We start from the raw sequence: 42,176 nt of genomic DNA on the forward strand, positions 1-42,176 counted from the left end.
CGCATCATCTTGCTGCCAGATAATATCGACTTCACCTTGTTTGATATTCAGCGGAGCTTGGAATACATCACCGTACGGAAAGACATCATCAATGACGGTGACTTTTGCTTTAGCTTGATTCACATCCCCCGATACGCTGCCCTGTACGTGATGAAACCCGGGTAGGAGCTCCCATTGTGTCATCGCGAGTTCATCCAGTTCAGCCGAGTAGCGTAAGGTGTCTAAACCACCGTTCATTGACAATCGGACATCTTCGACCCGACCTTTCGGTGCTAGTTTGTTAATAAGGTCACTGGTCGACTCTGACTCCGGAGCCAGCTTGATGAGCGGAATGAGTGCTTCGATGTCGAGTTGAGAGAGATTAAGCATCCAGCCGTTTGGTTGCCAATCAAACGCGACGTCTAGCTCTGGCCAAGGGGTATTATCGGTTCTGATCTGAAGTGAGTGGCCATTTACTTTCCAGCCTTGTTTATCTGGTCGAAGATTGAAAATTCCAGACTCAATAAACAGCTCATGATGTCCATCTTCATTCCACACCAACTCGGAAGGCAGCAATTCAACATAAGCATCATGCGGTTGGCTATGTTTGAGCGTTAGCCAAGTATTTAAGCTGACTTTACCCGACTCTGCTCCTGACTCTTCTTGCATGTAAGTGGTCAGCCAAGGTGTGACCGAGACATCTTGAGCACTCACGTAAAACTCACCAGATACATCACGCAACGAGCCATGATCTTTAAAGTTAGCGCTTACTAACAATGAGTTCAGGCGAACATCGGCAATGCTAACCGTGCCTTCGGCTACGTGACGTTTCCCTTGATTGCTCCAACGAAGCTGCTCAATATCTAAACGGCGAGTTTCACCTGACACAGACTTATACCAAATCCGTGAATCGCTAATAGTGAAATCTTCGAACTGACGTAAAAGAAGTGAGTCGAGTTGGTCAATGAGTTTCACTTCGCTCTTATCCACTTCAGGCTTCGGATCTTGACGATGAGAAGTCGGCAGAATGTCTACCGTGTGAATGTCTAAAGCGAGGTTATGAATGGTAAGGTCTGCAACTACAGGTTTAAGTTGAAAAAGAGATTGAATAAGATCGAACTCAATTTGGACTTCTTCAACAGCGAAGCGTGCATCTTGCACGTTTGGTAGATTTGCCTCTAAACCCAGTAACGCAATTGAGGGATGATTATTGCGCCACGTCCCTGCGACATTGGCAATAGAAACGTCAAAACCTGTGCCTTGTTTGACCCAGGTTTTGATCTCATCTTGGAAATGGTTAAGTTGCGGCAATGTGACGCGCAGCGTGGTCACTAATATGGCTAATAACACCAATACAGTAACTAAACTCCACGCACAAAAACGCCCAAAACGGTTAACACCAGAATTCACAAATGTTCCAAATTACATCATTACGACGTCAAACTGTTCCTGAATGTACAGGGGTTCAGCCTGAACTCGCACTTGCTTGCCAATAAATACTTCGAGCTCTGCCAACGCATGAGACTCATCGCCCAACAGCGCTTCAGCAACAAACGGCGATGCGTACACGACAAAATTATCGGCGTCGTAAGCACGGTTCACACGAGTAATCTCACGTAATATCTCAAAGCATACGGTTTCGACCGTTTTCACGCTGCCACGGCCTTCACAAGTAGGACAGCCAGAACACAAGATATGTTCAATACTTTCTCGCGTACGCTTACGCGTCATTTCAACTAAACCAAGCTGGGTAAAGCCGTTGATGTTGGTTTTTACTCGGTCTTTCGCAAGTGCCGTTTCCAGTGAGGTAAGTACTCGCTGACGATGCTCTTCGGATGCCATATCGATAAAATCAATAATGATGATACCGCCGAGGTTACGTAAACGTAGCTGACGCGCAATAGCTTGCGTTGCCTCTATATTGGTATTGAAGATCGTCTCTTCGAGATTACGACGACCAACAAATGCACCTGTGTTGATGTCGATGGTGGTCATGGCTTCGGTTTGATCGATGATCAAATAGCCGCCCGATTTTAGCTCGACCTTGCGCTCTAAAGAACGCTGAATTTCGTTTTCGGTGTCGTACATGTCAAAGATTGGCTTGTCACCTTCGTAAAGCTCAAGCTTATCTGTTAACTCCGGTACATACTCAGAAGTGAATTCTTTCAGGTTTTCATATTCAAGGCGGGAGTCGACCATGATCTTATCGAGCTCTGTGCCAACAAAGTCACGCAGAATGCGTTGAGCTAAGCCGAGTTCACCGTAAAGTGTTGAACGCGTTTTGTATTTTGAGCGACGCTCCATGACTTTTAGCCACAAACGCTTTAGAAATGCCGCATCTTGAGAGAGCTCTTTTTCATCAGCGCCTTCTGCCGCGGTACGAATGATAAAACCACCGTGCTCATCGCAGTAATGGTTCACCACCTTTTTCAAACGCTCACGCTCTTTCTCACTTTCAATACGCTGCGAAACACCGACATGGCTAGCCCCCGGCATAAAAACAAGATAACGCGAAGGTAAGGTGATATCCGTCGTTAAACGCGCACCTTTCGTGCCGAGCGGATCTTTGACCACTTGCACAACAATGTCTTGTCCCTGGCGTACCAGCTCAGAGATATCACGGACTTGAAACTGCTGTTTTTCGTTTTCTGCCACACATTCGGTATGGGGAACAATATCTGACGCATGTAAAAATGCCGCTTTATCTAAACCAATGTCGACGAAAGCCGCCTGCATACCTGGTAACACTCGGCTTACTTTGCCTTTGTATATATTGCCCACAATACCGCGACGCGATTCGCGCTCGATATGTATTTCTTGTAGTACTCCACCTTCAATCATGGCCACACGAGTTTCACTCGGGGTCACGTTAAGCAGCAATTCTGCACTCATGTGCACACCTCAAAACAATTATAAAAATTCTTGAATTAGCTGATCGGTTTCGAACAAAGGTAAGCCTACTACAGCGTGATAACTGCCTTCGATTCGGGTGACAAATCGCCCTCCGAGTCCCTGAATACCATAACTTCCAGCTTTATCGCATGGCTCTCCTGACTGCCAATATTGTTCGATTTCTTCGTGAGTCAGTGGTTTGAACCACACGTCAGTGGTAACGACCACTGAATGTTGTTGTTCCGATGATACAACGCTCACCGCAGTCATCACTTGATGACGACGACCCGATAAGCCAGTAAGCATACGCTTTGAATCTTCAAAACTTTTTGGTTTTTCTAGCACACGGTCATCGCATACCACGACCGTATCAGAGCCCAATACAACGGAATCAGGCTTAGCCAACGCTAAGCCTGCCTGAGCTTTTTCCAAAGAAAGACGCAACACGTAATCTCGTGCTTGCTCATGAGCCTGTTTGGCTTCCTCAATATCAGGCAATACGATCTCAAAATCATAACCCAGTTGAGCAAGCAGCTCTTTTCTTCTCGGAGAACCCGATGCGAGAACGAGAGATAAGCTTTTCTTCACCGCTTTACCTTACGTGCCATGCACGACGAACTCGTCGCATTAATAAAAACATCCATGGCCAAAGTATACAGTTTATTGCCGCCGTCCACAGAGATAATGGATTAAATACTACGTCCTGGTTCAAATATTCCCCACAGAATATCAAAACTTCCAATAACGCAGTAAAAAAGGCAATTAAAATCGACTGTTGCCACAATGCCATGTTACGAATCAACAGGAAATTCAGCGCAACGAGGTAGATAACGATCGACATCATCATGCCACGAATTCCAAGCGTTGAGCCGATCAAGATATCCCACAATAAGCCTAGCACTAGCGCAGTTCCGACGTTCACTCGGTGCGGTAGTGCCAACACCCAATAACACGTAACAAGGAACAACCATGAAGGGCGTAACACATCTAACACACCTGGCCATGGAATGGTTTGCAGTACCAGTGCAACGAAGAAACTGACGCCAATCACCATTCGGCTACTCAATACATTATTGGCCATCGGTTACCTCTTGTTCTTGCTCTAACCCTTCATCTACATTGGACCGCAGTACTTTGTGTTGACGGTCTTCATTCGGCCAAATCAGCAGTAGGTAGCGTAAGCGATCAAACTCCACAACCGGCTCAGCCTTGATTGAAGCGAACTCTTGACGCGTATCGTGATCCACATTGGTAACCGTCGCGACTGGGTATCCCTCAGGGTAAATGCCACCTAAACCGGATGTCACCAATAAATCACCAACCTGAATATCTGTGCTGGTTGGAATGTGTTCTAGTTGGATTTCATCCATTTCACCATTGCCCGATGCGATCACTCGGATATCATTGCGGATCACCTGGACAGGAATTGCATTTTTCGCGTCCGTTAGCAGCAGAACACGTGCGTTGTGCGCTGCGACAAACGTGACCTGACCAACGATGCCTTTCTCATTGATAACAGGCTGACCAACGTAAACACCATCAATACGGCCTTTATCGATCACCACTTGATGACGATAAGGTGAAGTATCCACCGCCATTACTTCTGTCACGACTTTCTTTTCATCACGGACAAATGAAGATCCTAACAACTTACGTAAGCGTTGGTTTTCTTCTTTATATTGGTCGAGCAAGATAAGCTCGCTTTTCAGGCGTAGCACTTCTCGCTTTAAGCTGCGATTGCCTTCAACCAATGCCTGATGAGAATTAAAACGTTCAAATACGCCATCGAACATACTACGAGGTAAATTCGCTGCGTACTGAATCGGTGCAACCATACTGTTTAGTAGGTATCGAACGTTGGAAAACGTATCTAGACGACTATCGGCCAGCATTAAGCTCGCCGACACGATGACAGCAAAAAACAGACGTAATTGCAGAGACGGACCTCTGCCGAAAATCGGTTTCATCTTGTTTTTGACCTGATTGCTTCCATAATTATTGAGCCTTACTTGGCAACCTAAAAATACTTAACTAAATACTTTTAGGTATGGAGCATGTTTGAATTACAGAGAGAGCAGAAATGAAGGTGAAGCCCGACATGAGCTTCACCTAAACCTTTATTCTTCAGAGAACAGATCGCCACCGTGCATGTCGATCATTTCTAGTGCTTTACCGCCACCACGCGCAACACACGTTAGTGGATCTTCCGCGATAACCACAGGAATACCAGTTTCTTCCATTAGTAGACGGTCTAGGTCTTTAAGTAGTGCACCACCACCGGTTAGTACCATACCGTTTTCAGAAATGTCTGAAGCAAGCTCTGGTGGACACTGTTCTAGTGCAACCATGACTGCTGATACGATGCCAGATAGCGGCTCTTGAAGCGCTTCTAGGATCTCGTTTGAGTTCAAGCTAAAGCTGCGTGGCACACCCTCTGCAAGGTTACGACCGCGAACTTCAATCTCTTGAACTTCATCACCAGGGTAAGCAGAACCGATTTCGTGTTTGATCTTTTCAGCCGTTGCTTCACCAATCAAGCTGCCGTAGTTACGACGTACGTAGTTGATCACAGCTTCATCAAAGCGGTCACCACCGATACGTACAGACGATGAGTAAACCACACCGTTTAGAGAGATAACGGCAACTTCAGTTGTACCACCACCGATATCGACCACCATTGAACCTGTCGGCTCAGATACACGTAAACCAGCACCAATTGCCGCCGCCATTGGCTCGTCGATTAGGTAAACTTCACGCGCACCAGCACCAAGTGCTGATTCACGAATTGCGCGACGCTCAACTTGGGTAGAACCACAAGGAACACAAACAAGAACACGTGGGCTTGGCTTTAGGATGCTGTTATCGTGCACTTGCTTGATAAAGTGCTGAAGCATTTTTTCGGTTACGTAGAAGTCAGCGATTACGCCATCTTTCATTGGGCGAATAGCGGAAATGTTACCAGGTGTACGACCAAGCATCTGTTTTGCTGCGTGACCGACTGCAGCAACGCTTTTTGCAGAACCTACACGATCTTGACGAATAGCAACTACAGAAGGTTCATCAAGGACAATTCCTTGCCCTTTTACGTAAATTAGAGTGTTGGCTGTACCTAAATCGATAGATAGATCGTTAGAAAACATGCCACGAAGTTTCTTAAACATACTCTTCGCTCATCCTGCAAAAATATAGAAGACAAAAATTGCTCTAAATGTACCAATGCCTCGCTGTCACAGCAAGGTATTGGTACACAAACATGAGCAGAAAGCCTCAATTTCTTGCAGTTTCCTAACTTAAGGGCAAAAACCTAAGTTGTTACTGTCCGGTTAACCCTGGCTCACCACGGTAAATCACGCGATCGTTACCTCGATGAATACCAAAGGTGACGACGGATGATGGGTTTTCTTCGGAGCCATCATTGTCCCAGTCGTATTTGAGCCAAGGGAGGTTGTTACCACTAGGGTCGAGATTAAGCCAAACTTCAGCTTGTTGACGTCCACAGTCTGCGCGCTCTTGCTTAGCAATAAGTTCACGCATGGCACCATCGTTAACCGTCGTTCTGACGCCTTCAAGTAAAATGTCGCAGTCGGAGCCATCATCAGGCCAAACTGGCTCCTGGCTTTTTAGAGTTGGGGACACTGTTGTCCCGTTATCCTTACTGTTTAAAACGAATCGGGTATCTCTCCAATACTCCACTCTAAGGGGGATATTAACAGATTTACCCTGATTCACTCCCACATCATCCAGAGCTATGCGACCAAACCTGACATCAGGTTGCGATAGTAGCTGTTGCGAAACCATTCTATCTTCAGTGCTATTTTGCCCTTCTTTTAAGAACATCGTAGGATCAACATAGCCAGATACTTTAGTTCCATTATTATTAAGTGAAAGCGAAATAGACGTTTCGATGGAACTATCCTTGTCTGCCGGTAGTTTTGAATTAAATGGACCATCGGGACTCGGCAAAGATAAATCTTTACGCCAATAAACTGAGTTATCCCAAGTTTTGCTCCACACAGCTCCCGACCAGTTATCACTAGTCAAATCGGAATCCAAAATGCTAAGTCTATCTGAGTAACCACCAGCCAAATACAAATCTGCTTTTAAAGAATTGGCAAAACCACCATAATTTTGAGTTGTGTAACCGTTAGCGTTATATGCTGTGACTTCAAACTTAACCGATTCAAAATTCTGTCCCATATATACAGATTGATTCTGATTATCAGGGTAGGTCCACTCTGTCCCGGTGACTTTAAAGTAATCCGGATAGAAGCGCCCAATGGTTGACTTACCATCGGCTATTTTAAATGCATTACTACCAAGATATAGAGATGTGCCAATATCATCGCCATTTTCATCTTTAGCAACTGGTGCCTCAGCAATAAGCTCGAAAACACCGACTTCTGAAACCGATTGATCAAACGTCACACTGCCACGAGACCATTTACTTGATTCTGGTAGCTTCTCATTTAGAAGTTTGGCTAATGAACCATTAGACGGGTACTTCACTTTATTACTAACCGTAATAGTCTTCTCTTGATAGTTCTCAGCAACCGTATCATCATCTTGCAATGCCGAGATGGTTAACTCAAAAACTTCACCAGCAGCAACAAACCCCGAAGAACAGCCATTTTCACTGTTGGTGCACTTTCCGCTCTTATCACCACTCTTTGCAGTAACTTTCAGTTTTGAAGGAAAACTAACGAAGCTGCCGAATCCATCCGAGTCATCAACACCTTCAACACTGGCTTTAAGTTTGACCTTTCCAGCTTCAGAGTATCTCAACTTAAAGAATGCCTTGCCTTCATCATCAAAATAAACATTAGGCAGGTATTTATTAGCTCTGGTTAGCTCGACATTTGAACTCCATTCCACAGCCTGATCTTTCACTTTTTTCTTGTAAGAAATCACGACAGGTTGAGAGCTATCGATCGGTGCCACTTCATAATCAATCGACATATTAACACCGCGAGATTCTCCGCCGTCTTCAGTTCGAGTTGAACAAAACGATAGGTAGTCCTCCCCCGTAGTTTCGCGACTAGCAACTACATCATTAACATTCACCGCAAGCACATTTGAAGCGAAGGTTACATTACAGTTGTTAGCAGATAGTGGCCCGCCATTAATTCGACATCGTGCCCCTTCAAAGCCAAACTGTGGTACGGAACTTTGATCGATACCCAAAGTAATATCGCCAGCTCTTGAGCCTTGCAGCTCAAGCTGAGTTTCATTCTCAAACTGTACATTTGTACCACCAACCCAGTTGGCAACATTATTGCCAGTAGATGGAAGTAAAGTGACAGAGAGAGGCGTTAAGCTGCCATCATCGTATGCATCTCTAGGATATTGCTCAGAACAACTTTCATTCATACAAGCTCTAAGTGTCACATCAGAAGCCTGACACGTACTGCCTGAGCCTGAGTAGTCAAACTCGAAATGATGAATACCATCTGTTAATCGCGAGTACTTGTCCGCACAGACTCGGAAGTTATCAATATCATGCGTATTGGTAAGCATACCTGTGGATGCCGTTACCGACAGACGGAAGTTATCTGGAATATAGTTAAAACCACCTTTTTCCAAAACGTTAAACTCTTCGATAACAGGATCCCATCCGCCATTTTTTCCGACTTTTCGAAATACAGCCAGCGTTATCGTATCGGTGTTACGCGAATTTAAAACTACTTTATAACGATGCAGTTTCTCTTTACCTTTTCGATTATCCAACGAGCTGCTGTATTTTTTGCCAGTGATATACGGATAACCTTTCAACCACTTACCATTCGCATCTTGGACGCCCTGTCCACGCACCCCAACATTATCAGCAACACTATTTGAAACGATTTTCTCGCTCCCTTCACGAATGTAGTTACCAAACTCATCAATACCAATACCTAGCCAACCACCAGCAAAGCCTTCTACATCTTTGGAGACTTCAGGGTAGTGATTCTTTAGAAGCTTCATCCCGTAACCAAGCGGACCACCAAATGCCCCGGTTTGAGGAGGGACACTCGCATCAGAAATCACCAGCGCAACACCGTCAGCACCATTCCCACCATATGCATTGTGATCAAACTCAATCTCTAAATAGTTCTGATCTGACGGAAAAATATAGTTATATGCAGAGGCTGTTGCCTGCTCTGGTTTATTTGAGTTTAAGATGAAACGTCCATCAGAGATATGGGGCTCGTCACTGGTACCAAAGCCCATCACCGACCAGTTTGACAATGAACCTGAATTGAAGTTTTCTTCTGGTAATAGTGAACATTGCTGTGTTGGCGGAATAACAGGAACTAATTCAGGACAAAGTGAGGCTACAGCCTCTATTGGGCACTCTCCGGTCTGGGGGGGCTGACAGTTGGAATCATCTACACCACAATAAATGTCACTATCATTGTACTCGTAAGAATGTGATTTTGAGTTAACAGAACCACAGACGGTCGAGCTTTTTACTGTGGCTTTCCCGTGGGACTGAATCGCTTCACTAAGAGTATAAACACCTCGATTTTGATCGAGTTTAGAGTTAGTCAACGATACTTCGCTACCTGTTGATTCTACCCGGCCACAAACCAATGAGTTTTTAATATCGACTTTATGTAGAGCGAGAATATTTCCGTGTACTTGGTTATGGCTCTCTAGGATCACCTCGTGACCTTCACTAGTTACATCCCCAGTAACTTTCGTTTGTTTTAAAGTAACTTTGCTTCGTGCCCAAACATCACCTTGAATTTCATTTTCATTTGATTCTGTCTTTACTTCACCGCCTTGACTTGTAACTTTCCCCTCGACAACCGTCTTCTTCAACGTTATATCACCATGCGCTATAACATCACCATGAATCCTGTTACCATTGCTCTCCGTTTTAATTTGTCCACCCGTACTCGTAACATTGCCATTCACTGTTACTTTCGAGAGAGTTACGTCTTTAGCCCCCTCAACACTGCCATTAATGACATTCCTTTTACCTTTTATCTCAATACCATCAGAGTAACTGGTAACATTGCCTTGTACTTCTGCATCTTCAAGAAGCACCTTTCCGTGGGATACGTAGATTAAACCGTGAACCTTAATATCGTTCTTGAGTTCAACTGCACCGAAAGACTCCACACGCCCAAAAATTTCAATGTCATTTTTACCTTTGAAATCGCTGTTCTTGGATAGGATATTGATCGAATGTTCACTGCTTCCTAAAGTATTTTTTCCTTTAAGTTCAACACCACCATAAACATGAATGTTGATATCACGGTAAGCGTTGACTGACTGGCCTACATTCATTGTAAGACCATTGGGACAAATATAGTTGCCAAAATCATAATAATACCCACCACAGAAGCTCCCTCTGGCTTTCATTTTCCCCTGACTAATCGACCAATATGGAGTCATATCATTTGGAACAGCAGAAAAACTTTCAGAAGAAAACAAACTGACGAATAAAGCAGTAATTATTATTCTTTTCATTATCCTAATCCCTAACCCAAACTTCTTGCTGACGCTGTACTTGAGACAGTCCTGAACCACAAATGGCTGTTACTTGCACTCTAAATAAAGACTGTGCCTCTGAGGTTCCCTCATTCAGAACCCCCAACTTTAAACAACTCATCTTATTAATCCTACATGCCGTATTCTTTGTAACATTAGGGGTTGCACCACTGACCTCATTCAAACAAATATCTGCGATATCAGGGTCATCATCGTTAAGCGGGTACAACTGTGTCAGCGCCCATTCGTTGGCAGATTGAGCAACAAACCAAGCTTTTGTGCCTAAGAATTCCCGAGTTAGTCCACTTTGATTTGACCAACTTATTCTCATAAGAGAGGCGGCTAAATAACCCATCACAATAATGACGAAAAGCACCACGATAAGTACATTACCTTGCTGATTTCGTTTACGGAACATTGAGCACCTGCACGTCTTGCTGATACACACTACGCTCCCCATCCTGTAAAAACTCTAAGTTAATATGTACTAGCCCACCACGTTGTAGAGTTGGCTCAACATAACGCATGTAACTCGCTGATGTATCAATACTATCCGTGACAATGACATTATTACGAAGTACTTGACCGCTATCGAAGCAATAACGGACTTGAGATTTATCTTGGTAAATGTAATGACGGCTAGAAATAGAGCTAGAGCTGATGCTGCTTTCACCTACAGAAACAATAAAAGGCTCATCAACTTTATCTCTTGATATCTCTTTTAACTCAATTCGTTGAGATGATTCTGGGTTATCTGGATTTTTAGGGAAAAGATCTTCATACCGACTAGGATTTATCACCAACCATCGCTCATTAGGAATACGTTTTAGCTTAGTATCGTTGCCAATAAGAAACTCCAGAGTACTACCACTAAAAGCATAAAAGCCCGAATATTCAATGGGTACAAACTCCAAACAATTGCTTGTCCCAGTTGGCTCATGAAAACTATTTGGCACGGCATGGCGGATTTCACGCGTCATCTTTTCTAAAACAAACTGAGCTTGTGTTTGTATTCGTTGGCGGTCGATAGTATCAGCGTACCCTTTCATTCCTAACTGGACATACCCAGCTATACCCAACATGATGAAGCTGCCGATCACAATCGTAACTATCATTTCCATTAAGGTGAAACCACGAGCTTTCATCAGTAGTTCCCTTTAATAGCGGTTAAAGTAAGGGGCTGCGTGTTCCCCGCAAAAATCCGTAATGTTACTTTTTTGTATTCGGTTATTTCATCGGGAGCTTTATCCGTCAGATCATCATAGGCAACGCTAACTTCTAATCTAAAGTTTTTGTACTGCTCAGTACTGTCCGCACCAAGTACATCACTAATATTCCCTCTAGGGATACCATCACACTGAGAAGCCGTTGTAGATGTGCTCCAACACCCGATATAGTCATCGACATCGTTGAAAGAACTCGGATTTGATGCATCCTCTCCATAGTCAGTATCCACACCTAAAGTCGAAGAGCATAAATTCAAAGGATTATCTAGATGAGGGCTGTCTTTAGGCTCACCACATCGAACAGTACCACCATCAAAGTCACCCCACTGGTCAAAGCCTCGTGAAAGAATCTGTGACATAAAACCTTGGCCTAATGCGGCCGCGCGGGTTTGATAGTGAGGGATGGCGGAATCTCGAATTTGAGGGACAAGAAAAGAAGTAAACGCCACCATCGCAATGCCCATTAAAACAATCGCGATGATCATTTCTATCAAAGTCATGCCACTAGATTTCTTCATGAGCATGTACCTTTTGAAACATAACCTTGAGTATTAATTTCAACTTGGCAGCGGCTTCGACCATGCTTATCTTCAATCAGGATTGAAACCCCACCACTCGCTGAGTTTATTGGATTACCCAATAAATCAAACTCGATTGGATTAGTTACAGCATTGGTCAGTGAAAACTTTGCGGATTTATCAACAACCATGTCACTACGAGTGTCTTTTTCCTTGCTAGCCAGGCCGCATGCAGCACTAGACCCTATGCAAGAGCTTGTAATCGACAAACAAAAATTAGTGTAGCTAGAGTCCTCTCCAGCTTTGTAGCTACTAGGTAGGCACCTTTCAGGATAAGACTTGTTTGGGATGCTGATATTCGACTGCATACGATTCACCTGCACTTGGCGAATAACAGAAATCACGCGTTCTTGTAATGCATATGCAGAGAAACTGCCAGAGCCCATAAAACGGCTGGCTGCAAAAAGTGAAAGGATAGAGAGGAGAACAATCACGAGGATTAACTCCATTAACGTAAACCCTAATGCAGAGCTGCGAATTTTCATAACCCAACCTTAGGCTTAGAACAAGCGAGATAAGTATACGATGAAATTATGAGATTAATGATAGGTTTATAATTTTTCGATTCGAAATGTGAACAGACGAAAAAACAACCAATGTCTAGTTATTGTGCCCTTTTGAACGACCAATCTCTTCTTCAATTCGATCGTAAGTTTCTTTATTGCTCAATGTTTCAGAAACATGCTCTGCGGTTTGCTTGGTTTGCTCCCACTTTGCTTCGTAAGTTTCTGGCTCGAAGCTGATAAATCTTGGTAATACCACATAACCGACTACACCTAAGATAATCAGTACAACCACAAACTCTATTGCACTAAGACCCGATGATTTACGCATATGAGCTATTCCGAGATTCATCAAAATAAGGAGATAAAGGCCAGACTAGCTGGCCTTTGAAAGCAAAATTGACTTACTTAGTAGGATCACACACGTTACTGTCGTCATTATCTACTACTTTAATTGCTGGCACATCATCTTCTGCTGCCTTTTGGTAATGAACACAGCTTTTGGTGTATCCACTGATACCAAAATAAGCATCATCACCGTCACCGCTGATTGCAATAAAGTCACCACCATCTTGCAGCCCATCAACAAGCGGGTTAATCGATGCACTAGTTGCTGACGGATAACCATATACAAGGCTGATGCTATTACTACCAACTGAAATTGCAGATTTCGCTTGAGCCTCTACCCCTTCAATTGCAGCCTTACCATATACAATACCCGCAGCACCTTTGATTGCACCAGAAAGACCTTCTAGAGTTGCATTACGGGCATCATCTTGCAGGTTAAGGAAACGTGGTGCTGCAGTGACCGCTAGAATACCTAGGATTACAATTACCACTACTAATTCGATAAGGGTGAAACCACCTTGTCTTTTCATTGTTTACTCTCTCTATGTAAGCATGCAGTACAACTGCAAAGTTTCGTTTAGGTCACGCGACCATTTTGGATATTGTCAAAACGGTTTGGGGCAGCAACGTTCACTAAAACTGACCGTGAAGTGGATACTGTATCTACCGCTTGAGCAGAATGACGATTCGCCATTATTCAGTTCATGCTGCAATGAGAAAAACACATTATTGTTTACCCTCTATTACAGCTTCTTACTTATGGTAATGATTGCATTATACCGACTTTCAATACCAATTATAGTGATTAGGTGTCAAAAAATTCACTCCGCCGACATTTCGACGTCTATTTTCAGTTGATTAGCTGTTGAAATAACTACAATCGACTGACCATTTTCATAAGTGTATTGACAGACATAACGATCAGTTTTGATGGCTCCACTGATATCTATTAACTTGTTGGTCATTATTTTACGTTGGGGGTAATGCACCGCTAGCCAATAACCACAATCTAATACACCTTGCTGAGTAAAGGGAGACACTAACCCGCCCTCTGTCATAGTAAGGTTAAAACCATCCATCAGCATATGTTCTGGCTCGCCTTGTACTAGCCAAGCTTGACGATAACGCTGAACACTGTCTTGCATCCAAACTCTCGCCAACTTCGCTCCAGTTACTTGTGCTTGCTCAGTGATAGGACGTAATTTGACCGACAAACCCACCGCCATAATCGTAGCAATAACCCCAAACACAATAAGCGTTGCTCGGCTTTGATTTTCAACCACCTATTAGCCGCCTTTGATGATGTCGAGCATTCCCCACATTGGTAAGAAGATACCCAATGCCAGCACCATGACCATGCCTGCGACAATCACCAAAAGTAATGGTTCTATTCTTGCGGTTAGCGTTTTTAGATCGTAATCGACTTCTCGATCGTAAAAGTCCGACACCTCCAGCAGCAACTCATCAATACGACCAGTTTCTTCACCTACTGCAATCATCTGAATCACCAATGGGGTAAATATTTTACTGTTGATGGCCGTCACTGAAATGGTGCTACCCGCTTCAATTGCGGACTTCATCTCAAGAATTCGGTTTTCTAAAAAACGGTTCCCTAAGGCTTCCCCGGCCAAAGCCAAAGACTGGTTAAGTGGCACCCCTGATTTCAGCATCAACGAGAAGGTTCTGGCAAAACGAGAAAGCTGCGCACGATTAACGATATCGCCTACAATTGGCAGCCGAAGCCGAAACTTATCGAACTTCTCCCGACCATCAGCCGTCGCCACCCACGCTCTGAATACAGTAAACGCGCCAATCATTGCCACAACCAGCAACACCCAATAATTTACAAAGAAATTAGAAGTCGCGATCAAAATACGCGTCGGCAATGGTAGCTCAACCCCAAAGCGCGTGAACATCGATGCAAACTCAGGGATCACCAAGATATTCAATACAAACATGGCGATGGTGATAAAGATAATGACAAACGTCGGATAACGCATCGCCGCTTTAATGCGTTTGCGAGTCTCAAGTTCCTGTTCGTAGTAATTCGCCAGTTGCAATAGCGCTTGGTCAAGCCGACCCGTATTCTCACCGACGTTGATCATAGAAACGAACAGTGGGCTGAATACTTTGCTGTGTTGCTGCATCGCAGAAGACAAACCTCGGCCATTACTCAGTTCAGAAACGACATCTTCTAGCGCCTCTTTGAGCTGTTTGTTTTCGCAATTTTGCAACAAGCCACGCATAGAGCGCAGCAAAGGTACGCCAGCTTTAGTCAAACTAAACAACTGGCGAGAGAAAAGAATAATTACTTCCAACGGAATAGCAGGCACAAACAGCTTAGACAAGCTCACTTGGCTTTTTGCCGACTCTTTCTCTAACCGTACATTGAGCGGGATGACCCCTTTATTCATCAATGCTTCCGACGCAGCTTCTGAGTTCACTGCTTCGATTTTGCCGTTAGTGGATGAGCCGTCTAGCGTGCGGCCTTGATAACGAAAAGTTGGCATTCACTTACCTATATGAAAATGGGATCAGTCTTACCAGAAGCATCACCCTCACCTAGGGTCATCACTTCATCCAAACTGACGGTGCCTTGTAGCGCCAGTTCCATTGCAGAAGCAAGCAGTGGCTTATAGTTTTCTGAGCGGCGCGCGGCTTGCGCAAAGCCAACCGCATCATTGGCGCGCAATTTATCCATCATCTCTTGCTCAAGTTCGAGCATTTCAAACACACCGATTCGGCCTCGATAACCAGTCAAGTTACAGTTTTGGCAACCTGCGCCTTTATAAAAAATGGTGCTAACTTGATTTGGGAAACGCCCAGCTAACCACTGCTGGCGAGACTCATCTAAGTGGTCTTCTGTTTTACAATCTGGGCAAACTCGGCGCACAAGACGCTGCGCCACCACGGCTCTGACTGCACTAGCAACCAAGTAACCCGGCGCACCCATGTCGATCATACGTAACGCACTGTCGACAGCATCGTTGGTGTGGAGAGTACTCAATACTAAGTGACCCGTTAGTGCAGCTCGCAGACCAATTTCTACTGTCTCTTGATCACGCATCTCACCAACAAGAATGATGTCTGGGTCTTGACGTAAAAAGGTTCTAAGAACACGCGAGAAAGTTAGATCGATCTTACTGTTAACCTGTACCTGAGTGATGCGAGGCAGACGATATTCAACCGGGTCCTCTGCTGTAATGATCTTTTTCTCAGGTTCGTTGAGCTCACTCAATGCACCGTAAAGCGTAGTGGTTTTACCGGAACCTGTCGGCCCGGTAACCAAAATCATGCCATGCGGACGCGCCAACTGTCGACGTAAGCGAGCAAGCAAGTCTGGCGGCAAGCCCGACTCTTCTAACGGACGCAAACCAGCGGACTGGTTAAGCAGACGCATTACTACAGATTCTCCGTACTGCGTTGGCAACGTCGACATACGAATATCAATTGATTGGCCACGAACTTTGATATTGAATCGGCCATCTTGCGGCAAGCGCTTTTCAGAAATATCTAGGTGTGCCATCAACTTCAGTCGAAGAACCAAAGCCGATGCAATATTCACTTCATTTAAGAGCGTTTCATGCAATACGCCATCAATACGCTGGCGCAAACGCAATACTTGATCGTCTGGCTCAATATGAATATCCGAAGCTCCAACCTGTACCGCATCTTCAAACATGGAATTAACCAGCTTTACAACGGTAACCTCTTCACTATCGGCTTCATCAATACCGTAATCAAAGCTTTGTACATCTTTATGCTCTTCATGCAGCTGCTCAGCAAAGGAGGCGATTTCTTTAGTACGGCGGTAATAGCGGTCAAAGCTTGAAATGAGCTGACGCTCTGAAGCCACAATGAACTCAAGGTTGTATTGACCTAACAAGTTCATCAATGATTCTTGGATGAATAAGTCCGCAGGGTCGCTCATAGCAACGCGCAGTGTGTCCCCATTTCGAGCAACAACCATCGCACGTAAGCGACGTGCGTGTACCTCAGGTAGAATCTGCACGGCTTCGGCATCCACAGGCGCACGGCCAAGATCGATCAGTGGCAAACCAAGCTGTTGAGACAAGAAGTCCAACATTTGCTTTTCGGTAATAAAGCCAAGGTCAATTAACGCATCCCCTAGCTTCTGCCCGGTACTGCGTTGTGCGTTTAGTGCTTGCTGGATTTGTTCTTCAGAGACGATACCTTCCTCAACCAGAAGATCGCCCAAGCGTTTTCTCAACTGAATTTTCATTGTGCGCTCTCCAACTCTTTCAAGATGCTCAAACGGTCACGGATAAATGCTTGCGATTGATTCGAAATGCCAACTTTACCCAGAGCTTGGTTGTAAGAGTTGATCGCGGTAGTAAAAGCCAGAGCACGCTCTTGTTGAATAGCCAAACCTAACCACCAGCGCGCGTTTTCCGGTTCACGCTGAGTGAGGAGTTGATAGCTCTCAAGCGCAATGTCATTTTGCTTGTGTTTTTGTGCCAATGCCGCACGCATCGCCAAGTAGTCTCGACTTGGTACTGGAGGCAAATGAACAAGCGGGCTCAGCGCCGCTTCAGGTTGATTAGCTTTCACTAACAACTTAGACAAGGCCAAGCGAAGTACTTGGTTGTTCGTATCTAGGCTGATGCCTTCTTGAATAATCTCATATGCTTTACGCGTATCACCTTTACCAAAGTACAACGCTGATAACTTTTGACGCGTGTCTGCATTCATTGGCTCATAACGCAACGCCTCGGCATAAGCCGATAACGCCGTTTGCATATCGTTAGCATCGAGTGCCTTTTCCGCTCGACTAACTGCCTTAAGAGAAAGCTGACGATGTGTAAGCTCAACCTGCTCAATACGCATTGAGCTGTTTTCTGATGTCGTGTGGGTTACGGGATCGTATTGTTCCTCGCTCGACATCGTTGCTAACTGCGCGAGTAAAACTGCATCTTCAGAGGCGATATTTATCTCAGCTCTTGGCGTGAACCTATCAGTCTCTTGCATGTGAAGCTGTTGCGCTACCGGCTGTGTGGTTGGTTTAGTGTAAACCACTTGAGTTGTATCGGGCGTCATTTTACTCGTTGGCGAGTGAGTGCGCTCCGATGAAACAATTGGTGAGACATTCACAGACGACAGTGGCATAGCGTCGGTTTGAAACTGTGATAGCTCGCCTGAAGGGACAGGACCGCGAGAGACCGCCCAGCTACCAACCGCAAGGCTTAACGAAAAACCGGCGACAAGCCAAAGCCAAGGTTTACTACGTGAGACACTTGGAATCTCCGCACGAGTAAGCTCTGACGGCGATGTTTTTTCAGCAAGTTCTGATAATGCTTTATTGATGGCACTCAAGGTTGACTCCATCCCCAAAATACGGGTGTTTTAAACTTAGGTTTACGGGCATCAAACGTATCGTGCATAGCGGCGTAAACGTGATGATTTTTCAATAGTGTGCAACGCTCATTAAATGCAGCAAGCAACGACTTGTGGCTAATTTGGTTTATCAAGCGCGGAATCCCCATGGATGAACGCCAAATCGCTTTTTTCTGTTCAATAGAAAAAATGTGCGCCCCATTGCCTGCTTTATCTAAACGATTATTGATGTAAGCCACGCCTTCATCGATAGAGAGAGGACGTAACTGGCAGCTAAACGTAATGCGTTGACGAAACTGCCTTAGCTCATGGTTAGCCAATCTTTCATCCAACTCAGGTTGTCCGAATAACACCAATTGAATGAGCTTATCTTGTTCCGTTTCTAGGTTGCCAAATAGACGCAATGTTTCTAAAGCTTGTGGGGAAAGAACTTGCGCTTCATCAACGATCAAGACGGTTTTCTTTCCCAAGGCATGTACTTGAATCAAGTGCTCTTGAATGAGGGAAACGATGCGCAGCGGATCATCGTTCTCGATACCTAACTCTCTGGCGACAGCAAACTGCAACTGTTCCCCATTCAACACTGGATTGGGTAAGTAAATAAGCTCAACTTCAGATTCAATCTGCTCGATCAGCTTACGGCATACCATGGTTTTTCCAGTGCCGACTTCTCCCGTCACCTTAATCACCCCTTCTCCCATTTGCACGGCAGCTAGGATGGTTTGGATCGCCTCATAGTGAGGGACTAACCCCAAGAACATTTCTGTATTTGGGGTTAACGAAAAAGGCTGAACTCGGAACCCAAAGTGTGACAAGTACATACTCGAATCACAAACCTATTGAAAAACAGAACCTTTCCCAGCGCTTATTGCGCATCTGGGAACCACTCTTGCAGCAGATCACGAGAGCGCTCTAGCTCTTTCTGCCAAGAGTTCACGCCAACTACGGTCGGTTTTAGCAAGATGACCAATTCTGTTTTCTCAGTTACGTTATTCACGTTGCGGAACAAATGCCCCAGTGCTGGTACATCGCCCAAAAATGGGACTTTAGAAACAAGCTCACGATTTTGCTGTTTCATCAACCCGCCGATAACCACAACATCGCCATCTTTAGCACGAATAACCGAGTCTGATTCACGAATAGAGCTTTTCGCTAATGGCAGTTGGATGTTTTGGAAATCTCCGCCCAAGTTCAATTGCTTCACTTCTTCCGTGACTTCAATAACTGCGGGGTGAACATGCAGGAACACATTGCCTTTGTTATCAATTTGCGGAGTTACATCGAGGGAAATACCCGAGAAGAATGGCGTCAGTTCCACTTCAGGAACTGCATTTGAGTTTTCACCGTTGCCTGCATTGCTCGATAGCTCGGTAACAAAGTACTCATCGGTACCCACTTTGATGACAGATTTTTGGTTGTTGGCAGCGGTAATACGAGGGCTCGAAAGGACGTTCAAGTCACCTTGCGTAGACATGAAGCTCAATACAGCATTGAAGTTACCATCCGAAATAGTCACGTTAGTTTGACCGCCCAATAGCGTGCCAATCGCATCCAATGGTGGTAATGCCGATGCAGGGCGGTTGACTACGATACTACCCGAGTTACCAATTGACGCCGATAAGTTTGACCAGTTGATGCCTTGTTGGTAGCCATCATTCAACGTCACTTCTAGGATTTTAGCTTCAAGAATGACCTGGCGCTGCATGCGCTCCTGCGATACACCTAAGAACTCGCGTACTTCGCGAATATCATCTGGAAATGCTCGAACCGTAATAACTCCCGCTTGTGGCGTTACAACCACACTTTGCCCTTTGCCTGAACCAATTAGATTCGCAACAGCTTGCTGCAGCATCGGCCAGAAGTCACTTTCAGTGATGGTTTCGATGCGTGTACCGCCCGTAGATGTGGTCGAGCTATCGTTGTTGTTTCCATTGTTAGAGTCTGACGAGTCAGAACTGTCTGAGCTACCACCAGAATTAGACGTACCAGCCGAGGTTACAGAGCCCGTAACAATGCTGGTTAATGAGCGACCAGAACGCTTGAACTGCAGGTAATCGACTGGAATGGTCACCGTACGCATACCTGCTGGGTAGATTTGAATAACTTTGCCAGACTTCACCACGTCATAGCCATACATATTCTGTACGACATTCAGAACTTCATCCAATGTCACATCTGACAAGTTGACGGTGATATTACCTTGTACCGATGGGTGAATCGCCACGCTGTACTCAGTGCCTTTCACTAATGAGGCGAAAAAGCTTCTTGCATCGACCGCATTCGCCTGAATACGAAAACGCTTCGAGGTGCCTTGCTCTGATGCAACGTTCGAGTCTAAATTTGGCATCAAGTCTGCCTCAACAGAAGAAGGGATTTCTTCCAATGTGCGGCTGTTCGCTTGATTGATCGATTCATTGAGCGCTTCTTTAACTTCCACTGGATTCCGATGACCCATTGAACATCCCATTAAAGAAGCAATCGTTATTCCTACAACTAATTTGCGCATATCTGATCGGGCTCTGGTTATTATTGTTTTACGTTTAAATCAAAAAGCTCTAGGTCCCACTGACGGTTACCACGCTTTAAAGTTACAAATTCACTATTAATGCTCGCGACGCGATAACCCTTAAATAGCTCGCCTTTTTCGACAAGTTTGTTATCCATAATCGCGATACAATCAGTACTTGGCTTACACACAATACTGTTGAGCTTAGGCAGTCGGTACCGTTTAACTTTTGGTTTCGCTGACGTTTCAACCGCTGGCTTTTCCCAACCAAGTGGGGCCGTTGGGTCTTGGTTTGCCCAAGCGGTTCCTGCCGCTGCCATAACAAGCAATGAGATGATGAGTTTGTTAACCACCAATAAACTCCTCTCTAGATCCTAGTGTGTAGACTTCTAACACAAGCTTCGCTTTCGGGTACTCTTCGACTTTATAACTAAAGCTTCGCCAGTAATAACTCGCAGGAAGGCTCTCCAATTTATTCAGATAATTAGCAATAGAAAAATAGTCACCAGTCAGTTCCATACGAACAGGATGCACGTAGTAACCAGAGTATTGCGATGCTTCTTTATCTTCCGTTATTGGCTCAGATGGCAAGGTTTGCAGAGACAAAAGGTGAATGCCACTTTGCTGCTCCAACACATTTTCAAGCAGCTCAGCCATTTGCGAAGGTGTAATAAGATGCTCGATGATCTCCGCTAATTGCATCGAAAGATGCTGACTCTCAGCTAACAGATTAGATATCGCGCGATCAATCTCAGCATTTGGATCTTTCTTAAGTTGCGCCTGAATACGTAGCGTATCGATTTCAATCTTTTGATTTGCTTGCTTTAAATTACTTAGTTGCCTCTCATTACTGATGATCTCGTTAAGCTTTGGCTCCAATACCAGCGTAAAGAGCAACATGATTACGACAACTAAACCGCACAATGCAGTGAGCACCTTTTCACGCGTACTCATTTCGCCAAAGCGCCCTTCTAATGAGAGCCAGAATTCGTTCATTTCTCTTTATCCTCGCGCGTTTTTAGTTCAAACGTCACAATATCCTTATCATTTCGACCTATTTTGACGTCGTCAAACGTTCGACCAACCAAGCTAATTTCGTTTTTAAATTGGCTAACCCAATTTGGCACTGAGCTCGGTTTTTTCGCTAGTCCCTTCAGGTCTAAGGTATGGGTATTGATTCGAATTTCGGACAAAGAAATTTCTTGGTTTCCTAGCTTCGCTAATGATTGCATCACGCCAGAGTAACCCGTGCGTTGCGAGTCATCGTATTTCCCGACAGCTTTAAGCGAGTCTCGCTTCGCCTTGACTTCACGTTCTAAGCGGGCTTTAGCTGCCAGCTTATTATTGTCAGGTTGATGCTTACGTAGCTTGACTTGATAACGTTCAAGCTCTGACTTCATGATATCGCCTTTACTTTTTACAATAGCAATCTCATCTTCCAAACCGCTGCTCTGCCAAGTGACATAACCGTAAGAAAATAGAATTGCAGCCGCCGCAACGCCCCAAGATAACGCGATATTTTTTAGCGTCAGGAGCTCTTTTTTCGGTTTTAAGTAATCGGGATATAAGTTGACGCGTCGAGTATTTGAAGTAGCCGCAGTGTCAGCCAAAACATGTCCTGATAGCTCATGTTCTGGTGGTAATAACGGTGAAACCTTAGTACTTAAACGGTAGTTCAGAGCCTGAACAAGCTCGCTCTCATCCTCTTCATCACAGCACACTTTCAATTGATGTAATTGCACGTGGCGTAACTGAGATGAAAGATAGTCAATCGAACGTTGCAGTTCTAACGACAGACTGTCCATCTGTAAATCGCTAGACGGAACCCCCGTTAACGGTGGCGTCACACTGCGAATAGAGCGGTGGAACGCAATAGTATTTTCGACAAAAGCGCTTATACGGAAATGACCACGCACACTGCGTTGTAATAATAGGAAGTTTCCTAGTTCACCCGCAGTCTCTCCCCAAATATCGTCTTCAGGAAGAATGGCTTCTAATGGTAACTGGGCTCGACTGGCCAGTAACACAATCTTATCCAATATTTTTCGCGATAAGACGTATGCTTGCACTTTGGTTGAATTCGGTAACTCGACCGCATCGGCAATAATGTCGATAGCACGCTCAGAGATCAGTTCTTTCAACAAAAACGGTAATGCGGCTGGCCATTCTTGACGCGGCATGACCGGTTTGTCGATTTGGTACATCTGGTAATAGTTATGAGAAAGAACAACCGTTAATGAATCATACGCACTCGCTGCAACGCTCAATGCTTGCTCAACGGCTTTTTCCCAATTGGACTCAGAAATATCAAATTGGTATGGACGACTACTTTTGATTGAAGATGATAAATAAACGGCGTCTGGCTGAATAACCAAAAAGCAGGAGCGACCACCACTAGATGATCGCTTAAGCTTGTCGAATAGTGCTTTGAAATCCATGATTATTATCTTTATTTTTTCCGCCAGCGATTTCGTCTTCCCAATTTAACTTGGGATTCTGATTGAGAATTCGGCAACGCTTGGGGACGAGGAAGAAACTGCTGCTCCGCAGAAAAGTAACGCCCTTGCCCACCATAAACCCCGAGCTCAATTAATGTGTTGAGCTCGTTCTGATTCTCAATTCCCACTGCTATAATTTTAGTTTTACTGTTTGCCGCCGCACCTAGCATACTGCGAACAAATAGCTGGTTTTCATGACGTTGGTCGATTTTTGCTACTAAACTGCGATGAAGTTTAAGGTAACGAATGTCCACTTCTTTTAAATAGTGAGTGCTGACGATGGTACGCCCAGCCTGCCCAACCATTAAGTGGCACCCTAAACCGGCCAGCATTTTAGCGACTGGTCGCATAAAGTCTAAGTGTCTTACAAATTGTGCTTCAACAAACTCAAAACTGAGACACTTTCTCTGCTCACGTGACAACTGTAAGAGTTCATCACGAAACCATTTAAAGTACTCTCGGTTAGAAAATGGCGTTACATTCAAATTGAGCGCATACGATCTTGAGTTATCAAAATTATCCTTAAACTCTCTTAAGAATTTATTAATAACCGACTTATCCATTTGCGCTTCATAACCAACCTGTCTGATCGCAGAAATGAACCGAGATGCTTTAACAATCCCATTCTCAGGATCGCGAATCCGACATGTTAACTCTTCATATAATGATTTTTTATGCGTCGCGTCACTTATTGGGTGCACAGATTGTGCGTAGAGTATCACACTTTCAGGTGTAAGTGCTGTGTCAAATAACGTTCTCCACCTCACACTTCCGCGAGCTTCTTCATCGTGGTTCCATTTTTTGAAGCGACTCCAATTATTGTTATTTTGTAGTTGCGCACTACGCAAAGCAGTCTCGGCTTCATCAATGATTTGGCTGTGTCGCTCACCTTCTTTATAAGTGGTGATGCCAATATGGCACCAGTTGTCTGGATCAAGTGGCTCTGGCGGCATTAACTTTTCTAACTGGCGAATGCATTGCGAGGCAAGGTTAGCCACATCTTTCGCACTTTGGTGCGGTAGAAAAAGCGCAAAATCAGCATCGTAATAACGGGAAAATACAACATCTGGGTATCGTTGAACTAAATTGGACAATAAACTCCCAACTTCAACAATAAACTCATCCGTAATTTGCTTATCTTGCTCTTCTTCAACCAGTTTCCAGTCTTGAATACGCACTAGCAACACGGCGCCGCGAGCCCCACTTTCTAGTAACGCCGATTCCAACTTGCTATCAAATAACACTCGGTTAGCGGTACCGGTTAGCTTATCAAGGAAGGTTTGAGTTCGAATAAAGGTATCAAATCGGCTTCGCTCTTGACGCGCATCTTGTAACTCTTCGATTAATACATCGAGCGCTTCACTGGCGGTGTAAGGCCATTCTTTTTTGTCACCTTTGGCATACTGCTCCACCCTACCAGCCAGGATCATTCTGCCTCGCTCTTCGAGCATTTCGGAGCCTTCTAATTGCTCCTTAAGCCATGCCACACCGCGCATTAAGCAGAAGATGATCAATACAACGGCAAGCGTGATCGACCAAAGCGCCTGCATTGAGTAGCTGTAACCTAAGTAAGGGGGAATTGCTTTAAAGTGAATCGTGTAATCTTGATTGTGAGTCAGCTGGTACTCAGCCTCAAACAAGACTGACGCTTCCATTTGATGAGAAGTATCTTTGAAGCGATAAACAACGGCGTTGTTGGTCGACAACGTCATTTCGACAATATTGGAAGCCTGCAGCATTTTCGGCATCCAGCGCTGCATAGAATAAGCGGCGTCAGGATCTTCCATCTCCTTGTCGACCACCTCTACGATCCCTTCTAAATAATGGGTGAGATATTCCTGCCCAAGACGTTTAAAAGAGAGGGTGCCACCGACAAACAAGATAAACATGGCGCAGATAACGATCATGGTGACAAAGGCCACCAGCCGTGTGCTTAACTTAAGAGTTGGGGTATACCTCATGAATACCAAATTCCTTTTTTATTCATCATATACCTTATTGAAATATTTATACTTGATAAGAGTTCATCAAACAATCGGATTAGTCTGATAGTGAGAGGCTGGAGCATAAAGAAAATCACACTCATTGATAAGTTTTATTGTTACGCCTAACCTTGCCAAGATAAGCCTGTGAGATCATTAGATTGCGACAATAAAAAAGGCCGCGATATTCGCGGCCTTTTCGATTCAAGCATAAGCAGAATTTAGAACGGGATATCGTCGTCAAAATCCATTGGTGGCTCATTGTACTGCTGCTGTGATTGCTGCGGAGCCTGTTGTTGTGGTTGCTGTTGCTGAGGCGCATTGTACTGCTGCTGAGCTGGCTGTTGAGGCTGACCCCATCCACCTTGCTGCTGCTGTTGACCGCCCATAGGTGCGCCGCCACCTTGAGCACGACCGCCAAGCATTTGCATCACACCATTGAAGCCTTGAACAACGACTTCAGTTGAGTAGCGATCTTGACCACTTTGATCTTGCCATTTGCGAGTTTGCAGTTGCCCTTCAATGTAAACTTGAGAGCCTTTACGCAAATACTCACCTGCTACTTCCGCAAGTTTGCCGAACAACACAACACGGTGCCATTCCGTTTTTTCGCGCTGTTCGCCAGTCGCTTTATCACGCCATGAATCAGAAGTCGCAATAGTAATGTTTGCTACTGCACCGCCATTCGGCATGTAACGAATTTCAGGGTCGTTACCTAGATTCCCCACCAAAATAACTTTGTTAATTCCACGGCTGGCCATGATGTGCTCCGTTTCACTCTGGATATATAAAATTTTAGCGCATTAGAATAGCACGCTTTAATGTTTTGATTAAAGTCTAATACCATTGTGATCTATTGAGTCATCCTCTAGAACCCAAATCGTATTTCAACTTACGTGTGTAGCATTTTTGATTCGCGTTGCAGACATCGTTTCGTGAAGCTTTGAATTCGAACGCATTTATTCAGTAAAGCGATGGTTATGGCCTCTCTTTAATGCCAGTTTATGGCTTCTATTGAACCCAGGGAGATTGGAACACGTGAGAAAGTCGGCTTACGCAAGAAAGCTATTTCTGATCAGTATGGAAGATAATGCGCAAAAAAAAGTGGCGGCACTCGAAAAGTACGTTGATATGAGCATCCCGGTGATTTCAACCGCAGCACTCATGGAAGCCAAGCCACAACACCGTAATAAAATTCTACTGATCGACTTCAGTGAACATAAATCACTTGTTCAATCGATCAAAAACTTGCCTCTTGTATGGAAAAACTTTGAAACCGTTGTCTTCAACGTGCCTAAAAGACTAACCACAGATGAACTTCTTTCATTTGGTCAATTAAAAGGTGTGTTTTATTCTGAAGATACGCTAGAGCAAATTGGAGAAGGGTTAAAAGGCATTGTTAACGGTCAAAACTGGCTGCCGCGTAATGTAACCAGTCAACTTTTACACTATTACCGCAATGTCATTAATACTCATACTGCACCAGCTACGGTAGACCTAACCATTCGTGAGCTACAAGTACTGCGTTGCCTACAAGCTGGCGCCTCGAACAGTCAGATGGCCGAGGAGTTATTCGTCAGTGAATTCACCATCAAATCGCACTTGTATCAGATATTCAAAAAGCTATCCGTAAAGAACCGAGTACAGGCAATCGCCTGGGCAGACCAAAACTTAATGTCATGATGCAATGTGAGCGGCTCTGATAACTGAAATGACGAGTCGCTCATCTTTTTTCCGCACCGAGTCTCACATTTTTTCCTACTTTATTCATGATTCATTGATACCTCTCGTGTTAAAGTTATGCGCAGATTCTTGATAAAAACGAGATAGGATATTCCCCCAATGATAAAAAAATGTCTGTTCCCTGCTGCAGGCTATGGCACACGCTTCCTACCGGCAACGAAATCTATGCCAAAGGAGATGATGCCAGTCGTGAACAAACCGCTTATTGAATACGGTGTCGAAGAAGCAATCCAAGCTGGTATGAACGGCATGTGTATTGTGACAGGTCGTGGCAAGCACTCGATCATGGACCACTTTGATAAGAACTACGAACTGGAACATCAGATTAGCGGTACCAACAAAGAAGAGCTGTTGGTAGATATCCGTGAAATCATTGAATCTGCAAACTTCACTTATATACGTCAACGCGAAATGAAAGGCTTGGGCCACGCGATTCTAACTGGACGAGAATTGGTAGGCGATGAGCCATTTGCTGTTGTTCTTGCTGATGACCTTTGTGTCAACGAGCAAGAGGGCGTACTGGCTCAGATGGTGGCACTATTTAAGCAGTTCCGCTGTTCTATCGTTGCAGTGCAAGAAGTACCAGCCGAAGAAACACACAAATACGGCGTTATCTCTGGTGAAATGATCAAAGACGACATCTACCGCGTAGACGACATGGTAGAAAAACCAGAGAAAGGCACGGCACCTAGCAACCTTGCTATCATTGGCCGCTACATCCTGACTCCCGATATTTTTGAACTGATTGAAAACACTGAACCAGGTAAAGGTGGTGAAATTCAAATCACTGACGCGCTGCTAAAACAAGCAAAAGCGGGCTGTGTATTGGCTTACAAATTCAAGGGCAAACGCTTTGACTGTGGTAGCGTTGAAGGTTACATCGAAGCAACTAACTATTGTTTTGAAAACCTGTATCTAAAAGATGAAAAAACCTCTGAGCTAGGTAAGCACGCAACACAAAAAGCAGTATAAAGCATCGTCTTAGTACGAAATTACTGTATCGAAAGCCCAGCACAACGCTGGGCTTTTTACTTTACTGTTTTTTTATCCAGTAATTTTCTTTGCACATTTCTCACACTATGTAATACTTGCCCCACTTGGTTATACATAGAGCAAAAACGATGGATAAAATAGAAGTTCGCGGTGCCCGAACCCATAACCTTAAAGACATTAATCTTACAATCCCTCGCGATAAACTGATTGTCATTACTGGACTAAGTGGCTCCGGTAAATCCTCTCTCGCTTTCGATACATTGTATGCAGAAGGCCAACGACGCTACGTAGAGTCTCTCTCTGCCTACGCTCGTCAGTTTTTGTCTCTGATGGAAAAACCCGATGTCGACCACATTGAAGGGTTATCACCTGCGATTTCTATTGAACAGAAATCTACTTCTCATAACCCGCGTTCAACCGTCGGTACAATTACCGAAGTCTACGACTACTTACGTCTATTGTATGCTCGTGTGGGCGAACCCCGCTGTCCAACGCACCATGCCCCTCTTGCTGCGCAAACCATCAGCCAAATGGTGGACAAAGTCCTAGAGATGCCGGAAGGCAGCAAAATGATGCTATTGGCGCCTATTGTCAAAGAACGTAAAGGGGAGCATGTTAAAACGCTTGAGAACTTAGCGGCTCAAGGCTTTATTCGTGCGCGTATTGATGGAGAAACTTGCGATCTTTCCGATCCTCCAACCCTTGAACTACATAAAAAGCACACCATTGAAGTTGTGGTAGACCGCTTTAAAGTTCGTCCAGACTTACAACAGCGCTTGGCCGAATCTTTCGAGACAACACTCGAATTATCAGGCGGAATTGCAGTTGTCGCGCCAATGGATGGCGACGGTGAAGAGATTATTTTCTCCGCCAACTTCGCTTGTCCACAATGTGGTTACAGCATGCAAGAGTTAGAGCCGCGACTTTTCTCATTCAACAATCCTGCTGGTGCATGTGGCACTTGTGATGGCTTGGGTGTTCAACAATACTTCGATCCAAGCCGAGTCATTCAAGATGATTCATTAAGCTTGGCACAAGGTGCGATTCGCGGTTGGGATCAAAAGAACTACTACTACTTCCAAATGCTCACCTCATTGGCCGATCATTATGGTTTTGACCTCCATGCCCCTTTTAATTCTCTGCCAAAGAAAACGCAAGATGTCATTCTAAAGGGCTCAGGTCGTACTGAGATTGAGTTTAAATACATCAACGATCGTGGCGATATTCGCGTTAAACGCCATCCATTCGAAGGTATTCTGAATACCCTAGAACGTCGCTATCGTGATACAGAATCCAACTCTGTCCGTGAAGAGCTTGCAAAATACATCTCCACTAAATCTTGTTCAAGCTGTGGCGGTACTCGTCTACGCCTCGAAGCACGTAACGTGTTTATTGCTGATACGACACTACCTGAGATTGTTGAACTCAGCATTGCTGATGCATTGGAGTTCTTCCATTCCTTGAAACTGGAAGGTCAACGAGCCCAAATCGCTGAAAAAGTGATGAAGGAAATCAACGACCGCCTGCAATTCTTAGTTAACGTCGGTTTGAACTACCTAAACTTATCACGCAGTGCTGAAACCTTATCAGGCGGTGAAGCTCAACGTATTCGTTTAGCAAGCCAAATTGGTGCAGGTCTTGTTGGTGTGATGTATGTTCTGGATGAACCGTCGATTGGCCTCCACCAGCGTGATAATGAACGACTCCTAAAAACACTGACTCATTTGCGCGATTTAGGTAATACCGTACTTGTGGTAGAACACGATGAAGATGCGATTCGCTGTGCAGATCATGTCATAGATATTGGTCCTGGTGCTGGCGTACATGGTGGTAATGTTGTTGCGGAAGGCACCATGGAAGAGATAGTCGCGAATCCGAATTCTCTGACAGGTCAGTACTTAAGTGGTGTTAAAGAAATCGCAGTACCGAAAGATCGCACGCCGCGAGATCCGAAAAAAACGGTTGAGCTATTAGGCGCAACAGGTAATAACCTTAAAAACGTTAACCTTTCAATTCCTGTTGGGTTATTCAGCTGTATTACAGGAGTATCTGGCTCAGGTAAATCAACGCTGATTAATGATACTTTCTTTAAAATTGCGCATACCCAACTTAACGGAGCGACAACGGCTCAGCCTTCACCTTATAAATCGATTAAAGGTCTAGAGCACTTCGATAAAGTCATCGATATCGATCAAAGCCCAATTGGCCGTACACCTCGCTCTAACCCTGCAACCTATACGGGGATCTTTACACCAATCCGTGAACTGTTTGCAGGCACACAGGAGTCGCGTTCTCGCGGTTACAAACCGGGCCGTTTTAGTTTTAACGTACGCGGTGGTCGTTGTGAGGCCTGTCAGGGTGACGGTGTTATCAAAGTAGAAATGCACTTCCTACCAGATGTTTATGTGCCATGTGATGTGTGTAAAGGTAAACGCTACAACCGTGAAACGCTCGAAGTACGTTACAAAGGTAAAACTATTGATGAAGTGCTAGAAATGACGGTCGAAGATGCACGCACCTTCTTCGATCCAGTTCCTGCCATCGCTCGCAAACTACAAACACTGATGGATGTGGGTTTGTCGTACATACGATTGGGTCAAGCGGCAACAACACTCTCCGGTGGTGAAGCACAGCGTGTGAAACTGGCGCGAGAGCTATCCAAACGTGATACAGGAAAAACCTTGTACATTTTGGATGAACCAACAACCGGCTTGCACTTCCATGATATCCAGCAGTTGCTCACTGTACTGCACAGACTTCGCGACCACGGAAACACTGTCGTGGTGATCGAGCATAACCTGGACGTCATTAAGACTGCGGACTGGATTATCGATCTTGGTCCTGAAGGGGGTCAAGGTGGCGGCGAGATAATCGCTCAAGGCACTCCGGAAGATGTGTCGCAAATCGAGGGTTCGCACACAGCTCACTTCCTCAAGCCTATGTTGAAGTAGAAAAAACAGGTAAAGTATCGAGACCAGCAAGTGCTGGTCTTTTTTCATTCAAAACAACGCAATAACTATGGCTACTATACATGTAAGTGGAACAAAGCTTTCTCCCGAAAAAGTACAGGTTCCCCTCAATCGCAAGTTTCTCATTGCCTTGGCAACACTATTTGTGTTGGCAATGCACTTTTTCATGCCCAACCCCGGCGGTTCGGGGCTTTCGCTTTCGTTCAATGCGACAACTTGGATTGCTTTTAGCTTTGCATTAGGCATTGGGTGTTACCAACTAGCGAATAATCGAGTGCTACGTTACTCAAAACTAACCATCGGCTTGTTCATTAGTGCTCTTATCATGACAGTGCCCATTCTGTACCCAAATGCGAATAGCAGCTTGGCAGCCAATAAGCTCATTGGCCTGTGGTGTGGTGTCCTGTTCTTTATTGTTTTACAACAATTTCATTTCAGTAATAAACATCGCCAACGCCTATTATGGTTCATTGTCCTTGCGGTTGTTATCGAAGCCATTTTTGGTCTGACACAATATCTGTATCTCAAACCAGGTAATCCGTTTGGTTACGACACGGTGGCCAATCGTCCTTATGGTATTTTCCAACAGCCCAATGTAATGGCCAGTTTTCTTGCGACAGGGTTGGTGATTGCCAGCTATTTACTTGCACGTCAGCCCTACAAATACGATCGTAAGTTAAGCGATGTTTACCTTCTCTATGCCGTACCAGTTTTAACTTTACCACTAATTGTGGCGTTGGCTTCACGCACTGGTTGGTTAGCCTCGGTCATCGCCGTGTTGTTGGTCATTCCATACATGTACCGCTTTGCAACCAAAGGGCGCTTTATCCGCTGGGTTGTGTCACTTGTAAGTGGGCTCTTACTCTCAGTCGTTGTCATGCATCTTGCCTTTCCTGATGGAGGTGGGTTAGCCGCAGAAAAAGTAAATATGGAGTCTCCTCGAGCGTATACTTTTCCGCAAACATTAGACATGGTGATTGAAAAGCCTTTTACTGGTTATGGATATGGCAAGTTTGAATCTGAGTACATGCTGTATACGGCTCGTCAACATGCCCTAAATGAGAATTACCCAGCTGGTTTGCCAGCCATGGATCATCCGCATAATGAGCTACTTTACTGGGGAGTCGAAGGTGGCTTGCTGCCAATACTCGGCATCTTCTTAGCGATGGCACTGGTACTGTATCGAATCTATCAAGCCAAACGCGGAACTCGTCTTGCGTTGCTGGCCTTGTTTATACCTATCGTATTGCACTCGCAACTGGAATACCCTTTCTACCACTCTCTCGTGCATTGGTTGATCTTCGTTATCCTGCTGTACTGGGTCGATCAGCGCGTCTCTCGTTATCGACAAGTCGGCTTTAGTAATGTAACCAAAAGCTTGCTGCGTGTTTTTAGTTTGGTACTTCCCGTTGCGTTTACGTTTTACATGGTAAGCGCATTGCATACGAACTATGTATTGACGAAGTTTGAGACCACTAGGCCAACTAATCCTGATATTCTGAATCAAGTCAGTAACCCTGTGGTTTGGAAAGACAGATTTGATTGGGATGTTTATAGCACGTTTTTAAACATTGGGCTGTACCAACAAGACGCAACCTTGATTCAGCCTTATATCGATTGGTCGCTAAAAATCATCAAAGATAAGCCTCGCCCTGCATTTTATAATAATTTGATTTTGGCCTACCAAGGCTTAGATGACTCAAGTAAAGCGGAGCAAATTAGAGCTGAAGCGCAGTTTTTGTTCCCGAAGATTGATTTCAGTGACGTCAATTACCAACCACCTTCTCAAGCAATCTCTGCCTCACCAGCCCCCACTTCAGGTGAAGAGTAATAAGTACAAAAAAGCGAAGGGATGACCTTCGCTTTTCTTCATCTCATTGCTGTATGATTTTATTCAGTGAGTGACTCTTCTAACGCTTTTAAGCACAGCGCAACGTTTTCAGATCGAGCGCCGTAACCCATTAAGCCAATACGCCACGCTTTACCAGCTAATGCCCCAAGGCCTGCACCAATTTCTAGGTTATAGGTTTCTAGCAAGTGAGCACGAACTTTTGCTTCATCAATTCCTTCAGGCACGTAAATCGCATTTAATTGTGGCAACCGATGGGCTTCGTCCACAACAAATTCAAAGCCTAACTTTTGTAAGCCATTTTTGAGTTTTTCATGCATCAGTTGGTGACGAGCCCAAGCGTTTTCTAATCCTTCATTTTTCAGTATCAATAAAGCTTCATGAAGCGCATACAAGCTATTAACTGGCGCCGTATGATGATAACTACGCTTGCCTTCTCCACTCCAATACCCCAAAACTAAACTCTGATCGAGGAACCAACTCTGTACTGGTGTTGTTCTTGCTTGAATCTTTTCAATCGCGGCAGGAGAAAACGTCACTGGTGAGAGCCCAGGTACACATGACAAACATTTTTGACTACCAGAGTAAACCGCATCCAGTTGCCATTCATCCACTTTTAACGGCACACCACCAAGCGATGTCACCGCATCAACAATAGATAATGCATTATGCTGTTTCGCCAGCTTACCCAATGCTTGAGCATCACTGACTGCACCAGTTGAGGTTTCCGCATGCACAAAAGCAAGAACTTTTGTATCTGGGTGCTGTTCGAATGCTTGCTCGACTTTATCAATGGAAACAGGCGTCCCCCATTCATCATCGACGATAACAACTTCACCACCAGCACGGACGACATTTTCGCGCATGCGTTCACCAAATACACCATTACGGCAGACGATCACTTTATCGCCTTTCTCGATCAAGTTTACAAAGCAGGTTTCCATCCCTGCACTACCTGGCGCTGAAACCGCAATAGTGAACTCATTGTCAGTTTGAAAGACATACTTCAATAGCTGCTTGAGCTCATCCATCATACCGATAAACAGAGGATCAAGGTGACCTACAGTAGGACGGCTTAGTGCTTGTAACACTTGAGGATAAATATCAGAAGGACCAGGTCCCATTAAAATACGGTGAGGTGGAATAAAGCTTTGGATCGACATGTCAGCTCCTTGATTATCTTTTATCCTGAGCATTCTAAAAGTTCTATTCAATAACATGGCTCAGGTGTAGGGTTCTTCACCCTAATAGATTTTTCCTCTATCAGCAATTAGCCGTAAGTATGGAGGTCAAACCAGTGTCACAAAATCGTTAATAAAAAACACTATAAAGGTTGAAATATTGATTGACATTAAGGCCTCAAAACCGTTCAATGTTTGAGCTTTATGTAGAAGAGGAGCGCTACCCAGGTAGATGATTTGTGGAACCGCAATTCCAACACCAATCATTGAGGGGGAGTAGTGCCGAGGTAAGTCAAAGTTGCAGGATTTGACTTGTCGGTTGAATTGGGCTGAATCCCATCAACTGTCATCAGCGCAGTCTGATGAAGGGCTTCTGAGGGTAAATTTTTCAAATAGCATTCTAAATACCTCTCTTTTTGCTCTGTTCCTTTTCTCACTAAACATTGGATGTACAATTTTTTAGGAAGTCGTGGGAGAACGCAGTGAGCGCATTTAACGTAGCTAAATTCGGTGGAACCAGTGTTGCCAACTTTGAGGCAATGAGTCGTTGCGCCACCATTATCGAAAACAATCCAAATACTCGCCTGGTCGTGAGCAGCGCTTGCTCTGGCGTCACCAACCTATTGGTAGAACTCGCCAACGGCGTTCAGGATCAAACGCACCGTACTGAGCTGCTGCAAAATCTGGCCAACATTCATGACGCCATTTTAACTCAGCTCGAAGACAGCACGAAAACTGCTGCCGAGGTGTATGGCATATTAGATACCGTAACCAGCCTGGCCGAGGCTGCATCTATCCAAGCTAGTGCGAAGTTAACCGATCATTTAGTCGCATGTGGTGAACTCATGTCGACGCACATTCTAACTCAGTTAATGTGTGAGCGAGGCATTCAAGCAGTGCGCTTTGATATCCGCGATGTGCTGCGTACTGATGACAACTTTGGTCGCGCGGAGCCAAACATTGAAGCAATTTCGACGCTTGCGCAAGATAAACTCGTACCACTTTGCCAACAATCCGTTGTTGTTACTCAAGGCTTCATAGGATCTGACGAAGCCGGTAATACAACAACATTAGGTCGAGGGGGCAGCGATTACAGCGCCGCCTTAATTGCTGAGAGCGTTAAAGCGGCAGGGCTAGAAATCTGGACTGATGTTCCGGGAATCTACACAACAGACCCGCGAATTGCACCAAAAGCCTCACCAATTCCCGAGATCAGCTTTAGTGAAGCTTCAGAAATGGCTAACTTTGGCGCTAAAATCCTTCACCCTTCTACGCTAGTACCTGCATTGCGCCACGACATTCCGGTATTTGTAGGGTCATCGAAAGAGCCAGAAAAAGGGGGAACTTGGATTCGCCACCAAGTCGAAAGCTCACCGTTATTCCGTGCGCTAGCTTTGCGTTGTAACCAAACCATGGTAACGCTACGCAGCGCCAATATGTTCCACGCATACGGTTTTTTAGCAAAGGTCTTTGAGATCCTTGCAAAGCATAAGATCTCTGTCGATTTGATCACGACATCTGAAATCAGTGTATCGTTAACACTTGATCAAACTGATACCTCTGGCGGAGCACCACAGCTGCCGCAAGCTGCACGAGAAGAGTTAGAAGAGTTATGTAAGGTAGAAGTTGAACATGACCTATGCCTCGTTGCTCTCATTGGAAACAACATGAGTGAGAGTAAAGGCTACGCGAAACAGGTTTTTGGCACGCTAGAAGATTTTAACCTACGCATGATTTGTTATGGCGCTAGCCCTCACAACTTATGCTTCTTGCTCCATGAATCGGTATCGAAACAAGCCATACAAAAACTCCACACTGAGTTGTTTGAGAAATAAGTTCAACTCAATAAAACAAAGGGCTGCGTATTTGCAGCCCTTTGTCGTTTCATTAGTTGTTACATTTGGACGAGGTAAACATCAATTTAACCGTTAATGTTTGGCCCTAACCATTTTTCAGCCTCGATCCTATCCCACCCCTTACGATCGGCGTAACTCTCTAGCTGATCTTCTTGGATCTGTGCGATCGCAAAGTAACGTGAGTCAGGATGAGAGAAATACCAACCAGAGACTGACGCGCCCGGATACATTGCATAGCTGGAGGTTAGAGTCATACCAATGTTCTCTTCCACATTAAGTAACTCCCAAAGCGGTCCTTTTTCAGTATGTTCAGGACACGCGGGATAACCCGGCGCAGGGCGAATACCTTGGTATTTTTCACGAATGAGATCATCGTTAGATAAATCTTCATCAGCTGCATAACCCCAAATTTCTTTACGGACACGCTCATGCAAATACTCAGCAAACGCTTCGGCTAGGCGATCCGCCACCGCTTGAATCATAATTGCGTTGTAATCATCTCCCTGTGCTTTGTATTCATCAGCAAGCTCTCGTTCACCAATACCACCAGTGACAGCAAATGCCCCTATCCAATCATGTTTACCCGACTCTTTAGGTGCGATGTAGTCGGATAAACAATAGTTGAATCCTTTTGGTTTCTCGGTCTGTTGTCGCAAGTTACGTAATACTTTCACAACGTCGGTACGAGTTTCATCAGCATAAACTTCAATGTCGTCCCCCACGCTCGCAGCAGGGAATAAGCCACACATTCCACGCGCTTTTAACAGGCCTTCTCGCTCAACTCGATCAAGTAACTCGTTGGCATCTTCGAATAAACGTTTTGCTTCTTCACCAACTTCTTCATGTTGGAAAATTGTTGGATACTTACCCACAAGTGACCAAGTCATAAAGAATGGTGTCCAATCGATGTATTGACGTAATATAGCCACATCAAAATCATCGAAGATATGAATGCCAGGCTTAACAGGCACTGGAGGGGTGTAAGCTTCCCAATCGATAGCAACTTTATTCGCTCGAGCCGCTTCTAATGTCACTGGTTTGGTTCTCGGTTTCTTTCGATTATGTTGATCACGTACTCGTTCGTAATCAGCTTCAAGTTTTTCAACAAACTCAGGGCGACGTTCATCTGACAGAAGAGAAGTACATACGCCCACTGCACGTGAGGCGTTGTTCACGTAAACCACTGGATGCTTGTAATTTTGCTCAATCTTAACTGCTGTATGGGCTTTTGACGTTGTTGCGCCACCGATGAGAAGAGGTAAGTTAAAGTCGAGACGCTCCATCTCTTTTGCAACATGCACCATTTCGTCTAATGAAGGCGTGATCAACCCTGATAAACCAATAATATCGACGTTTTCTTCTTGCGCTACTTTTAAGATCTTTTCGCAAGGAACCATGACACCAAGATCGATAATTTCGTAGTTATTGCACTGCAATACAACGCCAACGATATTTTTCCCGATATCATGTACATCACCTTTGACCGTCGCTAGCAAAATCTTACCGTTTGTTTGTCCCACCTGCTTTTCTGCATTGATGTAGGGCTCCAGATGCGCGACTGCTTGCTTCATCACTCGTGCAGATTTTACGACCTGAGGAAGGAACATTTTACCTTCACCAAACAAGTCTCCGACGACGTTCATCCCATCCATTAATGGGCCTTCAATCACCTCTAATGGCTTTGAAGCGTTGACACGAGCCTCTTCGGTATCATCAACGATGAACTCAGTTATTCCTTTCACTAACGCGTGCTCTAAGCGCTTTTCAACAGGCCAAGTTCTCCACTCAAGTGCAGAGGCATCCTCCTCTTTACCTACCCCTTTGCCTGCATATTCCGCCGCGATATCTAACAATCTCTCAGTGGCGTCATCACGACGGTTAAGAACGACATCTTCCACAGCCTCACGCAATTTTTCAGGCACGTTATCGTAGATTTCTAACTGACCCGCATTCACAATCCCCATATCCATACCATTTTTAAAACAGTGGTAGAGGAACACCGCGTGAATCGCTTCACGTACATAGTTATTGCCACGGAAAGAGAATGAGACGTTAGAAACACCACCCGAGATCATCGCATGTGGTAAATCACGTTTGATATCGCCAACGGCTTCAATGAAATCCACCGCGTAGTTATTATGCTCCTCGATCCCCGTAGCAATGGCAAAAATGTTTGGGTCAAAAATGATGTCTTCTGGTGGAAAGCCCACTTCATCAACAAGAATTCGGTAAGCGTTGGTACAAATTTCTACTTTGCGCTCACGTGTATCTGCTTGCCCAATCTCATCAAACGCCATCACAATCACAGCCGCACCGTAACGGCGGATCAACTTAGCTTGTTCAACGAATTTCTCTTTGCCTTCTTTGAGAGAGATCGAGTTAACAATGCCTTTGCCTTGGATGCACTTAAGACCGGCTTCAATAACCTCCCACTTGGAAGAGTCAACCATGATTGGTACTTTTGAGATTTCAGGTTCTGACGCACAAAGGTTTAAAAAGCGAACCATACAAGCTTGTGCATCCAACATGCCTTCATCCATGTTGATATCGATAATTTGAGCGCCATTTTCAACTTGTTGACGAGCCACATCGAGCGCTTCATCGTACAGCTCTTCTTTAATTAAGCGCTTAAAACGCGCAGAACCGGTTACATTCGTACGCTCACCGACATTGATAAATAAAGAGCCTTTATCAATAGCGAGTGGCTCTAGGCCAGACAAGCGACAAGCAACGGGAAGTTCAGGTAATTGACGAGGGGCGATATTTTCAACCGCGAGTGCCATTTGGCGAATGTGCTCAGGAGTTGTACCACAACACCCACCAATCAAGTTTAAAAAGCCACTTTGAGCCCACTCTTTAACATGCTTAGCCATATCTTCTGGCGACAAATCGTATTCGCCGAATGCATTCGGAAGCCCAGCATTTGGGTGAGCGGAAACAAAAGATTCTGATATACGAGAGAGCTCTTCAACATAAGGACGCAGCTCATCTGGACCAAGTGCACAGTTCAAACCAAACGAAATCGGTTTAACATGACGTAATGAGTTGTAAAACGCTTCTGTGGTTTGACCGGATAATGTCCGACCGGAAGCATCAGTAATAGTCCCCGAGATCATCACAGGTAACTCAATCCCCATCTCTTCAAACACACTTTCAACAGCAAATGAACAAGCCTTAGCGTTAAGCGTATCGAAGATGGTCTCGATAAGAATAAGGTCAGAACCACCTTTAATTAGAGCACGAGTCGATTCAGAGTAAGCCTCAACTAACTCGTCGAAAGAAACATTTCGATATCCGGGGTCATTTACATCAGGAGAAATAGAACAAGTTCGGTTTGTCGGCCCTAAAACCCCTGCGACATAACGCGGTTTATCGGGTGTTTTTGCGGTCCATTCGTCTGCAACTTCACGTGCAAGCTTGGCAGCTGCAAAGTTAATTTCTTCACTTAGGCTTTCCATCTCGTAGTCAGCCATCGCAATGGTTGTTGCGTTAAACGTGTTGGTCTCAAGAATATCTGCACCCGCTTCTAAATATGCAGCGTGAATTTCCTTGATAAGTTGAGGCTGACTTAGAACCAACAGGTCGTTGTTACCTTTTAGATCACAATGCCAATCCGCAAAGCGCGTTCCTCGATAGTCTTGCTCTTCAAGTTTGTACCCTTGAATCATGGTTCCCATACCACCATCAATCAAAAGAATACGTTGCTTCAATTGAGCTTCAATCTGTTGTCTTACGTTACTTCCCACAGTACAGCCTCATTCCTTTAGTTATCTTTCCATCCTATCACACAAACTTCAGGAGTCTAGACGTCTAAACGTAGAATTAATGATTATTTTATATCCTTCTTAACTTGCAAAATAATCACGAAAAAATGTTTGCTATTTAAGCAGCATCAGCCGAGAATTCCATTCATAAAATGTTACAAATAGAGAGCTCTATGTCGGTCTATCATACTTTATGTTTTCTATCCGCAGCTGCGATGCTAATTGCTTTTGTAAACAGCAAGATAGGAAAGATGCAAACCACCATTGCGATTACCGCAGGTTCAATGGTGCTTTCACTTCTAATCTTAATTGCGGGTCAAAACAACTGGTTCCATCTCACCGAAATTGCGACGGAGACGGTCACAAGGATTAACTTCGAAGATTTCTTGCTCAAAGGCATTCTTGGCTTCTTACTATTTGCTGGTGGACTAGGCATCAAACTCCCGAACCTTAAAGATCAAAAGTGGGAGATCACTGTTTTAGCCCTTGGAGCTACACTGTTTTCTACGTTCTTTATTGGATTTACGCTGTATGGGTTTTGTCAGTTAATTGGCATCCAATTTGATTTGGTCTACTGCTTACTATTTGGTGCTCTAATATCGCCAACTGACCCAATCGCTGTATTGGCTATTGTGAAAAAACTCGATGCTCCTAAACGTATCTCCACTCAGATTGAAGGAGAATCGCTCTTCAATGATGGCTTCGGTTTGGTTATCTTCGTCACTCTATTTACGATTGCATTTGGCACTGAGGCACCAACTGTAGGTAGTGTCACCTTACTCTTCATCCAAGAAGCTATCGGTGGTATCACATATGGTTTCGTCCTCGGTTTGCTATTCCACTACTTGATCAGTGCCACCGATGATCACTCAATGGAATTGTTACTTACCATTGGTGTCCCAACAGCAGGTTACGCATTTGCTGAATACATCCATGTATCAGGCCCACTCGCAATGGTTGTATCCGGTATTATGATTGGCAACTGGACACGCTTTATTGGCTTTTCAAAAGAGAGTGAAGATCACCTTGACCATTTTTGGGAGCTTGTTGATGAGTTCTTGAATGGCGTGTTATTCCTACTGATCGGCATGTCGATGCTGCTGTTTGAATTCCACAAAGAAGACTGGATCATGATGGCTATTTCAGTCCCTCTTGTACTAGCAGCTCGCTATTTAAGCGTATTTCTCTCGTACATTGGCTTTAAGCGTTACAGAAAATATAACCCGTGGTCAGTACGTATTTTGACGTGGGGCGGCTTACGCGGGGGCCTTGCATTGGCAATGGCACTTTCCATTCCATCTGGTATTTGGGTGATTCAAGATAAGTTAATCGATGTAAAAGAGATTATTCTTGTAATGACCTACTCCGTCGTTGTTTTCTCTATCCTCATTCAAGGCTCAACAATCACCCCAATGATTGAAAAAGCAAAAGCAGAAGAGAAGAAGATGGAAGAGAATAACCAAGCAATAACCACTCCGGAACATACGGAGCCAGTGGACTCTTAAAGACACGTTACTTAATAGATAAAAAGCAGCTACCTAGCTGCTTTTTTCATAACTAATTTTCAGACTCCCCTTCAAGGACGAATGCTCCTTATTCTTTGATATACCTTCAAATATACTAAGAATCGCTACGCTACACTTTCATAGATACTAACTATTGCCGATAGATAGTATTCATAAACGAGTCTTTTAATTTGCCCATTTTCATCTGTATCACTTCTCTTCCCTTGGCAATATAGGCTCCTCGCAAACATCAAAGTTAAACTTCCACAATACTTAGCAATGAGCGAGTTTGTGTTTTTATGAGAAAGAGACATTTAGGGTGATTGCGTTCAGAACCCAAACGGGTTAGAAACCTCACCGAGATAAAACTGAGCTAGCACCCAGGTAGCAAAGCCTTAACGGAAGTTTAAATCCCTTCCCTCTTGAACTCAGTGAGACTAAACTTGTATTCAAAGTCCTCCTGTTTTCAAATTAGAAACAAGCGACACCTCAAACAATTAAGCTCTGTCATATAACTAGATTTTCTAATATCGAATAAAAGGAGCTTTGGTTAGAGCTTGGTATCGGAATAAGGCTAAGACTAAGGCACAGAGTTACATGCTAGCTCGTTCACGACGATATTAAAACCATGTGAAGAGGGTAGCGTAACTCTAGATGCAAGGTTTCAATATGAAAGTGAGTTTCAGGTAAGTCGGGGGAACCAGAACGAAAAAAGCCTCAGTCTTTCGACTGAGGCTTAATATAAGTGGCGGAGTGGACGGGACTCGAACCCGCGACCCCCGGCGTGACAGGCCGGTATTCTAACCAACTGAACTACCACTCCGCAGTGGTATCACTCGCTTTAATAAGCAAGCGTCCGCTTTTGTCTTCACTTTTCGAAAAAGTGAAAATAAAACTAAAGCCTGGCGATGTCCTACTCTCACATGGGGAAGCCCCACACTACCATCGGCGCTATTTCGTTTCACTTCTGAGT

Annotated in this window: 32 protein-coding genes, 1 tRNA gene and 1 riboswitch (1 of these 34 only partly in view); of the genes, 6 read left to right on the plus strand and 27 right to left on the minus strand. The window is 44.6% G+C overall.

What is annotated here, in order from left to right; genetic code table 11:
• The 24 genes from R7F07_RS20555 to R7F07_RS20670 all read right to left on the minus strand — a co-directional run.
• Window positions 1-1,389, minus strand: the 5' end (the start) of a protein-coding gene (locus R7F07_RS20555; protein ID WP_171343293.1) for a YhdP family protein. 2,493 nt of this gene lie to the left of the window's left edge; the window shows 1,389 of its 3,882 coding nt (coding positions 1-1,389); the start codon lies at window positions 1,387-1,389; its stop codon lies beyond the left edge, outside the window.
• A 12-nt stretch (window positions 1,390-1,401) separates the two neighbouring features.
• A complete protein-coding gene (rng, locus tag R7F07_RS20560) occupies window positions 1,402-2,871 on the minus strand; it encodes a ribonuclease G (protein ID WP_005381138.1) in 1,470 nt (489 codons plus the stop codon).
• Window positions 2,872-2,889: 18 nt separating this feature from the next.
• Complete coding sequence (locus tag R7F07_RS20565) at window positions 2,890-3,459, minus strand: Maf family protein (protein WP_025767607.1); 570 nt, start codon at window positions 3,457-3,459, stop codon at window positions 2,890-2,892.
• Between the two features lie 4 nt (window positions 3,460-3,463).
• Window positions 3,464-3,952, minus strand: coding sequence for a rod shape-determining protein MreD (gene mreD, locus R7F07_RS20570; RefSeq protein ID WP_005381141.1), 489 nt, complete (start codon window positions 3,950-3,952; stop codon window positions 3,464-3,466).
• Entirely contained in the window at window positions 3,942-4,838 is an 897-nt protein-coding gene (gene mreC, locus R7F07_RS20575; RefSeq protein WP_005381142.1) for a rod shape-determining protein MreC, read from the minus strand. The genes mreD and mreC overlap by 11 nt, the downstream gene beginning before the upstream one ends.
• Window positions 4,839-4,988: 150 nt before the next feature.
• Entirely contained in the window at window positions 4,989-6,032 is a 1,044-nt protein-coding gene (locus tag R7F07_RS20580; RefSeq protein WP_005381144.1) for a rod shape-determining protein, read from the minus strand.
• Between the two features lie 151 nt (window positions 6,033-6,183).
• Window positions 6,184-10,326, minus strand: coding sequence for a DUF6701 domain-containing protein (locus R7F07_RS20585; protein ID WP_196333402.1), 4,143 nt, complete (start codon window positions 10,324-10,326; stop codon window positions 6,184-6,186).
• 4 nt (window positions 10,327-10,330) lie between these two features.
• Window positions 10,331-10,765 (minus strand): MSHA biogenesis protein MshP, encoded by a 435-nt coding sequence (locus R7F07_RS20590; protein ID WP_048626846.1) that lies wholly within the window; start codon window positions 10,763-10,765, stop codon window positions 10,331-10,333.
• Window positions 10,755-11,492 carry a PilW family protein gene (locus R7F07_RS20595; protein WP_054575323.1) on the minus strand — a complete coding sequence of 246 codons (738 nt, stop codon included), beginning with the start codon at window positions 11,490-11,492 and terminating at the stop codon, window positions 10,755-10,757. Before R7F07_RS20595 ends, R7F07_RS20590 begins: the two co-directional genes overlap by 11 nt.
• The gene (locus R7F07_RS20600) at window positions 11,492-12,091 is read right to left on the minus strand and encodes a type II secretion system protein (RefSeq protein ID WP_171343294.1); all 600 of its coding nucleotides are present in this window, start codon (window positions 12,089-12,091) and stop codon (window positions 11,492-11,494) included. The genes R7F07_RS20595 and R7F07_RS20600 overlap by 1 nt, the downstream gene beginning before the upstream one ends.
• On the minus strand, window positions 12,088-12,636 hold the full coding sequence (locus R7F07_RS20605; protein WP_171343295.1) for a type II secretion system protein: 549 nt from the start codon (window positions 12,634-12,636) through the stop codon (window positions 12,088-12,090). Before R7F07_RS20605 ends, R7F07_RS20600 begins: the two co-directional genes overlap by 4 nt.
• A 115-nt stretch (window positions 12,637-12,751) precedes the next feature.
• The gene (locus R7F07_RS20610; RefSeq protein WP_171343296.1) at window positions 12,752-12,985 is read right to left on the minus strand and encodes an MSHA biogenesis protein MshA; all 234 of its coding nucleotides are present in this window, start codon (window positions 12,983-12,985) and stop codon (window positions 12,752-12,754) included.
• 73 nt (window positions 12,986-13,058) lie between these two features.
• Complete coding sequence (locus R7F07_RS20615) at window positions 13,059-13,532, minus strand: prepilin-type N-terminal cleavage/methylation domain-containing protein (RefSeq protein ID WP_025631920.1); 474 nt, start codon at window positions 13,530-13,532, stop codon at window positions 13,059-13,061.
• A 291-nt stretch (window positions 13,533-13,823) separates the two neighbouring features.
• Entirely contained in the window at window positions 13,824-14,285 is a 462-nt protein-coding gene (locus tag R7F07_RS20620) for an MSHA biogenesis protein MshF (RefSeq protein ID WP_171343297.1), read from the minus strand.
• A gap of 3 nt (window positions 14,286-14,288) precedes the next feature.
• Entirely contained in the window at window positions 14,289-15,512 is a 1,224-nt protein-coding gene (locus R7F07_RS20625; protein ID WP_025767600.1) for a type II secretion system F family protein, read from the minus strand.
• A gap of 8 nt (window positions 15,513-15,520) precedes the next feature.
• The gene (locus tag R7F07_RS20630) at window positions 15,521-17,245 is read right to left on the minus strand and encodes a GspE/PulE family protein (protein WP_171343298.1); all 1,725 of its coding nucleotides are present in this window, start codon (window positions 17,243-17,245) and stop codon (window positions 15,521-15,523) included.
• Complete coding sequence (locus tag R7F07_RS20635; protein ID WP_171343299.1) at window positions 17,242-18,336, minus strand: tetratricopeptide repeat protein; 1,095 nt, start codon at window positions 18,334-18,336, stop codon at window positions 17,242-17,244. Before R7F07_RS20635 ends, R7F07_RS20630 begins: the two co-directional genes overlap by 4 nt.
• Window positions 18,333-19,178 carry an ExeA family protein gene (locus tag R7F07_RS20640; protein ID WP_104979765.1) on the minus strand — a complete coding sequence of 282 codons (846 nt, stop codon included), beginning with the start codon at window positions 19,176-19,178 and terminating at the stop codon, window positions 18,333-18,335. The genes R7F07_RS20635 and R7F07_RS20640 overlap by 4 nt, the downstream gene beginning before the upstream one ends.
• Window positions 19,179-19,222: 44 nt before the next feature.
• Window positions 19,223-20,863: a pilus (MSHA type) biogenesis protein MshL gene (mshL, locus tag R7F07_RS20645; protein ID WP_033907420.1), complete on the minus strand. Its 1,641-nt coding sequence runs from the start codon at window positions 20,861-20,863 to the stop codon at window positions 19,223-19,225.
• Window positions 20,864-20,883: 20 nt separating this feature from the next.
• A complete protein-coding gene (locus R7F07_RS20650) occupies window positions 20,884-21,216 on the minus strand; it encodes a hypothetical protein (protein WP_005381196.1) in 333 nt (110 codons plus the stop codon).
• A complete protein-coding gene (gene gspM, locus R7F07_RS20655) occupies window positions 21,209-21,859 on the minus strand; it encodes a type II secretion system protein GspM (RefSeq protein WP_005381197.1) in 651 nt (216 codons plus the stop codon). The genes R7F07_RS20650 and gspM overlap by 8 nt, the downstream gene beginning before the upstream one ends.
• Complete coding sequence (locus R7F07_RS20660; RefSeq protein WP_167415479.1) at window positions 21,856-23,301, minus strand: MSHA biogenesis protein MshI; 1,446 nt, start codon at window positions 23,299-23,301, stop codon at window positions 21,856-21,858. Before R7F07_RS20660 ends, gspM begins: the two co-directional genes overlap by 4 nt.
• Before the next feature lie 11 nt (window positions 23,302-23,312).
• Window positions 23,313-25,322: an RNase E specificity factor CsrD gene (gene csrD, locus R7F07_RS20665; protein ID WP_054728884.1), complete on the minus strand. Its 2,010-nt coding sequence runs from the start codon at window positions 25,320-25,322 to the stop codon at window positions 23,313-23,315.
• Window positions 25,323-25,564: 242 nt separating this feature from the next.
• Window positions 25,565-26,104 (minus strand): single-stranded DNA-binding protein, encoded by a 540-nt coding sequence (locus R7F07_RS20670; RefSeq protein WP_005381235.1) that lies wholly within the window; start codon window positions 26,102-26,104, stop codon window positions 25,565-25,567.
• 277 nt (window positions 26,105-26,381) lie between these two features.
• Here R7F07_RS20670 and R7F07_RS20675 point away from each other — a divergent pair, with 277 nt between their 5' ends.
• From R7F07_RS20675 to R7F07_RS20690, 4 genes are all read left to right on the plus strand, one after another.
• Window positions 26,382-27,026: a LuxR C-terminal-related transcriptional regulator gene (locus tag R7F07_RS20675; protein ID WP_005381237.1), complete on the plus strand. Its 645-nt coding sequence runs from the start codon at window positions 26,382-26,384 to the stop codon at window positions 27,024-27,026.
• Window positions 27,027-27,185: 159 nt separating this feature from the next.
• Window positions 27,186-28,058, plus strand: coding sequence for a UTP--glucose-1-phosphate uridylyltransferase GalU (gene galU / locus R7F07_RS20680; protein WP_005381239.1), 873 nt, complete (start codon window positions 27,186-27,188; stop codon window positions 28,056-28,058).
• Window positions 28,059-28,207: 149 nt separating this feature from the next.
• The gene (gene uvrA / locus R7F07_RS20685; protein WP_005381241.1) at window positions 28,208-31,030 is read left to right on the plus strand and encodes an excinuclease ABC subunit UvrA; all 2,823 of its coding nucleotides are present in this window, start codon (window positions 28,208-28,210) and stop codon (window positions 31,028-31,030) included.
• Window positions 31,031-31,097: 67 nt separating this feature from the next.
• Entirely contained in the window at window positions 31,098-32,879 is a 1,782-nt protein-coding gene (locus R7F07_RS20690) for a PglL family O-oligosaccharyltransferase (protein ID WP_054575330.1), read from the plus strand.
• Window positions 32,880-32,938: 59 nt separating this feature from the next.
• Here the strand turns inward: R7F07_RS20690 and R7F07_RS20695 are convergent, their stop codons facing one another.
• Window positions 32,939-34,060, minus strand: a complete 1,122-nt coding sequence (locus R7F07_RS20695; RefSeq protein WP_054575331.1) for a pyridoxal-phosphate-dependent aminotransferase family protein — start codon at window positions 34,058-34,060, stop codon at window positions 32,939-32,941.
• A 220-nt stretch (window positions 34,061-34,280) separates the two neighbouring features.
• Window positions 34,281-34,459: riboswitch (Lysine riboswitch) on the plus strand.
• Window positions 34,460-34,560: 101 nt separating this feature from the next.
• Here R7F07_RS20695 and lysC point away from each other — a divergent pair.
• Window positions 34,561-35,913: a lysine-sensitive aspartokinase 3 gene (lysC, locus tag R7F07_RS20700; RefSeq protein ID WP_017821324.1), complete on the plus strand. Its 1,353-nt coding sequence runs from the start codon at window positions 34,561-34,563 to the stop codon at window positions 35,911-35,913.
• An 86-nt stretch (window positions 35,914-35,999) separates the two neighbouring features.
• On the opposite strand, the gene metH is transcribed toward lysC, so the two are convergent.
• Window positions 36,000-39,680 carry a methionine synthase gene (gene metH, locus R7F07_RS20705; protein ID WP_318110556.1) on the minus strand — a complete coding sequence of 1,227 codons (3,681 nt, stop codon included), beginning with the start codon at window positions 39,678-39,680 and terminating at the stop codon, window positions 36,000-36,002.
• 191 nt (window positions 39,681-39,871) lie between these two features.
• Between metH and R7F07_RS20710 the strand changes: the two genes are divergently transcribed.
• Window positions 39,872-41,203 (plus strand): cation:proton antiporter, encoded by a 1,332-nt coding sequence (locus R7F07_RS20710; RefSeq protein WP_171343301.1) that lies wholly within the window; start codon window positions 39,872-39,874, stop codon window positions 41,201-41,203.
• A gap of 746 nt (window positions 41,204-41,949) precedes the next feature.
• Here the strand turns inward: R7F07_RS20710 and R7F07_RS20715 are convergent.
• A tRNA-Asp gene (locus R7F07_RS20715) sits at window positions 41,950-42,026 on the minus strand.
• Window positions 42,027-42,176: the final 150 nt, after the last annotated feature.

Origin of the sequence: Vibrio sp. YT-16 (genome assembly GCF_033337405.1) — a bacterium.
Taxonomy (GTDB): Bacteria; Pseudomonadota; Gammaproteobacteria; order Enterobacterales; family Vibrionaceae; genus Vibrio; species Vibrio alginolyticus.

What these genes read in the sequence shown, in the direction of transcription:
- uvrA (WP_005381241.1), top strand. Translation starts at nt 28,208, where the DNA reads ATGGATAAAATAGAAGTTCGCGGTGCCCGAACCCATAACCTTAAAGAC.
- R7F07_RS20580 (WP_005381144.1), bottom strand. Translation starts at nt 6,032, where the DNA reads ATGTTTAAGAAACTTCGTGGCATGTTTTCTAACGATCTATCTATCGAT.
- R7F07_RS20590 (WP_048626846.1), bottom strand. Translation starts at nt 10,765, where the DNA reads ATGTTCCGTAAACGAAATCAGCAAGGTAATGTACTTATCGTGGTGCTT.
- R7F07_RS20600 (WP_171343294.1), bottom strand. Translation starts at nt 12,091, where the DNA reads ATGAAGAAATCTAGTGGCATGACTTTGATAGAAATGATCATCGCGATT.
- R7F07_RS20640 (WP_104979765.1), bottom strand. Translation starts at nt 19,178, where the DNA reads ATGTACTTGTCACACTTTGGGTTCCGAGTTCAGCCTTTTTCGTTAACC.
- gspM (WP_005381197.1), bottom strand. Translation starts at nt 21,859, where the DNA reads ATGAACGAATTCTGGCTCTCATTAGAAGGGCGCTTTGGCGAAATGAGT.
- R7F07_RS20585 (WP_196333402.1), bottom strand. Translation starts at nt 10,326, where the DNA reads ATGAAAAGAATAATAATTACTGCTTTATTCGTCAGTTTGTTTTCTTCT.
- R7F07_RS20660 (WP_167415479.1), bottom strand. Translation starts at nt 23,301, where the DNA reads ATGGATTTCAAAGCACTATTCGACAAGCTTAAGCGATCATCTAGTGGT.
- mshL (WP_033907420.1), bottom strand. Translation starts at nt 20,863, where the DNA reads ATGCGCAAATTAGTTGTAGGAATAACGATTGCTTCTTTAATGGGATGT.
- R7F07_RS20695 (WP_054575331.1), bottom strand. Translation starts at nt 34,060, where the DNA reads ATGTCGATCCAAAGCTTTATTCCACCTCACCGTATTTTAATGGGACCT.
- R7F07_RS20630 (WP_171343298.1), bottom strand. Translation starts at nt 17,245, where the DNA reads ATGAAAATTCAGTTGAGAAAACGCTTGGGCGATCTTCTGGTTGAGGAA.
- R7F07_RS20595 (WP_054575323.1), bottom strand. Translation starts at nt 11,492, where the DNA reads ATGAAAGCTCGTGGTTTCACCTTAATGGAAATGATAGTTACGATTGTG.
- galU (WP_005381239.1), top strand. Translation starts at nt 27,186, where the DNA reads ATGATAAAAAAATGTCTGTTCCCTGCTGCAGGCTATGGCACACGCTTC.
- mreD (WP_005381141.1), bottom strand. Translation starts at nt 3,952, where the DNA reads ATGGCCAATAATGTATTGAGTAGCCGAATGGTGATTGGCGTCAGTTTC.
- csrD (WP_054728884.1), bottom strand. Translation starts at nt 25,322, where the DNA reads ATGAGGTATACCCCAACTCTTAAGTTAAGCACACGGCTGGTGGCCTTT.
- mreC (WP_005381142.1), bottom strand. Translation starts at nt 4,838, where the DNA reads ATGAAACCGATTTTCGGCAGAGGTCCGTCTCTGCAATTACGTCTGTTT.
- R7F07_RS20610 (WP_171343296.1), bottom strand. Translation starts at nt 12,985, where the DNA reads ATGCGTAAATCATCGGGTCTTAGTGCAATAGAGTTTGTGGTTGTACTG.
- R7F07_RS20670 (WP_005381235.1), bottom strand. Translation starts at nt 26,104, where the DNA reads ATGGCCAGCCGTGGAATTAACAAAGTTATTTTGGTGGGGAATCTAGGT.
- R7F07_RS20605 (WP_171343295.1), bottom strand. Translation starts at nt 12,636, where the DNA reads ATGAAAATTCGCAGCTCTGCATTAGGGTTTACGTTAATGGAGTTAATC.
- R7F07_RS20710 (WP_171343301.1), top strand. Translation starts at nt 39,872, where the DNA reads ATGTCGGTCTATCATACTTTATGTTTTCTATCCGCAGCTGCGATGCTA.
- R7F07_RS20625 (WP_025767600.1), bottom strand. Translation starts at nt 15,512, where the DNA reads ATGCCAACTTTTCGTTATCAAGGCCGCACGCTAGACGGCTCATCCACT.
- R7F07_RS20615 (WP_025631920.1), bottom strand. Translation starts at nt 13,532, where the DNA reads ATGAAAAGACAAGGTGGTTTCACCCTTATCGAATTAGTAGTGGTAATT.
- R7F07_RS20690 (WP_054575330.1), top strand. Translation starts at nt 31,098, where the DNA reads ATGGCTACTATACATGTAAGTGGAACAAAGCTTTCTCCCGAAAAAGTA.
- rng (WP_005381138.1), bottom strand. Translation starts at nt 2,871, where the DNA reads ATGAGTGCAGAATTGCTGCTTAACGTGACCCCGAGTGAAACTCGTGTG.